A 57671-nucleotide genomic window follows, 5' to 3' on the forward strand; every position below is an offset into this window, starting at 1 on the left:
ACCGTACCAACATCACCGGAAAAACAGTAGGATGGAAACAAGCGTTGAACACCCTATCCCTCCACTACGGAGACCGGATCAACGCACAGTAACCAAGTAGGCAATCACCAGCCCGCCCACGAAGTTCCTGACACTCCCGGATTCGGCTATCCGATTTACCTGGGGGTGTGGGGTCCGTTGACTATTTGGTGTCGAGTGGGCGAAATGTGGACGATTGCAGGAACCGTAAACGTGGCGTGTTAGGATAATCGGTGAGCTGGGCGAGAAGTTCAGAGCACAGCGCAGAGCCTTCCGATACTGGCAGTCAAGGGGTCACGGGTTCGAATCCCGTCAGCTCCACACTTCATGAAAAGGCTCCTGAACGGGCTGTCTAGCCTGGTCAGGAGCCTTTCGTATGTTCATGAGTTGATCATGGGCAAGTTCTATATTGCAGTGCGTTGGGGACCACGTGGGGACCGTAGGTGTCGGGATAGCAGGTGGCCCGCATCGGTGACTGATTGGCGGTTGGGGTGTAGGTAGCGCTGGGTGGTGGTCAACGAGCTGTGCCCGGCGATTTTGCGTAGGTGGTGTACGGGGACGCCTGCGTCGGCTAGCCAGGTGAGCCCGGTATGGCGGAGGTCGTGGCGCCGTAGGTGTTCGTAGCCGAGTCGGGTGACTACGGTGTCCCACGAGGTGGCGTCCCGCAGCACGGCCGTGGTGATCCGTCCGCCGCGTGGTCCGGTGAACAGTCGTGCTTCGGGGTCACGGTCGACGGCGGCGATGCGTTGCTGAACAAGCTCGCGTACCTCGTCGATGAGCGGCACCGTACGGGCGCGCTTGCCTTTGGTGCCCTTGTCGATGAGCCCGCCGGGTGACGGGGTTGTCTGGCGTCGCACGTCCCACATCCACGCGTTGGTGTCGATGTCTTTCACGCGGCAGCCGGATACCTCGCCGATCCGTGCGGCTGTGCAGGCAGCGAAGATCACTACCTCGCCCCAGCCTGCGTATTCGTTGGATGATTCGGCGACCAGCGCGTCCGCGATCGTGGTCAATGCGGCCCAGTTCGGGAGCGCCAATGAACGGGGGTCATCGAGTTCGTCTTCGGCGCGTTGGTACTCGTGTTGCCAGCCGGTGACCCGTGCGGGGTTGCGGTCGATCAGGCCATCCCGCACGGCTTGTTCCATGACGCGTACCAACACGGCAAGGCTGTTTTTCACCGTGGATAGGCCACAGTCGTCGGCGATCCAACCATGTACCGCACGGTCTACCGCCCCGTTGGTGATCATGCAGACCGGGATGTGTCCGATGCTGGGTACGACCCGTTTACGCCACCCCGCGCTGTACGGTTCGGTGGTGGTGGCTTCGAGCCCGCGCAGCGCAAGATTCATGACGGTATCGCCGTAGTCGGCCAGATTCATGGTTGCCGTGGCTGGATCCAAGCCGCGCGCGGCGGCCCGCCGGATGGTGGTGATCCATTCGGCCGCTGCGTCTTCGTCCTCGAAAGATTCCGATGTGGATTTGCGCCGTTTCGTTGTCGGATCAACCCACCGGGCGCGTGCCCGGTGCGGGGCTTTGCGGTTGGGTCGGTATTCCACGTCGGTGGAGATAGATACCCCGACTGGTAGGGCGACGGTGCTGGTCATCACGCCACCTCGCCGGGGATGACGCGCCGGGTCATCAGCCACTGCTCGACGTCGAGCGAGTTGTACACCGTAACTCGGTTGGACAACTGGACGAATGGTGGCCCTTGGGCCGGTCTGGACGTGCGCCATCGGCGCACCGTGGAGCTGTCCACGCCCCAGCAGCGTCCAGAAACCAGCGGATAGTCCCGCGTGTCGGACCAGGTACACCGTTCATCGGACAGACCTTGGTTACAGACCCGGCAAAAGTCAGGTTAGACCGACTCTCAGCGCTCACGCGCCGGTGCTGAGCCGGTCGCAAAGCCAGTCGGAGATGTCAGCGGCGGCACGCAAGGGGGCGTCTGCCTGGCAGTGGGTGCACCCACTCGTCCAGGCCGGGTAGCGCAGGAAGGTCTTGTCCGTCATTGTGAGGTTTGCAAAGGTCTCCTCAGCCTCACTGAAGGGGGTGATGCGATCGGACTCACCGTGCAGGAGCAAGGTCGGGCAAGCGATTCTCTGGGCAACCCCGTGCAGATTGTATGGGTTCAAAGCCGTCATCAGATCGGCGTCCGGCCGAAGGCACAGGATTTTGCGCCAAAGATCGGTGAAGTATTCACCGGCGGACGAACCGTTGAGTTCGACACCTAGCACTCGTGGTAGGTCGTAGATCGCGCCCCAAATGACGGCTGCGGCGAACCGTGGTTCGTAGGCGGCTGCGCGCGCCGCGAGATAGCCGCCCAGGCTTTGTCCAACGACCGCGATGCGCCCCGGGTCGACGAAGTCGTACGTGGTCAGGAAGTCGTAGGCCGCGCTCGCGGGCAGCTCCCAGTCATGCCTGCCTGCTATGCCCCGCCTGAGCGCTTCGCCCTGCCCTGGGCCGTCCATGGCCAGAGTGTGTATGCCTCGTTGAGCCAGGGCCCTCCCGAGAAAGAAGTACATCTCCTCGGCGACCGCGTCGGTACCTCCGAAGATCACCGCGGCCGCCTGTCTGGTGCCCTCGTCAGCGCAGGCTCCTGGGAAGAAGTAACCCGGCAGCGTGGTGCCGTCCTCGTACGGGATCTCAACGGCTGCATGGGGCGGGTCAGCGAGCGGGGCCGCCCGCTGAAACGACGCGCGCCGGGCCTCGATGCTTGCTGAGTGTCGGGGGTCTGTGTCCGGCAGAAAGAATCCAGCGGCGTGGTGGTAGTTCGTGGCCCGGTACAGCTTGTCGCGCGCTGAGGACGAATTCCCCGTGCGGAGGCTGGATTCCGCATCGGCATCCAGCCGACGAGCGATGGACGAGAAGACGCCGTACCACGCCTCCGCGTCGCCGGGCCGCACTCCTTGTAGAGCAAGAATGATCTCCGAGAAGTCGCCACCGCCGGCCGGGATCTTCCCCATCATGCGAAGGAACTGAAAGGACCAGAAGTTATTCTCCGGCCACAGCTCGAAGTGGTCGAGGCCAGTTCCCGATCTGTCGGCGGATTTGTCGGCGGGTACGGTGTTCACGAAGCACTCCTACTCTGATCGGTATCTTCGGTTGGTGGCACCGCCTCGAGTGTGTGGACGTCAGTCACGCAGCTCATGCAGCGCCTCTCTTGCGTCGAGTGAGTGACGCCGACTGGTGAGCACCCCGGCAGCCGCGCCTACGACGAGGAGCAATGGCATCGCAGCGACCACGGCAGACGAGCTACCGGTGACTTGCTGGTAGTTGAGAACGATCAGTACTCCGATGACCGCGAGACCTGCGGCCGCAACAACGGGAGCCACGCGTGTACCTACGACGGTGCCGGGAAGCCTGCCACGTAGCGAAGCCACCAGAGCGCTGAGCGAGCAGCAGACAGTCATAGCGATAAGCGCGAGAGACGTAACACCACTCACGGCTGGGAATAGTCCCGTGATTGGATCGGCGCCGGTCACGATGAATGGCCCGATTAGCGTCACGTTGATTGCGATCTGCGTGATAGTCGCGACGTGTGGCGTGCCCCGATGTGTGTGGGTGCGAGCCAATGCGCGGGGCAACAGCCCTGCTCGGCCCAGCGCGAAACCGTAGCGCGAGGCCATGTTGTGGAAGGCCACCGAGGCGGTCAGGAAGCTGAATGTCACTATGACACTGATGATCACTCCGATGGAGGAGCCCAGATACTCAGCAGCTGCGCCGTCGAGCAAGGCTCCGGGATTTTCCGTGCCAGCAACGACGACGTCGTCATATGCGGCGATCAGTGTCCAGCTTGAGATGAGGTACACCAGCGTAAGCAATCCCAGGGCGATGACGGTTGCCCGGCGGATCCGTTTAGCGGGGGCCTCGCATTCTTCACCATAGCTAGCGGCCGCCTCGTAGCCTGCGAAAGACAGCATGCAGAAGACCGCAGTCAAGGCGAACCCGTCAGCAGTCAGGGAACCAGGACTGAAACCATCAAATGTAAACCCGGATGGGTTCGTCCTGAACACGGCGCCCGCCAAGACCGCCAGTAAAACGAACTGGAGCAGGCACACAGTCGCCGTGACTTTACTCGCGAGCGTCACCCCGTAGTGGCCAAGAGCTCCCAGAACCACGAGCGCTGCCGCGGAGTAGACCGCCCAGTGCAGGTCGATCCCGAAGTGCGTAGATAGGGCGAGATCAGCGTAGAAGCCCGTCGCCACAATCATTGCCGCACAAGCGAGGTTGTAGGCGATTCCGGCAATGAACGCAATCGCCGCACCGAAGGCCGGGCCAAGCCCATGCGCGACGTAGGCGTGATAGGCGCCAGCGCTGACCACTGTACGACTCAATGCGGTGTATCCCGACGTATAGATGGCCAGCAACACGCTTACGACCACGAGCCAGCCCAACGTACCAACGCCGGCACCGATGCCGAGACTCAGCGAAAGATTCGACGCCATCGCGGTCAGCGGAGCCGTGCACGCAACCACCATGAAAACCATGCCGGGTACGCCGATCGCACCACGTCTCAGTCTGCCGCTGTTCGTTCCACTCAGCGGCTCGACATTCGAGCCAAGGGACTCCGACGCCATTGTCATACCCTTCGCTAGTCACAATCCTAACGATACGAAACGGTATCGTTTCGTTGGCGTGTTACAGTAGGCGAGTGAGGCAAGACACGTCAACACCCCGGTCGCGCTCGGAAGGAAGGGCCCCGCCCATCCCGGCCCTGCGGACGTCGGTAACCGATGCGATCACTCAGGTTGTGCTCAACGAACTCGCCGAGGTGGGGTACCAGAAACTGACCATGGACGGCGTTGCGAAGCGGGCTGGATCGAGCAAACCCACCCTCTATCGACGATGGTCCTCAAAAGAGGAGATGGTCATCGCCGCAGTGGCGACCGTCAGTCAGCCGGTCATTCCAGAAGACGATGGTCGCGACCTATGGGATCGCCTGCTGGAATTGACTAGAGCTGTCCATGTGTGGCTGAGCGATCCACTGGTGCATCGGATCATGCCCGATCTACTTGCCGAGGGGCTGCGCAGCGACGCGTTGGACAGAGCACACACCCACTACATCACCGAACCACGCCGAGAAGCGTCGAAGGCCACGATGGCCACAGCGCGTGAACGTGGCGAGATCCGCCAGGACATCAACATCGAGTTTGTTCTCGATGTCCTGGCTGCGCCAATCTATTGGAGGCTGTGCGTACTCCGTAAAGAAGTCGACGACGACTACCTGCAAACGCTCACTGACTTCGTCCACCGTGAGTTGACGACCCGCGATGTGTAAACCAACTCCTTCGCGCGCCTCGATCCCCGCAGCCCGATTCGCTTCAGGAGCCAGCGACGGGGAGGGAAGATGCCGTCACGAGGCCATGCTCGTCAGGTGCACACGCGACTGTGGCGCCAGCCTGGCCCGCTTCAGTGATTCCGCGGCGAGTGGACGTTCACGGCGGCCCGTGGGTGAACCGACCCATCCATGGATACTGCAACGTCGATCTTGTAGGCACCGCGCACGGACCACCGCTGGCGGAACGGTGTCTGCGGCCCTCGTGCTCGGCTCGACCGCCTTGGATGGGCACCTCAAGAGCGTGTACCTGGCCGAGACGGCCATTGCTCAAGTGCTCAATGAGTGGATCGGGGCCACATCCCACAGCGCCAGCCTCGACGAGACCGTCCAGGCTGTTGACCTCTGGACGTACCCGGCGGTTCGGCGATACACGTGATTATCGAGCAATACTTCCACCATGTGGTGGGCTTCAGGTCGTATCGTGTTTCGATCCGCTTAGTGGCCGTCAGACGATATTGGGGAAGTCCACACCATCGACTGTGATCAACTGCCGACCGCGCTCAGCTCCGGGCACCCTCACTGGCCTCGATCAGAAGGTCCGGCCGGACTACTAGGCGCACAACATGCTGACGAGCCGGTCACGGGCGAACTGCCACTGGCGTTGGACGCTTGCGTGGGAATGGCCAAATAGTTGAAGAATGGCGATTCCTCGAACGGTGCTCATTGCCATGGCGAAGAGCTCGTCGAACTCGTCTGGTGGGTTCGCGTGTCCTGCCAGCTTGCTGTGTGCCCAGTCGTTGATCATGCGGTTGACTGCGGTTTCTTCGTTTCGGACCGCGTCACGTAGGTCGTCATCCGTCCGAGTTGCCAGCGACAGCTCGAGCATGGTCGCGAACAGCGGTCCGGTGTACTGCGTGAAAAGCGCATCGAGAACCCGTCGGGTGGATATCCTCCCTGCCTTTCTCGTGGCCTCCTCCAACTCGCGCATGCTGCGTTCGGCCAGATGCTGAACCGCGGCCGTGACGAGATCGTTCTTGTGCGAGAAGTGATGCTGCTGCGCGCCACGGGAAATGCCAGCTCGACGTGCCACGCCGTGCGTGGAGAATCGCGTGAAGCCGCCCTCGAGTAACTCATCGACGGCGGCATCGAGTAACCGCCGACGGGTCTCGGTGCTGCGCTCCTGCTTGGGTGCTGACTCAGGGGACATAGGAGACTCGATCCTAGCCGCCGCCATCCGATCGAGCCTCGTGTGGTGCGGTGGATACTGACGCTTTGCCGGAAAGTACTTGTTCACCGTCTTGCCGCGCCACGCTTAGTTCCACGTGGGCTAGCGATACCTCGTGCGTGGACGACTCGACCTCGATCACCGTCCCGCTGAAGGTAAGCACATCATCTGGCCATACCTGGCCCTCGAAGCGGACCGAAAATGCGCATATGTTGTGTGGGCCTACCCAGGCGGACAGTCGCTGGCCGAGCATCCCGGCGTGCATCATGCCGATCCCGAACACGCTCGGCAGTCCTGCCGCGATGGCCAGTGGTTCGTCGTGATGGATCGGGTTGAAGTCGCCGCTGGCCCCGGCGTAGCGGACAATGTCAGTCCTGGTAAGTGGGCCAAACCGCCATTCGGGGAGAGTATCGCCCTCGGCGAGAGGTATTGGCGAGGTCGGCACCGCATGGGTGTCAGCGCGCACTGCTGTTCCCTCCTTTTTCGACCACCACGTCCCTGCGAGTGGCCACTTGCTCGCCGTGCTGATTGGTGTATGACGTTTCGATAGCGACCAGAGTCATGGCACCACCGCGCTTGCCGACGCGTTCGTTGACGTCAACCACGGAACTCCGTGCGGTGAGCTCATCGCCGCAACGCACTGGCGCGAAGAACTGCCAGCTGGCCTCGCCGTGCAGCAAGTTGGTGGTGTCCAGGCCCAGCCGGATGGCCCCGTCCAGAGCGCCGTGTTCGCGCCACAGATCCGCGACGACCGTGGCCGTCGGCGGGGCCGGAATATCGTCGAATCCAGCCTCCCTAGCGGCTTCTCGGTCGCTCCACAGTGGCTCGGGGGCATCAAATGATCGGGCAAGCTCAGCTAGTTTGCCGCGCTCCACGGGGAAGCGCACGGTTCCCAGTTCCCTGCCAATGAGTCCTCTGTCGGCCATCCTGCTCCTTAGAAAAAATCCATCCGGACGGATTGTTATGTTACGGTACCGCTACCGGAAGGACAACAGGACGGAGTGTTGATGTTTCACGGCAAGGTGGCCGTCGTGACGGGCGCTGCACGCGGTATTGGGCGAGCGGCGGTCGAGCTGCTGGCCAGCAACGGGGCGAAGGTGGTTATCAGCGATCTGGATCAGGATGCGGCGACCGAGGCATCGGCTCAGATCTCTGGGGACACCGCGGTCCATAGTGGAAATCTGTGTGATGAAGGCGCGCCTGAAGCGTTGGTAGCGACGGCGATCGAGCAGTACGGTCAGCTCGATATCGTCGTGAACAATGCCGGCTATATCACCGATGGTCCGTTGCACAAGCTGAGTGATCAGAGCTTTCAAGACATGCTCGATATCCACACAATCGTTCCGTTTCGGGTACTGCGAGCCGCCGCGCCGTATCTTCGGGATCCGGCCAAACGTGAACGCGCCGAGGGTATCGAGGTCTTCCGTAAGGTCGTCAACGTGACCTCGATGGCCGCGTATGGCAACGCCGGCCAGGCCAACTATTCGGCGGCCAAGTCCGGACTTATTGGACTGACCAAGACCCTCGCCAAGGAGTGGGGATCGTTCAAGGTCAATGTGAACGCGGTTGCTTTCGGTTTGGTCGACACACGTCTAACTCAGGCCAAGACCGACGAAACCGTGGTGACCATTGGCGACAAGACAGTCCACGTCGGCGTTCCGGAACAGCTACGTTCGGCGATGAACTCGCTCGTGCCGCTGGGTAGGGGTGCCACCCCAGCGGAAGCGGCCGGCGGTATTGGCTTCCTGTGTTCGCCGTGGAGTGATCACGTCACCGGACAGGTGCTCAATGTCGGCGGTGGCCTGGCGTTGGGAATGACGGCGTAAGCGCTGCCGGCTGATGCCGTTTACGAGTAGGTAGCACAACACGATCTCAGGAGTAAGACATGGGCAGTCGAGTGTTTGTTGTCGGCGTGGGCATGAGCAAGTTTGACAAGCCGGGGACGAAGGAAGGCGATTATCCGGACTGGGTAGTTGAAGCGGGCAAGGCCGCGTTGGCCGACGGCTCGGTTCGGTACGCTCAGATCGAGCGCGCCTTCGTCGGCTACGTATATGGGGATTCGCCCAGTGGTCAGCGCGCACTCTACGGGTTGGGGCACACGGGTATTCCGATCGTCAACGTGGACAATGCCTGCGCCACTGGCTCCACGGCGTTGTACCTGGCACGCGAAGCGATCGAGGCTGGCCTCGCGGACTGCGTGCTCGCAGCCGGTTTCGAAAAGATGGAACGTGGATCCCTTGGGGCGAAGTTTCCCGACCGCGCCAGTCCGATGGACAAGCACCTGGAGACATTGCAGCGGCTCGTCACGCCGGAGAACTCCCCGTTCGCGCCGCAGATGTTCGGTAATGCCGCCAGGGAACACATGCGCGAGTACGGCTCGCAGCCACGCCACTATGCCTGGATAGGCTGGAAGAACCACAAGCACTCGGTGCACAATCCCTATGCGCAGTTCCAAAAGGAATACTCGCTCGACGAGATCGCCGACGCGACCATGATCCACGACCCGATCACCAAGCTGCAGTGTTCGCCGACCTCGGATGGTGCGGCGTGCGCGGTACTGGCATCGGAGCGGTTCGTCGAAGCCAATGATCTGTGGTCCACGGCCGTGGAGATCACTGGCCAGGCACTTGTCACGGATACCGAGTCAACCTTCGATGCCACGGCGAACTGTCGGACCGTGGTCGGGTATGACATGTCCAAGGTCGCAGCCGAACAGGCCTATGCGCGCGCTGGGATCGAGGTGAGCCAGGTCGATGTGGTTGAACTACACGACTGCTTCTCGGCCAACGAGCTGATCACCTATGAGGCCCTTGGGCTGGCTGCCGAAGGTGAGGGGCACAAGCTTGTCGAAGCGGAGGCGACGACCTACGGCGGAGCTGGCCCCGTGGTCAATCCGTCCGGTGGACTGATCTCCAAGGGACACCCACTTGGCGCGACGGGTATCGCGCAGTGCGCCGAGTTGAGCTGGCAGCTGCGACAGGCGGCGGCGGAGCGCCAAGTGCCGGGAGCGCGCACGGCCTTGCAACACAACCTCGGGCTCGGTGGCGCTGCGGTCGTAACGGTGTACCAGACGCCTAATCGCTGACCGGAGCGCTCCGGAACGGGTGGCGTGCGGTTGGCTGGTCCTTCCCGGTGTTTGTGGAAACGGGTAGAGTTCCGTTATGGACGGACGGGACAAGGTCGTCTCGCCGCAACGTGGCTCCGGCGGTCATATGCGCGACAGTGAATCCGATCGAACGCGGAAGGGTTCGTCCGACGAGCGCGACGCCATCGTCGGACGAACCACCGAGCTGGATATGCTGTCAGCCGTGATCGAATCCGCTGCCGAACGCGGTGACGAGCGGTTGGCCATAGTCGGCGAAACAGGCGTCGGCAAGAGCGTGTTACTTAGTCGCCTTCGCCGGCAGGCGCGTCAAGCTGAGTTTCTTGTCGCGGCGGGGCGCGCGACGGAGTTCGAACTGGACGTTCCGTTCGGGCTGGCCATCGCCGTGCTCGATCGACTGTTCGGCGACAGGGAACCTGATCTGCGATCGTTGGGCGATGAGCTGTTCGGCGAGCTCTCGGCTGTGTTTCCGGCACTTGGTTCGACGAATGCGGCCCCGGTTTCCGGCATCGCCGCGGAACGGTTCCGGCTGTACCACGCGGTGCGAGCCGGGTTGGAATGTGTCGCGCGGGAGCGTGGGCTGCTGGTCGTATTCGACGACGTGCACTGGGCCGATGAGCCGTCGGCCGAACTGCTGGCGCATCTGCTCAACCACGGCCTTGCCGGCACGACCTGCATCGCGCTGGCTTACCGCCCGCGCCACCTGCCACGGCCACTCGCGCAGGCGATCGCCAGTGGTGCACGGGAACGAGTCACTCGGCTACTGGAACTCCAGCCATTGGACCGCGCGAATGCCCAAGCACTGGTCGGCGCGGACGATGCGAGTTTCGAGGATTGCTATTACCAGAGCGGTGGGAATCCCTTCTTTCTCACCGAACTCATCCGAGCCCGGCAACGCCGCGCGGGACGGGCTACGGTGCGGCCGGCGGGCGATTCCGGTAGCGTGCCAGCAGCGGTACGAGAAGCAATCGAACAAGACGTACAAGGCGTTTCGACTGGCGCACGCGGTTTGGCTCAGGCGGCCGCAGTGCTCGGCGAGCCGTTCGGCCTCAAGTTCGCGGCGGAAGTCGCCGGCCTTCGACACGAGGAAGCGCTCGACGACCTTGACGAGCTGTTGAACCGGGGCCTGGTTCGGACGACCGCAACACGGCAATCGTACGCATTTCGGCACCCCGTCGTGCGTCATGCGGTGTATGTTGCGGCCGGTGAAGCGACCAGGGCCGCGTTGCATGCGCGTGCCGCGCGGCTGCTCGCCGACACGGGAGCTTGCCTTACCACACAAGCGCATCATGTTGAACGGTCGGCGCTCCCGGGCGATGCGAAGGCCAGCGCACTACTCATTGAAGCGGCAACGGCCAGTTTCTCCCGTGCGCCGCGAGTGGCCGCGGACTGGTTTCGCGCGGCACTCAGGTTGCTGCCGGACAATGTCGCTGCCGACCAACGAATCGAGTTGCTGACGTCCTGTGCCGATGCGCTCACCGCGTCCGGTTGCTTGGAGGAGGGTGGCAGCGCGCTGGACGAAGCCATTGCCCTGGTGCCCGAAGGCGATACCGTGCGTAGGGCGCGGTTGCTAGGTGCGCAGGTACGGTTGGAACACCTCCGCGGCGACGCGCACCGTGCGGCGAGTTCCGAACTGCGCGCGGCATTGGCCCGGCTGGGCGAGTCCAACTCGGCAGGCGTGGCGGCGTTGACACTCGAACTCGCCCACGACGCTGTCCACCTCGGGGACTGGACAGAAGCGGTACGTCTGTCCGAACAGGTCTGTGCACAGGCACAGGGGCTCGACAGCTTGGTTCTGGAGGCGTCCGGGGCGAGCACGCTCGCATGTGGTCAGTACTATGTCGGCGATACCGTGGCCGCGACTGGGTCGGTCGATCGCGCGGCGCATGTCGTCGATGCTCTCACCGACGCGGAGCTGGTCGAACACACCGAGGCAGTTGCGATGCTCGCGGCGGCCGAGATCGGTCTCGAACGGTATGCAGATGGTATCCAGCATGCGAAGCAGACCTTGGCGATTTCCCGTAGCAGTCGGCAAGGCCAGGGTTTCCCTGCGGCGATGGCAGCGTTGTCGATGGCGCACCTCTGGCTCGGTAACCTGTGGGAGGGTGCGAAGATCGCGGATGCGGTAATCGAAACTACTCGACTCGCCCGCAACACCACTACATTCTGGGCGTTGGGTTTTCGCAGCTGGGCAGCACTGCTGCAGGGAGACCTCGAGACAGCGACGCGGTGCAGCGAACAAGGTGTCGCTATGGGCGAGGATCTGTCCGCCAAGGGCTTCGGCTGGTTTCTACAGTGGTCCGCGGGTCTGGTCGCCATCGAGATCGGTGACGTGGCGGCTGGCGTGGACCGGATAATGATCCACTGTGGCGGACCGGAACTTACGTCTGTCGAGATAGGATGGCGTCCTTACTGCTATTCCGTGCTCTGTTCGGCTGAGCTGTCTCGCGGAGATATCGAAGCGGCGGCAGCTTGGGCGCGTCGGGCGGAAGAAGTGGCCGCCATGCTCGGACTGCCTGGCAAGAAGGCAGACGCGGCACTTGCCACCGCCGTCGTCGCTCTCGCCCGAGGTGAGTCGACGCTGGCCGCGTCGACGGCGGCGGAGGCCGCACGTGCCTTTGTGGATATTGGACGAGAACTGGATGCCGCTCGGGCGTGGGTTATCGAAGGCCAAGGTTTGGCCGCCCCGTGCGAGGAACGTCGAGCTACTGACCGCTTCGAGCGAGCCTACTTCGCGTTCGCGCGCTGCGGTGCGGCGAAACACCGAGACCAGGCCGCCCAGCACCTTCGTACGCGTGGCCGTAGGGTGCCGCGACCATATGGTCCGGCTCGGGAGCATGGCCAAGGGTTGCATTCGCTTAGTAATCGGCAGTATCAAGTCGCTGAACTCATCGCTCGTGGGTTGAAGAACCGGGAGATCGCCGACGAGCTTTTCGTGAGTCTGAAGACTGTCGAATCACACATCGCGCAGGTATTCGAGAAGCTCGCCGTCTCATCCCGAGCCGCCGTTGCGGGCGTGTTGGGGCGCACGGAGACGCGGCGTGCACCTGCCGGGCGCGTTGACGGACGTTCCTGAACGTCATGACTTACCCGCCGCATAGAGATCCGCTATCGTGTCTGCGTACTTGCTCGCGATGACAGCTCGTTTGAGCTTTGACGTCGGCGTGAGCTCATCTCCATCCGGAAGCCATTCGGTGGCCAGTAGTCGATAGCCCTTGATCTGTTCCACTCTGGACAGTTTGCTGTTGGCGCGAGCCACCGCAGCGGAGATCTCCTGGTCGAGATGACCGCCAGCGACCAGCTCAGCGAAGGGGGCCTCCAAGAGTCCGTGCGTACGTGCGTACGCGGCAACACCTTCCGGGCTGGGAACGAGCAGAGCTACATTGAATGGTCGCCCATCCCCGATGCAGCACGCCTGGCTGAGCAACTCGGACGAGCTCAGCAACGTGGCCTCGATATTCGCCGGCGACATGTTCTTGCCGGCCGAGTTGATGATGATGTCCTTCTTTCGATCGACGATGACGAGATAACCGTGCTCGTCGAGCTTCCCGATGTCGCCGGTCCGAAACCAGCCGTCGGGGTCCAAGACCTCGGCGGTGCGTTCGGTGTCCTGCCGGTAGCCGCGCATCACGTGCTGCCCGCGGACCAAGACCTCGCCGTCATCGTCGAGGCGCAACTCCGTATTGGGCATGGGGCGACCCACAGTACCAATGCGAATCGCGTCACGGTGGTTGATGGCACCAAGGGCCGTGGTTTCCGAAAGTCCCCAGCCCTCGCATATCGGTATGCCAATCGCGGAAAAGAACTCCAGCACCGTCGGCGGAATCGGCGCCGCGCCACTGATCACCCAGTCGGTCTGATCCAGGCCGATCTGCTCACGGATACCGCGAAAGACGGTCTCGTCCGCTTGCTTCCACTCGTGCATGAGCTCGGCGGAAACCGGCTCACCGTTCTGCTCCGCGCGGACCTTATGAAGACCAATGTGGATCGCCTGTTCACTCTGGTGATCGCGAAGCTGGGCGAGTAGCGCGGTCCGAAGCTTCTCCCAAACGCGCGGCACGGCCATGAACATGGATGGTCGGCAGCTGGGTAGCGCACCAATTACCTGGGTCGGATCGGCTACCGTCGTCACAACCGAGGCGGTGGCCATGTGGACGTAATGGGCCACGAGCCGGTCAGCAAGATGGGCGTGCGGCAGGTACGACACCAGACTGCCGCCGGTGCGGAGCGGAGCTAGCCGATCGCAACCACCGATCGCGAACATCAGGTTCGCGTGGGTTAGCTCAACTCCTTTCGGCGGCCCAGTCGTTCCCGAGGTATAGATCAGTGTCGCTACGTCTTCGGAGTGGACCGCTCGTGCGGCCGAGGCGAGATCGAATCCGGGATCAGCACGCGCTTCCAGCCGATCCAGGGTCAGCCCCTCGTCGCCGTCGACGACGATGATGTGTTCGATGTTCGGTGTGCTGGCAGCGTGTATCCGTGCGAGAAACTGGCTCTCCACGAACACGATCCGACACTCGGAATTGCGCAGTACGTGTGCGAGTTGTTCGGGAGCGGAGGTCACGTACAACGAGAACGGAATAGCGCCCAAGTGCAAGGCAGCGGCATCGATCAGATGAAACTCGGGCATGTTGCGCAGCATGATGCCGACGGTCGCGCCGCGCCGCACACCGAGTTCCGCCAGCGCGGCGGCGATGCGCGCCACCCTCGATTCGTATTCCGCCCAGCTGATGGTGACAGTGCCGTCCGGCGTGCGGATCGCGGTCCGATCGGCGGCTGTCGCCGCGGAACGCTGGAACGCCTCGCACAGCGTCCGCGCGCGCACGCCGGGAGCCGCATGGTGGTCCTCGCTCGCGGGAGCATGCTCCGCCATCATCAGGTCCTCTCTGCATCGATGTTCGACATGCTCGGTCAGCTACAACCGCTCACACCGCCGTCAAGCGGCAGTACGGTTCCGGTGAGATACGAGCCGGACCGCGAAGCCAGGAACCGTATCGCGCCGGCGATATCACTAGGCCCGCCAACGCGCCTGAGAGGAACATCCTCCAGCAACTGGGCACGCTGTTCGGCATCATCGAGTAGATGCCGGGACATCGACGTCTCGAACCAGCCCGGCGCGATGGCGTTGACCGTGATCGACTCCGCCGCGAGACGTTTGGCAAGGTGGCGAGTGAGCATGTGTACGGCGGCTTTGCTGGCGCTGTACGAGTAGTTCTCCAGGGCGGGTACGTTCAGCCCAGCCGTCGAGCCGATGTTGATCACCCTCGCGGGATCGACGCTGCTGGCGGTCGACCGCAGGGCCGGCAACATCTCGGTGGTCAGCTGGAAAACACCCTTTACGTTGGTGTCGAGTACCTTGTCCCACCCGTGCTCAGGGAAATCATCAACCGGTGCACCCCAAGTGGCGCCGGCATTGTTCACCAGCACATGCAACCGACCGTTCCAGTGCTGGTGCACCGCGTCGGCCAAGGATTCTCGGCCGGCGCTCGTAGCGATATCGGCGGCGACACCCTGGCAGTTGCCGCGCCGCGCGAGTTCGGCGCTTGCGGCTGCCACGGCTTCCGCCTTTCGCGAGGAGATCAACACCCGCGCGCCGGCATCCACCAGGCCGCTGGCGATCATGTACCCGATTCCGCGCGACCCGCCGGTAACCACCACGGTCTTGTCGCGGATGTCGAACGGGTCTGCCTCGTTCGTGCTTACCTCCACTGGGTTCACCAGTCGAACTCGTCGAAGGTTGGCTGAGCGCCGAAGGGCTGGACGGTATTGAACATGATCGTCCCCAGGATCTCCTCTTCACTCATTCCTTCGACGGGCGAAACCGCACGCACTTCGGCCAGCAGCTCGCGCGGGGGTGTGCCTTCGGTTTCCACTCCGGCGAACTCGGCCCATTTCTGCGTTGTGTTGCGGAACATCTTCGTCGTGATTGGCGGATGAATCGCGTTGGCTGGGTCCCGCATCGCCTCCTCGAGCGTCACGAACTCGACACCCAGAGCCATGTACGCCTCGATGATCCGCTCGGCGGTATCCGCCATGGCTGCCGTGCCATGCATGAGGCCGATATGTACGGGATCGCGGCCATGTACCTTGCGCGCGATTGCGGTCTGGCTCCGCAGCTGCGCGACGGCGGCCTCCACGATCTTGTCCTGCACCCAGTGCCGTGCCTGATCGTCGCCGGTGAGCAAGGTGCGCCAGTACGGCACGATGAACTGTGCGTCGTAAAACCAGCAGCTGACTGGTGCCGGCAGATATCCCGCGCTGGCCAGGTATGCCTGAACGTCGTTCGTTTTCTCCGGGGTGTCCCCCCACATGTCAAGGCAGTAGCGGAAATACCGAGTAGGAGCGCGGTCAATCCACCGCTCGATCAGCGTTTCGCTGCGCTGAATGTCCGCAATGTACTGCGCCGAGGTTACCCAATTCAGGCTCGCGTGATAGTGCGCGTGATTGCCAACATGGTTACCCGCCTCGCTCCAGATGTCCAGCACGTCAAACAAGGTGGCGTCGTCCTCGGTGGGCGAGGTATTCGAGAACGAGTAGACCGGCGGAAGATTGTAGCGTTCGAACGCCTTGCACAACGACCGTACGACCCGTTGCGCGGTGTAACCCTCCGGGTAGGGAAGACCTCTGAACTGGAAGAGGTCGTCGACGCTCATCGCCAGCTTGATCGGACCGTGCGGTGAAAGCGGCTCAGCCATGTCATCAACCCATTCAACGCAGTAGGAGCGGGGAGCTCGGTTAACTTGCGTTGACAGTGCCCGCTCAGTTGAGTACGGCCAATCCGTCGAAACCCGGAACCGAACCCTGAGTCACACCCTGAGCCACACCCTGAGCATTGTCCCTGTGGTCACCGCTTACCCGCGTCAAACAGCAGGTCTAGTTGCGCACCGAGCAGGCGATCGATTCGCTTGACGTGTAGTTGGTTACCCGACAATGCGCCACCGATCTTGAAACGGTCCCGCCCGAGGAGGAGTGGGCGCGTGCTCGTCACCGCGCCCCTGGCTGCATGCGGTCCGGCGTGCGGATCGTTGGGGCGTCCCTATGCATAGAGGATCTCCGACCTGACGCCGCCGGAGCGGCTGTTGCTGTGCTCATTTGCCGGGGGCGGCCTGAGGGGCAGCGGCGGTCGCGAACTGGTGAAGTGTCCTCAGCGGGTGGCGGGAACGATCGGCACGATCAGTTTGCTCTGGTTTCGTGGTCCGGAATGCACGCTCACCTGCGCACGCGCGATCTCGGTTCCGCGGTCGAGCGGCGTGCCATGTAGGCATGGACCGCAGCCGGCACCGGGATATGGCGGCTCGCTGGCCAGTTCGTCCAGCCGTTCGGTGTATTCGTAGTCCGTGCTCCGTATGGTGCATGCGATGCGGTAGCCACGTGGCACGATGATGCTGGTGGGCCAGATCTCCACGGCTAGTTCGTAGATTTTTCCTGGTGTCAGCGGGGCGGGTGTGCGATGTGTGTGAAATGGCCGGTAGGGCAGGCTGCGCTGGTCGTCGAGTTCGCGGTGCGATGCGCGCAACCAACCTTGCGCGATCGGGGTATACTCGTCAAGCGAACCACGTAGCACTACCTCGGTTCCGTCTGGCCGGACAACGTGCACGACGGTGAAGATGTCCGCGTCGCTGGTCGATGAGCTTACGAACAATGTGGCGGCCATCGGACCGGTGATCTCGGTGTCCTGCTCGAATGGTGGGCTCCAGAACGTGATGCCACGGCCGGGAGCGTCGAAGTTCACGCTTCCGGTTTTCGCCGCTGGCTGGTTCGTCAGCGATTTCCCTTGACATTCCAAGTACAGATCTGTCCATTGGGTACGTTCGATTGGCCATTCGGTCTCGTGTCGTTCGAATGTGCTGCCATCGACGTGACGTACCTGTAGCCGGACGGGTGGCTCGTTGTCCCATCCGTTGTCCTCGCCTTTGAGGAAGTGGTCGAGGAATCGCTTCTGCAGTGATATTCCGTAATCGGTGTAGAACAAGGTCCAGTGTTCAAGCCCGTGTACCTCGAGCCATTTTTGTGGTGCGGTGGCGTTCATGAAGGCCTCGAAGTTGCCGCGGGAGTGCAGTCCCTGTCCTCCCCAGTTGGCCGCGGACAGGAACGGGACACGGATCTTCGACCACTCGGCGGACCTCGTTGTGTACCACGAATCCTCAAGTGGGCGCGCGGAGATCTCGGCTGCCACCTCTGTTCGGTTGAGGGCCAGTTCGTCCTCCGGGAGTGTCACCGGTCCTGCCGCGGATTGTCCCGTGTGGGGGTTGTGGAACGACCGTTCGCCCTGTCCATACTGGACTGGAAGCACTTCGCCCGGATACCATAGCTCGGCGAAACGCGATGGGATTCCCCCGTGGTAGCAGGCATCCCGGTAGAGGTCGGCAACGCCCTCCCAGGCGACCATCGCCGACAAACTCGGCGGCTGCGTTCCGGCAACGAGCCAGCCGATGATCGTGTAATAGGAAATACCGCACAGCCCAACGCGCCCGGTGCTCCACGGTTGCTCGCTCGCCCATTCGATGCAGTCGTGCAGATCCATCGTCTCCCGTGTGGAGAGCACATCCAGGATGCCTGGCGAGCAACCGGCCCCTCGGGAGTCGACCCGAACGATCGCGTACCCGTCCGGCACCCACCGCTGCGGGTCGACTACCTCATAGTTCTGATACGCACCAGATGAGTCCAGCGTAATCTCGGGAAACTCCTCGACCATCGCTGCCCAGTAACTCGGATACGCCAGCTGAAACGGTGAGCCTTTGCCGTACGGTCCATAGCTGAGGATCACCGGGTGACGCCCTTGCTCCTGCGGCCGGAAGATGTCCGCTCGCAGTTCGAGGCCGTCATCCATGGGTATGGGGACTTGCCAATCGACCAGCATCCCGTCCCGCGCTTCGCTGCGGGTGTACCCGTTCACGTCGCCGTGCACCCTTGCCTCCTTGTGTCCGCTATAGTGGAGTTCTAGCCTTTATTGAGGAGGACGTCAATGGACCGGTTTTCCACCGGGCTGGCTGTCGAGGAACTCGGCCCCCGGATCCGCCGCGAGCGGCTGGCCCGTCAGCTGTCCCTCGAACAGCTCGCGGTCCGTAGTGGCGTGAGCCGCAGCATGCTCTCTGATATCGAGCGGGGCGGGAAACTGCCATCGGTCGTCGTGCTGGACAGCACCGCCACCGCCCTCGGCGTGACGATCAGCCAGCTGCTTGGCGAACCCACCGCCAACGCCGTAACGGTGCTACGTCGGGAAACCCAGCACGGTGCGACGAATCCGGCAGGCTGGCAGTGGCGGACGCTTTCGCCGCGCCTCGCCGGTGACGGCCCCGACTTCCTGCGCGGCACCGCGCCGCCCGCCACGAGCGGTCCGGAGTTCGCCGCGCATGCCACCGGGTCCCGCGAATGGGTAGCGGTCGAACACGGCAGCCTCTCCGTCGTCGTCGACGGGGAGGAGTATCGGCTCGAGGAGGGCGACGCGATCTGTTACGCCGCCGATCGCTCCCACCGCTTTGCCAATATTGGCGATCGAACGTGCACCTACTATCTCGTCCTGGATATCAAGCCATGGCCGTCGGACACCTCACATGAGGGCGTCAACCCGGCCGACTAACTGAGTTGACTCACGTTCGTTCGCGGATTTTGTCCGCTTGAGCTGGGAGGTCCTCATCGGAGTGATTCGTCGGGCGTTGACCTCGTCCGCCATCGCGGCCCTTACCTCGCCCCGCACGGTTGACCATTATCTGGAACAACTGCATCCGATGCTCACCGTCGATCTGGTGCGGGCTCGCGTCGTCGGCGTCTATCGCGAGACGTCCGACTCGAGCACCGTGCTTCTGCGACCCAACCGCGCATGGCGTGGTTTCACAGCCGGCCAGCATGTGCAGTTCGGCATCGAGGTTGACGGCGTTCGCCGGATCCGCTGTTTCTCGGTATCCAGTTCGGCGGCAAACGCGCGCCGTAGCTTCACGGTCTCGGTCAAGGCGCACCCGGACGGGTACGTCTCACAGTTCCTGCACCGCAGGCTGTCTCTCGGTACGCTGGTGCACCTGTCCCAAGCCGAGGGAGAGTTCGTCCTGCCGCAACCAGTACCCGACCCTCTGTTGTTACTCAGTGGCGGGAGCGGCAGCACGCCTGTCATGTCGATGCTGCGCACGCTGCGCGACACTGGCCATCGCGGCCGCGTGGTCTTCCTGCACTACGCGCGTTCCCGTGACGAGGAGATGTTCGCCGACGAACTCGATCAGATCGCCATTACGATGCCGAACGCTCGGGTGCACCGTATCTACACCCGTTCGCCGGTGCCGGGTTCACCGCTCTCCGGCCGGATCACTGTTGATCACCTCGCTTACCTGGACGTCGATCCGACGAATACGCTGACCTACGTCTGCGGGCCGGCCGGGTTCATCGCCGCGGTCAGTCGTATTTACGCTACCCATGGCGATATCGCCATGCTGCACACGGAATATTTCAAGGTTCCCGCCGTCGACCCGGCAGCCGCCGACATGACTGGCACGGTGACCTTCGCGGACAGCGAAGTCACCGTTGACAACTCCGGTGCGACGATTCTCGTCCAGGCAGAGGCAGCCGGCCTCGCCCCACGGTTCGGTTGCCGAATGGGCATCTGCAATACCTGCGCGGTGCGCAAACACCATGGCGCCGTGCGGCACGTGGTCAGCGGCGAAGTGTCCGCAGCCACCAACGAGACCATCCGAATCTGCACTCACACCCCGATTGGCGACGTGAACCTAGCGCTCTGACTGCAAGGAGAAGATTATGTCTCGACTACGTCGATTCCCATTGATCAAGCCGTTCAGCGCAACCGACCACGACCGTGCGCCGCAACCCATCGTCGGGATGGACACCGTCAAGCGCTCGCCGATCGGCCTGGAATACCTGAGCTATGAACAACTCGACGCGTTCGGTGCCGAGCTTGACGCCCTACGCCAGCGCGTCCTGGACGACCTCGGTCAGGAGGATGCGGACTATATTCGCCGCGTCGTCCGGGTCCAACGAGTGAGCGAGGTCCTTGGTCGGCTTGGCATCTTCTGCCCGTTCGCATGGCCAGTCTTCGCCGGCGGCATCGGCGCGCTGGCTTTGGCAAAGATCCTGGAGAACATGGAAATCGGCCACAACGTGATGCACGGCCAGTACGACTGGATGAACGATCCCGCATTGGACGGGCAGCGCTACGAGTGGGATTTCGTCGCACCGTCCGAAGACTGGCGACACGGTCACAACTTCTTACACCACACCTACACAAACATCCACGGCTTGGACCGCGACATCGGCTACAGCACCTTCCGCGTCGATGCCGCGCAGCCATGGCAGCCCAGGCACCGGTTCAACGTCCCGCTGGCACTCGGTCTGATGCTGATCTTCGAATTCGGCGTTCTGCTGCACGGATTGGAACGACAGGAGTATCGACGCGGCAAGATCTCGGCCGAAGTATTCCAGGTCCGTCGCAACCGCGCACTGAAGAAAATCGGCCGCCAGGTACTGAAAGACTATGTTGCTTACCCGGCATTGGCACTCCCGCTAGTACCGTTCGTCGGCTGGTGGGCGCCACTGGCGGTCCTCAGTGGCACCGCCGTGGCCAACGTGATCCGCAACGCCTGGGCATTCACCGTGATCTTCTGCGGCCACTTCCCAGCCGAGGTGCAGACATACACCAGATCCGACGCCGAGAACGAGACACGCGGACAATGGTATCTACGTCAGCTACTCGGCTCGGCCAACATTACTGGCAGCCGGCTATTCCACGTCCTCACCGGAAACCTGAGTTACCAGATCGAGCACCACCTGTTCCCAGACATTCCGGCGCGACGCTACCCACAAATCGCCGCAGAAGTGCGGAAGCTGATCGAGAAGTACCAGCTACGTTACAACACTGGCAGACTCTCCCGGCAGGTACGCAGCGTGCTACACCAACTAGCGACATACTCAAGACGACCGGCGTCCGATGCTCACTAGAGTCGTCGAGGTCAGGAACTTTGTGGGCGGGATAACTGCCAGGTGGTTTAGCGGTCCATGGCGCGGTTGAGCACGGCAGGAAGAACGGAGACATAACGGAGCCCATGCTGACTGCTAGAAATCGAAAACATGATCTTGAAGTCGGCGAAACAGCAGGTAAACGCGCTGCAAGCGAAGATCTTTTCGGGATCACTGATCACTGCGATCGAATCTGCGGTCTTTTAGTCCGCGTGTAGTTAGGTGTGCGAATATGCGCTGTGCTGTTGGTCTTTGACGTACGCGCGGTTCGGTGACATGTGACCATTGAGCGATTTCGTGCGGAATTGATGACGTGTGCGTCCGGATCGTTGTCGGGGTGCCTGAAACTGCGCGGCGGCATTAGCGAATGTGGCCGGGTGGTAGTGCCGTCGGCGTTTCTTGCGGAAATCGTATAATGTGCGTATGTGAGCAGGTCAACGATGGGGGTCTTTGTTAATCCGGTGGGATCTCTGTGACCTGGCGAGTCCGTTTGACTATGTGGTGTCGAGTGAACGAAATGTGGATAGCTGCCCGAACTATATGTCTGGCCTGGTAGGGTATTTGGCGAGCTGGGCGAGAAATTCAGCGCACAGCGCAGAGCTTTCCGATACTGGGGGTCACGGGTTCGAATCCCGTCAGCTCCACAGTCGGAAGGGTCTTCGCAGGTCAGGGCCTGTGAGGGCCCTTTTTGCGTTGCTCTGGGGTTGCTCGTCCAGCCAAGCGTAGCGCTCACTGACACCTTGACTGGAGGCTGGCCCTATGGGGACAGATTTGACTAAACAGGATCGAGCGGGACCGTTTCAGGGCCCGTAGGTCGGCCCGACGCATCGGGCTCTGGGCGCGATGAGTGCTAATGCTGGGACGAGCAAAGCATTGGCGAGGTCGGGGCGACTGACCCGGGCGGGTCTGGGTGCGCAGCAGCGGCTGGCTGCGGAGAGTATGGCGCAGGTGCAGGAGCGGGCCACCGGCCTCGACGAAGGTCCCTCCATCCAAACCTCAAACGCATGGCAAACGTCGACTGGCTCGTCAGCCGCCCAGAACTACAGGGGAGTGTCAAGAACCAGTGGACAGTCCCGGACCACAGATACGCTTCGCGCTGTGGGATTGCCGCGCACTGCGTCGAGCGCCAGGGGAGGAGGCTGTTGTGGAGGCTATGCGCCTGGAGTGGCGACACCCGCCTTAGAGGCGGTGATGACTAGCTGCGCGTGGTCCCACGCGCTCAGCCTGGATAGCAGGCGGACGGGGTGCGTTTTCATCGTTCCGAGCGCGACGTACAGATTCTCGGCGATCTCGGTGGTGGGATATGCCCCGGGCGATTAGGGCGAGGACTTCTCGCTCGCGTTCGGTGAGGTCCCGCAACAGCAGCCAGCTGGTGAAATCAGGCGCCCACAACAGAAGCAGGTTCGCGGTCGCCGCGCTCAACGCCCCGATGCACATCAGACGTCGCCCTGGCACGGCATCGGCAAGCCCGGTCGCGGCAAGGGTGAGCGCGCCGACGACGAACCCGAACTGGATCGCGATCGTCAGCAGCGCAGCCTCCCCGCTGCTGAGCTGCCACATGCGCCGCAACTGCGGTACCGCGAACGAAGCGGAAAACCACACTCATGGATGCGAAGGTGGCTGTAGCGACCAGCGCGACTCCGGCGACGGCGCGGAGGAGTTGCGGGTCGCTGGCCAGTGCTCCGGTGTGGGATGCGGCAGCCGCGCCGCCCGCCGCGCTCCGGCTACCCTTGAACAGCACGATAGGGATGGATACCTGCGCCGCGAGGCTGAAGAAGCGCCGCGCGTCGCTGTCGTCCTCCAGGTAGAACGCGGCCAGTGTCGTGTGTGGATCGGCTTCGCAGAAGGCAAGCAGTTCAGACGGCGCGACGTCGTCGCAGTTCCCGACTGAGCTGACGAAGCTGAACCGCACCCCGAGTTCGTTGCCGCGCCGCACGACATCGCCGGCGTAGGTACCCGATTGAGAGACGAAGGCGATGGAACCTTGTTCCGGTGACGACGCGGTGGGGCCGATCATCGTCATACGGGCGTGTGGCGTGTAGTGCCCGATGCAGTTGGGGCCGAGCACCCGCAGGTCCGTGCCGGCGACCGCATCGCGAAGATTCGTTGTGTCCGCGGTGTAGACATGGGCGGTCTTGGTACTTTTGGCGGCCAGCTCCCGCAGTGCGTCCGGAACAGCCTTGGCGGGCAAGGTCCGCGATGGTGCTTACCGCTGGCCGTGCCGACCCTAGTCGCCGCATCCCCGCGTGGCGGCGGAGATGACAGTGTCACTCAAACGCCGGTCACCGGCTAGTTCGGTTGCCTTGTCGACATCCGGTGTCAGGTAGCGGTCATCACTTACCGGGCTGATCCGCTCCCGTACCAGCCGCAGCACCGCAGCTGATCCCTTTCCTGGCTCGAGCTCGCCCATCTTGGACTTGATCAAGTCCATACCCTGCGCACCGAGGATGAGCTGAATACCGATGATGGTCTGCAGTCTGTCCAGGTTGGCCGTCAGGTTGCGCACCGAGGTCATCGCCATACTGGTGTCGTCTTCCTGGCCGCCCATCGTGGGACGCGACAGTGTTCCGGCGGGAGTGGCCACGACCTGCATTTCGGAGACAAGTGCCGCCGCGACCGGGTGAGTCATCGCCAGTCCGGTGTTGAGCCCGGGAGTGCCCCCGGCAAGGCTGGCCGGAAGCCCATAGCTCCATCCTTCGTCAAGCAAACGGCCGGACAGCTGCTCGGATAGCCCGCCGAGGTCGACGAGTTGTGCGTTCAAGCGATCGGCGCTTTGCCCTAGTTTGGCGCCATTCCAGTTTCCGCCCATCACGAACTCGTAGTGCCCGTTGTCCTTCTCGAAAACCAGGGGGTTGGACGTGGACGCATTGGCTTCGCGTTTGGCCACTCCCTTTGTCTCCGCGATGGTGTCACGTAAGGCGCCGAGCACATGCGATGCGCCACGCACGGACACGGCGTCCTGCACTCGGGGTGCGGATTCCCCTGCCTGCCGTCGTCCCTTCTCGGTCATCCATTGCGTGCCGCAGATCAACGCGCGGGTCCGCTTTGCGGCGGCGTTCTCGTTGGGAATACCGCGTTCAGCGTGCGTTCGAGGGTCGAATGCGCCTTGCTCCGCCCGGGTTGCCTCGAGGAACAACGCGAAGGCCCCATCGAATCCCGCGAGGGAACGTTGCGCCCGTACCGTTGCTCGTACGAGCTTCGCCGTGACCACGCTGTTGCCACTGATGAGTGGCAACGCTTCGCCTGACTCAAGTTGGAACGTCGATGCGAGCCCAGCCTGACGCAGAGCTTGTTCTGGCCGCATCCTTTCGCCGCGTAGCATCGCTGGGTTGTCCTGACCGACCATGGTCAGTCCAGCGGCGGCCATCGGCTGCAGATCCCCGATGCCAGTCGAACCGATCTCCGGCATGTCCGGGGTGATTCCCGCGTTTACCAGTGACAGGATCCGGTCGGCCAGTTCCGGTCGTACACCCATGGCGCCGCGTGCCATCGAGTTCACGCGGAGGACTAGTGCCAGTCTCGCCACGCCTGGCGATAGTGTTGGGCCGGTCCCAGCCGCATGCGATAGCAGCACTCGACGCTGAAAATCGCGCTGCTGTCCGATTGTCAGCGGCTTGTCCTTCAGCGGTCCCAATGCCTGGTTCCAGCCATAAACACGCTTACCCGAGCGGAGCAGGGAAAGCGCCCCCGTACGGGTCTCGGTCATCTGCTGCCTCGCTTCGTCGGCGAGACTGATTCGCACTGAATCCGCCTGCAGCACTTGCGTCATCGTGGCCCAGTCAAGCGAATCACCGTCCAGTACGAGCTGCACGGTGCCATCCTGTAGGGAGAAGCCACGCTGCTCGGCGAGACCTTGTTGCCCGGATGCGGTCAACGTTCCCGCCACGAGTAGACCAATGATGCTGGCGATGCACGAACGCAATAACACCCGTGCCCGCGATGTGTCGAACATCGAGGTACCTCCCGAAGGCTAGAACCCGGCGCCTTTGGTTTCCGGTCCGCGCCACAGGCACAACAGGGAAATCAGCGAAAGCAGCAGCCCGTAGAAGCCGAGCCGGGCCGGTGATGCGTCACCGGCAAGTAAGGCAGTGGCGATCATCGGCGCGAAGCCGCCACCGATGATCTGCGCGGTGATGAATGTGGCGGAGGTCCCCGAATAGCGGACTCCTACTGGGAAAAGCTCGGCCAAGTAGGCGCATATCGGAGCATAGAGCAGTGTCAGCGGTACCATCCCCACGGAGAAACCAAGACCAATCACGACGGCATTGCCAGTGCCGAGCAGGCCGAACATCGGTATCGACCAGATAGCCAGGCCGGCTGCGCCCCACAGCATCGGACGCCGCCGACCGATGCGTTCGGAGAGTCGCGCAACCGGAACGATGAGTGCCATATGTACGCAGGCCGCGATGCAGACCGCGAGAATCATCTGGTTCTTTTCGACTCCCTGCTCGTCGACACCATAAGAGATGCTGAAGATCGACATCAGGTACCAGATGCCGGCGCCAGAGATCGCGGCGCCGATGCCGACGACGACGCGCGGCCAGTGATGGCGCAGCAGCGTTACGATCGGGATCCCCACGTGTTCGGCTTTCTCAGCCGATTCCTGCTTGGCAGATTCGGCGAAGACAGGGGACTCCTCGATCCTGGTGCGCATCCAGATGCCGACTCCGATCAGTACGGCACTAAGCAGGAACGGTATCCGCCAACCCCATGCTGCAAAGGACGCGGCGCTTGTCGTCGAGCTCACGATGGCGAAAACAATGCTGGCTACGACGAAACCGAGTGGTGGGCCGATATTGGGCACGGCCGCGTATACGGCCCGTTTCTTCGGGGGAGCATGTTCAGCGGCGAGAAGTACCGCGCCGCCCCATTCTCCACCAATTCCGATTCCTTGGAAAATTCGACAGATCACCAACAGGATCGGCGCGAGTACGCCAACGGCTCCGTGGGTTGGGAGCAGTCCCACGGCGACCGTGGCGATCCCCATCGTGATCAGGCTCAGCAGCAGGGAATGCTTCCGCCCGATACGGTCGCCAAGGTTTCCGAATATCACTACGCCGATCGGGCGAGCCACGAACGCCACCGCGAACGTCGCGAATGCGGCCAATGTGGACGCCGTCGAGCTGTCACTCGGGAAGAACAGGTCAGCGAGAACAAGTGATGCCGCCATGCCATAGACAGCGAAATCGTAGTACTCGATCGTGGTGCCAACCAGGCTGGCGACGACAACTCTTCTGGTGGCACGCTCGTTCGTTCCGGTAACAAGACCATCGCGTTGAGCCATAAGTGACTCCTTTGTCAAAGAATATTGAAGATCGTCATGCGGCGCGCCGGCGGGCGGCGGTACCAAGCACGGTTGCCACAAGGCGACCAAGCGTGATCGAAGTCAGATCCCGTATGTCCAGCGAAGGAAAATGCTCGACGATGTCCAACCCGCCGAAGTCACAGTGCTGCGCGAGACCGCGCAAGATAGCCGCCGCTTCGGTATAGCTCAGCCCGCCGGGTAGTGGAACGCTGGTTCCCGGCGCGATGGTCGGGTCCAAACCATCCACATCGATCGTGACGAACCAGGGCGCGTCCGTGGTCAGGGATCTGAGCACGACATCGGGACCATCCCGATGTACCGCATCGGCGGTAATGAGGATGTTGCCCGCGGCATGCGCATCATGGACGTCTTCGGGGCGAGCGCTTCCGACGCCGCGAAGTCCTACCTGGACTATCCGATTCACCCAGGGCAGTTCGGCAATCCGCCGCATTGGGCTGGAGTAGCCGTCGCGAATGCCGCCTACCTCGTCCCGAAAGTCGAGGTGGGCATCTATCTGCAGCACGTTGACCGGCCCGTGCCGTTCGAAGGCGCGTACCGCGAGTGGCGGGACCGAGTCGTCACCGCCGAGTATGATCGGTGTAGCACCAGCGGCAAGTAGGGTCTCGACTGCTTCGGTTGCTCGGACGGCATTGCCGTCCAGATCGCGCGGATCGCCTGGCAAGTCACCGCAGTCGAGCATGACGGCTCCGGTGTCGCCAAACAAGGTGCCACCGAGGTCGAAGTCGTAATGTGTGGACTGTCCGTTGAACCGACGCGTCCGCTCCCGGAAGGCGTGGGGTGCGTCCGCGGCGCCAGAATGCACGCCGCGCATATGGTAGGGCACACCATAGGGGATGCCCAGCACGACGAAATCCGCACGGGCACTGCTGAGATCGGCATGTGTCTCGGCCCCGAGTAGACCGGTCGCGGGTAGCTGCGTAGTGAAGGTCGTCAATGGTCAGTCCTTGTCACTGCGGCTCTGCTGGTCGCTGGCTTGGTTATGGATCGCATGGATGCCGCTGTGCGGCAAGTAGGCCACTGCCTCAGGGACACCGGCGGTGGCATGTCGAACAACGCCGATGCCGGGATCGCTTGCGAAGCAACGATCGATCCGTTCGTCCGCGAGCTCGGATCCGTCGCAGACCAGTGTCATGCCCGCGGAGCAGGAACCGCCGATGATCCCGGCGTTCTGGTGGATAGCAACCAGATCAGCGCCGCCCGCCACGTTGAGCATTGCGTTGAGATACGGCCAATCCGCGATCTCGTCGGAACCATCCGGCATATTCTCGGTTTCCCTACCCGGGTAGCTACACGAACCGGAATCGAGGTGGTCACGGGTGATGGCGACTGGTGCGGCCAGTTCCCCTTCGCGCACCTTGCGGTTGATCTCCCGCGCCATCAGGGCGCGGGCTCCATGACCGAGCCAGCAGATGCGCGCCGGTAATCCCTCGGTTGCCGTCCATCGCTCGGCATGGCCGAGCCACTGCTGCAGCCGGTCGTCTTCGGGGAACAACGTCCGCGCCGTGGTGTCGATGGCCACCCGGTCGCTTTCCTCGCCGGAGAGGCAGACCCAGCGATAGGGACCGCGTCCGACAGCGAACGACGGCCGGACGTAGCTGGCCACGAACCCCGGGATATCAAAGGCCTCGGCGACGCCAGCGAGCTTGCCTGCTCCGCGCAGGTCGTTGCCGTACTCGAATACGGTCGTACCACCGTTGCGCATCGCAAGCAGTGCCCGCACGTGACGAGCGACGGTGGTGCCAGCGGCCCGCCGATACTCGTCCGGATGCGCTTCCCGTAGCCGGGTTGCCTCCACGAGCGAGTAGCCGGCGGGTACATAGCCGGTGAGCAGGTCATGTGCCGAGGTTTGATCCGTGGCAACGTCGGGTAGCATGCCGCGGGAAACCAGCTCTTCGGCGACATCCGCGGCATTCGCGGCGACCGCCACCACGAGCGGCTGTCGCCCGTCGGCAGCCTTGCGGCAGCGACGCCACGCGTCCGGCACGTCCTTGGCGATCTCGTCCACCCTGCCGTCAGCCAGCCGGTTTGCGATCTTGGTCTCGTCGACCTCGCAGACCAGCGCGACTCCTTGGTTCATCGCTATGGCCGGTCCTTGTGCCGAGCCCATCCCGCCGAGTCCCGCGGTGAGTACGACCCGGCCGCTGAGTGTGCCGCCAAATGAGCCAGCGCAGGCGCCGAAGGTCTCGAACGAGCCTTGCACGATGCCTTGTCCGCCAATGTAGGCCCATGAGCCCGCGGTGTACTGGCCGTGCATGGTCAGACCGGCCGCACTGAGTTCACCAAATCGCTGGGTGGTCGCGGCACGCGGTACTAGATTAGCGTTGGCGAGCACCACGCGTGGGCTATCGGGAAAACTGCGGAAGACGGCGACCGGCCGGCCAGACTGTACAACGAGGGTTTCGTCATCCGCGAGATCGCGTAGTGCGGCGACGATCGCGTGATAGCTGGGCCAATCGCGCGCGGCCTTGCCAATCCCGCCGTAGATCACCAACTCGTCTGGACGCTCGCCGTTGGCCACGGTGTTCTCCAGCATGCGCAAGATTCCCTCTTGCCGCCAGCCCTGACACCGTAGCTCGGCGCCGCGAGCCGGCTGAACCGCTCCTGCCTTCATTGTTGCCTTTCTTCGCCGACCACTTCACCAGCGAGAACGTTCGCATGTTCGAGTACCAAGCCGCCGAACGCGGCAAGGTCCACATCGGAAATTCGGTAGCTTGGTCCGACCACACTGAGTGCGGCGACTACCTCGCCTGTTCCGGTACTGATTCGCACCGGCGCGGCGACCGCGGTGACGTCGGGTTCCAGTGTGGAGCGCAACGCCGTGAACCCCTGATCGCCGACCTGCCCCAGAAGGGCCGCACCGATCGCGGTACCGGCCAGTGGCACGGACCTGCCAACCCAACTGACGTGCCGGATCGCCTTTGTGGTTGCCACCTGGTCGAGATACAGCGCAGTGTCATCGGGCCCAGGAACAGCGAGATACGCCGATTCGCCGGTGGTTGCGCAGAGGTCGGTCAGATGTGCATGCGCGTGGCTGGTCAGCGAATCCGCGGATAGCGCGGAAACGCCGAGCTGCAACAACCTTGGCCCTGGAGCGAACTCGCCGTCCGGTGCCCTTCGCACGAACCCCCAGCTCTCCAAGGTGCGTAGTAGCCGCAATGCGGTGCTGGTCGGAACGTTGGCCCGGCGCGCGGCCTCGGCCAGCGATACCGCGCCCGAATCAGTGACCTCGGCAAGTAGTTGTAGCGCGCGATCGACTGAGCGCGTTGCGGTTGGTTGGGGTGGATCCGCGTCCATCGCCGCCATCAGTGCCCTTCACTGTGTTGCTTCGCCAGGCGGGGGTCCTGGCCTCTATTTCACTAGATGGCAATTGGATGCCGTCTAGTGGTAGGATTGTGGCATGGTGACAGCGAGGATGTCTACGGGCGGCGTCGAGGCCCTCGGGGGAGATGGCGCCGTGCGGCGGCGGGTTGATCTCGTTATTGCCCATGCGACGGAGTTGCTTACCTGCGCAGGGAGCGCGGCTCCCATCCGCGGCGAGGAACTAAGTCGCATCGAGATACTCAAGGACGGTGCCGTCGCCGTCCGCGACGGCAGGATCGTGGCGGTCGGACCAACACCCGAGGTGCTCGCCAACTACGCGGCGGATGCCACGCTCAACGCCGCAGGTCGGCTCGTCACCCCTGGTCTCGTCGATGCGCATACCCATCTGGTTTACGGCGGCACACGGCATGCCGATTGGGAAGACCTTGCGGTCGGTCGACCGGCTACCGGGCTCGGCGGTGGCATCATGCGTACAGTGCGCGCTACCCGCGAGCTCTCTGCTGATCAACTGCGAGTACGGGCGCTGCGGGATCTTGACGTGATGCTGGCGCACGGCACGACGACGGTAGAAGCCAAGACCGGATACGGGCTCGATGGCGAGACGGAACTTCGACTGCTCGAGGTAATGGCGAATCTGCGGCACGAGATTCCCGTGGTGGCTACCTATCTTGGCGCTCACCTGCAGCCAACTGACTATCCGGGCAGTCGGGCTGACTATCTCAAACTGGTGCGAGACCTGCTCCCCGAGGCAGCGAAGTACGCGGAGTACTGCGATATGGCCTGCGATCCAGCCTGCTTCACCGCCGAGGAATGCGCCGAGGTCGCGACCGTGGCGCGTGCGGCGGGCATGCGTCTGCGGCTGCATGCTGATCAAACCGGCGATGCCGGGGGTGTGGCGCTGGCAGCCCAGCTCGGCGCGAGCTCGGTCGATCACCTGGACGCGATATCAGCTGCCGGGCGTGCCGCACTCGCCAGCTCGCCCACAGTGGGCATGATCTTTCCTGGTGTTAGCCAGCATATGCTCGACACCATCCCGGCGGTTGGGGGCGGGCAACCGTCCCAACCGGACGCGCCTGGCTGGGTTCGTCAGCTCATCGACAGTGGCGCCGCGCTTGGACTCGCCACGGACTACAACCCCGGCACCTGCCCCACGCCGTCAATGCAGACCGTCATGCAGTTGGCCGCACGGCTATATCGCTTGAGTTACGCGGAAATCTGGCAGATGTGCACCATCAACGCCGCGCATTCGCTCGATCGCGGAGGCGAGATCGGCAGTCTGGAGCCCGGCAAACGAGCGGATATCCTGGTGTGGTCGGTACCCGAACACGGCATGCCCATTCACCGCTTCGGTGTCAACCTCGTGGACACAGTCCTCATCGCCGGTAAGCGCGCCCAACCAGTCAGTTAGGGGCTCTCTGCCACATCTTGCTGCCCGTGCGCGACCGTCAGCGTCGGACTCAGGGCTTGGCGAGTTCCGCGAGCCGATCGGCGAGGAGTTCGATATCCGCGTAGGTCGTGCGGTGATTCGTGACGGCGACCCGGATTCCGGCCTTGCCACGCAGTCTGGGCATTGTGCGGGCCGAGCCAGGTGCCCGCTGAGTAGCCGATCCAGGTGATCTTCCAGGACAGTGCCAGAGGTTCACAGCTCGCCTCGGGCGATGAGCTGTTTGGCGATGACGTTGTGCTGGATCTCGTTGGTGCCCTCGTCGACGATCATCAGCGGGGTGTCCCGGAATACCGCTCCATGTCGAATTCGGTGGAGTAGCCATATCCGCCGTATACCCGGATCGCGTTCAGCGCGATCTCCATCGCCGTTTCCGAAGCGAACAGTTTGGCCGTGCCCGCCTCTGTATCGCAGCGCTGTACGGAGTCCAGCTTGTCCGCGGCGACGGCGACCACGACAGACTCGCTAACCTAAAAGAACGCGGTCACACCCAGTAACCGCACGATCTCCAAGGAATACAGCAACGGACTGCGGCTACCGCACCCCTCACCAACGTTTTCTCTTCAGACTGCGGTCACCGGGCGCGAGGTGCGCCACCGGGAAGATGTGATCTGCGTCAAAACACGACGTTCAGATGAACTCGGGGCCCTGTTTCGGCGACCACTTCGACGGATCGCAGAGCCGGAAGAGAAGCGGGTGCCCATGACGGTCGACGAAAGCGTTGAACCTGACCGAGCCGTGCCGGCACCGTCCGGATGGTCCGGTGTGCGGTCATTGTTGTTGCGGCTGCATTTCTATGCCGGGATCCTCATCGCTCCGTTCCTCGTTGTCGCCGCGCTCAGCGGCCTGTTGTTCGTGTTCACCCCCCAACTGGACGAACTGGTCTACGACGATGTCGTGTCCGTGGCGGACAGTCCAGCCTCAGTGCCGCTTGCCCAGCAGGTAGACGCTGGTCTGACCGCACGGCCCGATGACACGCTGATGGCGGTTCGTCCCGCGACCACCGGCACGGACGCCACGCAGATCATCTTCGCCGCACCTGATCTGCCGGAAAGCTACCGCAGAACCGTATTCGTCAACCCACATTCCGCAGAGGTCACCGGTGTTCTGGAGACCTACGGCAGCGGTCAGGCGCTACCCATTCAGGCATGGGTGGACAACCTGCACCGCGGCCTGCACCTCGGCGATATCGGCAGGCTCTACAGCGAGCTCGCGGCCAGCTGGCTGTGGATCGTCGCCATCGGTGGCGTCGTGTTGTGGTTCAGTCGGCGTCGTAAACGAACCCTGCTGCGACCGGAGTCAGGAGCGAAGGGGCGGCGCAGGACGTTGTCCTGGCACGGCGCCACTGGCATGTGGCTCGCTGTCGGGTTGGTGTTCCTGTCCGCCACCGGGTTGACGTGGTCGCAGTATGCGGGTGGCAACATCACCGAGCTGCGTTCCGCCCTTTCCTGGGAAACACCCGCGGTCTCCGGTACCGTACACTCGCCCACGGTGTCCAGTTCGGACGTGGGACTGGACCGGATCACCGCCGCGGCGCGTGAACGCGGTCTGTCCGGCGATATCGAAGTCACGCCACCCAGTGGCACTGGCGAGGCCTATATCGTTCAACAGGTCGGCAGGCAGTGGCCTACCCAGCAGGACTCGGTGGCTATCGACCCGGCGAACGCCCAGGTGACCGAGACCCTCCGGTTCGAGGACTTCCCGCTCATCGCCAAGCTTGCCCGCTGGGGCATTGATGCGCATATGGGCCTGCTCTTCGGCTGGGTCAACCAGGTCGTGCTCGTCCTACTCGGCGGCGGGCTGCTCTGCGTCATCTTCTGGGGCTATCGCATGTGGTGGTTGCGTCGGCCGACGCGTGGCATGCGGCGTGGATTCGGCCGGCCGCCCTTACGCGGTATGTGGCGTCGGGTACCCGGTTCAGTGTTGGCTCCACTCGCGGTATTGGCCTTGTTCGTGGGCTATTTCGTCCCACTGCTTGGTATCTCCCTACTGCTGTTCCTGCTCTTGGACTGTGTGCTCGGCCTGCGTGCCCGACGTGCTGTCGGTGACCGGAAGGAAGTCGCGTCGTGATCGATGCTCCCGTACTGCGCTGGCTGCTGACTCTGGTGTTCGCTGCCACGACCTTGTGGTATGCCAGGGTTCTGGTGCTGCCCGCCGCCCGGCTTGCCGTCCGCGTCGACGCAGCCTGGCACATGCTGATGAGCATCGCGATGGTGGCAATGGCCTGGCCGTGGGGAATGAGTCTGCCGACCGTGCCCCAGACCGTCCTTTTCGGCGTCGCCTCCGTCTGGTTCATCGGTCGGATCGCGTTCCATCGCGGCGGTGATCACGCTGGGACGCTGGCCGCGTCCCGCTCCGCCGGGGTGCATCATGCCGCGATGATGGCGGCCATGGCGTGGATGGTGGCCAGTATGCCCAGCCTGATGAGTGGACACGGGTCCGATTCGGGCGGTGGTCAGCACCATCACGCGCTGGCCGGCGGAGCAGCCATACCCGTCGCCGAGGCCAGCCAGGCCGCCGCGCCAACCGCGCTGGTCGTCGCCAACGTTGTCCTCGGCGCGGTGTGCATCATCGCCTGCCTGCCGTGGCTCGCGCAGGCCTTCGACCTGGGGCGCGGACTGACCGGTTCACGTTCGCCAGGGCTCGGTCGAGTTGTTGTTGACCGTTGTTGTCACGCTGCCATGACTTTCGGCATGGGCGTGATGTTCCTGGCGATGAGCTCCGGGTAAGTCGGTCGCGCCATTGCTGACACTCCGATCTGTACTGTCCTTAATGGTCGACCTGGGAGTTGGTCACCAGCCACGCCCCTGCCGAAAGTCCTTCGATAAAGGGACCGAGTTCTCGCGTCAGCACGGCGACTGAGCGGAGACGATTGGGCATCGGAGCCGCTGGTTGGCGCATCCTGGTATCCGGCCGGCGGTGCTGGCGGCGAAGGCTGAGGTCATCAGCCGAGTATTTCGGGAGTCCGCATGAGCACGGTAACACCAGTAGACGGCGCGATCGTGGTGGGCGTCGACGGATCCGAGTCGGCGACACGTGCCGTTCGGTGGGCCGCCAAGCTGGCCGCGAGTCGAGGCATCGCATTGCATCTGGTACACGGTTTTGGCGTGGTCGCCGGCCGAGCAGATGCTGAGCCATCGCCGGACAGTTTCCTGGGTTCGATGAAACGACAGGGTTTCAGTTTGTTGACTGAGGCTGAAAAAGTCGTCACCGATGCGCATGACGATCTGGTCGCCACCACCTCGCTGCGAAACGAACCACCTATTACCGTGCTGAAGAAGCTGTCGCGTTCGGCGCACATGATCGTGCTTGGTTCATCCGGCCTCGGTGGCTTCGAAGGCATGTTGCTTGGCTCAACCGCGGTGGCGGTGGTGAGCTATGCGCGCTGTCCCGTTGTCGTCGTACGCGGACGCGAGGAGATACCGGCGGACAGCCCGGTCGTCGTCGGGATCGACGGAAGCCCGGTAACTGAACGTGCGATCGCCGCTGCTTTCGATGAAGCCGCGCGTCTGGAGGTTGGTCTCGTCGCGGTGCACGCGTGGTCGGATACCAGCTACGACAGTGTGTTCGGCACATCGCCACTGTTCATCTACACGGATTCGCCTGCCGACAACGAACGTCAGGTGTTGACCGAGAGTCTCGCCGGCTGACCGGACAAGTACCCGGATGTTGCGGTGAATCAGGTCGTCGTACGTGACCGGCCACGGCAGCAGCTCATCGACTGGTCCGCCAAGGCACAGTTGATCGTCGTCGGTAGTCGCGGCCGCGGCGGATTCCGTGGTCTGCTGCTGGGATCGACCAGTCAGGCGTTGCTACACCACGCGGATTGCCCGGTAATGATCGTCCGGCCCCAGCCACGAGCTAATCGGCCAAAGTAGATGAAATGGATGCCGTGGTACGTAGCGGGCGCCGCCCCCGTGTGGCCCTCGTGGGCACCACTCAAGATACCCGCACCGTGTGTTCAGCGGCGTCGACCAGTTCGCCGATCACCGTAGCGCCGGGAATCTCGCCGGCGATGAGCAGTCCGCCTGAGGTCTGTGCATCTGCGAGCAGTAGCGCGTCGTCATTGCTGACGGTGGTGAGGTCGACATGAGGTCGTACCCACTCCAGATTGCGGCGAGTGCCCCCGCTGACGTATCCACTCCGCACCGCGTCTCGCGCCCCGTCCAAATACGGCACCGCGGCGGCATCGACGATCGCTGATACGCCGCTTGCTCTGGCCAGTTTGTGCAGATGTCCCAGCAGGCCGAATCCGGTGACATCAGTTGCACAGCGGTGGCCGGCAGTGACCGCGGCGCGCGCGGCGTCCGCGTTCAGTCTGGTCATGGCGTCAATGGCAGGTTGGTGACGGTAACCGGTCGATTTGTGATGGGTGTTGAGCACGCCGATACCAAGCGGTTTGGACAACGACAGTGGCTGCCCAGCTCGGCCAGTGTCGTTGCGCAACAGCGTGTCGGGTGCCGCGAAGCCGGTGACGGCGAGCCCGTACTTTGGTTCCGGGTCCGCGACGCTGTGGCCGCCGGCAAGGTGGCAGCCAGCCGCGGTGCAGACGTCCATGCCGCCGCGCAGAACCGCGGCAGCCAGTTCCGTCGGCAGCACATCCCGTGGCCAGCCCAGCAGGTTCACCGCCACGCTCGGCCTGCCGCCCATGGCGTACACATCGGACAGAGCATTCGCGGCCGCGATCCGCCCCCAGTCGTACGCGTCATCGACTACCGGCGTGAAGAAGTCCGTGGTGAGAATGAGCGCGGATTCGTCGCTGATCTGTACGACGGCGGCATCATCACCACCAGGGAGTCCCACGAGCAGCTCGTCGGCTGCTCCAATCGTTCGCGTCGACAGGCGGTCGACCATCGCTTCCAACTCGTCCGGCGGAATCTTGCAGGCACAGCCGCCGCCCTGAGCGTAGTGAGTCAAACGGTAATCCATACTCCTCATGCTGCCCACAGGAATGCTCACCGCGCACGTCGGCGATTGAGCTGAGACAATGGCCGTACCGTGTAAGGGAGGCGTATCCGGCCTGGTGGCCGGCGCGGTCTTCAAAACCGTTGAACGGCATACCTTGCCGTTGGCGGGTTCGATTCCCGTCCGCCTCCGCCACCACGCCTAACGGAGTGAGTCACGATGCGTGCCGACCCCCGCAGGCACATCCCGGGCACCGACACTCTGCTGGCCAGTCCAGAGTTCGCCGACGCCCTGCGTTCACTGGACCGGCATACGGTGAAGTCCGCGGTGGTGCGCGCTCAACAGCTGGCTCGGACTGGCCAGATCACACCCGGCGAGGTTGCTGATGTTGCCCTGATGTCCTTGGGTACGGCCGGGTCGACGATACGCACCGTGCTCAATGCCACCGGTGTGCTGGTACACACCAACCTCGGAAGGGCGCCACTGTCGAGGGCCGCCGTGGATGCCGTGTGTCGGGCGGCGGGCCACACGAACGTGGAGTTCAACCTGAGCTCCGGTAGCCGTGATCGCCGTGGGAGAGGCGCGTTGGACGCCCTGGCCGCGGCGGTACCGGCGGCCGAGGACGTACACATCGTGAACAACAACGCGGCGGCCCTGCTGCTCTGCGCGCTGGCGATGGCAGAGGGGGGCAGGGAGATCGTGGTGAGTCGCGGGGAAATGGTGGAGATCGGCGACGGGTTTCGGATCCCGGAGCTGCTCGAGTCAACCGGTGCGCGGATCCGGGAGGTAGGAACCACCAACCGCACCCGGCTAGCCGATTACGCGGCGGCCCTGGGGCCGGATACCGCCTTCGTGTTGAAGGTGCACCCGTCGAACTACCGCATCGAGGGTTTCGTGGCGGACGTGCCCCTAGCCGAGCTCGCCACCCTCGACGTACCGGTCGTAGCGGACATCGGCTCGGGATTGCTCGCGCCGCACCCGATGCTGCCGGATGAGCCGGATGCGGCCACCGCCGTGCGCTCCGGCGCCGCGCTGGTCACAGCCAGCGCGGACAAGCTTCTCGGCGGGCCGCAAGCTGGTCTGCTGCTGGGTAAGCACGTGCTAGTGGACAAACTGCGCCGGCATCCCAGCGCCCGTGCGCTGCGGGTCGACAAATTGACCCTCGCTGCTCTCGAGTCGACCCTTCGGGAGCCGCCCGTACCCGTCGCGGCCAGGCTGGACACTGATCCAACTGAGCTGCGTGGTCGAGCGGCCACTATCGCCGAGCGGCTGAGCGCGGCGGGTATCGACGCACACGCGGTCGAGTCACACGCGACGATCGGTGGTGGGGGCGCGCCAGGACGATGGTTGCCCAGCGCGGCGGTCAGCCTGCCCGAATCGGTGGCGCCGCGGTTACGCACCGCCGAGCCCGCCGTGGTCGGGCGCCTGGAGCACTCGCGCTGTCTGCTCGACCTTTTCGCGGTAACGCCGGACAGCGACACGGCGCTGATCGAGGTGGTGCGGCGGTGCATGTCGTAGCTACCGCCGGACACGTCGACCATGGCAAGTCAACACTGGTGCGGCAGCTGACGGGAATGGAGCCCGACCGGTTGGCCGAGGAGCGTGACCGTGGGCTGACCATCGAGCTCGGTTTCGCCTGGACCCGGCTCGCCGACACCCGGCTCGCTTTCGTCGACGTGCCGGGGCATCACCGGTTCGTGTCCACCATGCTCGCTGGGCTTGGCCCGGTGCCAGCGGTGATGATGGTCGTGGCCGCGGATGAGGGCTGGATGCCACAGTCGCAGGAGCACCTGGACGCGCTACACGCCCTCGGCGTCCAGCATGGGCTACTGGTTGTCACCAAGTCTGACCGTGCTGATCCAGCGCCGGCCATGGCCGACGCCGCTACCCGGCTGGCCGCAACCTCGCTGGGAACCGTGCCCGCCGTAGCGGTCAGTGGCCGGACCTCGGCCGGGCTACCGGAGCTGCGCCGCGCACTTGCCGACGTTGTCGCGGGCCTGCCGGGGCCGGACCTCGACGCGGATGTGCGGCTGTGGGTCGATCGAGCCTTTACGGTGCGCGGTGCGGGCACCGTGGTAACCGGGACGCTCGCGGCGGGCACGATCCGCGCGGGTGACGTCCTGGCTGTCAGCGGCGCGGAGCGTGAGGTACGCGTGCGGGGCTTGCACACGCTGGGACAACCGACGACTACGGCGGCCGCGGTGGCGAGGGTCGCGTTGAATCTGCAGGGAATCGAGGCGACGTCAATCTCCCGAGGCGACGCGGTGCTCACACCGCGGAGGTGGACCCGCGCCGACGTCGTCGACGTCCGGGTACGTCGGGCGCAGGCCGGTGAACTGAACCGCGAGCAGGTACTGCATACCGGTTCCGCGGCCGTCCCGGTCCGCGTACGGGCATTGGGTTCGGATAGCGCCCGGCTGAGGCTGCATCGGCCGCTTCCGCTACGGGTCGGCGATGGCGGCCTGCTGCGTGATCCTGGATTGCACCTGATCAGCGCAGGGATCGAGGTCCTTGATATCGATCCGCCCAGCCTCAGTCGTCGCGGAGCGGGCGCCGCGCGCGCCGCTGAACTGCGCGGGGCCGATGCCGCCGCACTGAGCATCAGCTTGATACGCCGCAGACGCTTCGTGCGTGCTGACGAGTTGGCCGTGGCGGGCCTGCCACCTGCGGGAAGGTTGGTCTCGGGGTGGGCAGTCGATGGCGCTGTCTGGGAGGAGCTGATCGACGCCGCTCGGGATCGTGTTGACCAGTGGCACCGGGTCGATCCGGTAGCCGCGGGTGCCCCTGTCCAAGCGCTGCGCCGGGAGCTTGCCGTACCCAGTACCGAGATCATGCTCGCGGTCCTCCGCGAAGGCGGCCTCGTGGTTGACGGTGGTATCGCGCGACACGGTGGCCAACAGCTACCGGCCCGGGTGATCCAGGGACTCGACGCGTTGGACGCACATCTCGCGGAGCGGCCTTTCCAAGCCCCAGATGCCGGACAGCTCAATCGTTGGGGCCTCGGCGCCCGAGAGCTCGCCGCGGCGGAACGTCTGGGCAGGCTGACCCGGATCACCGACCACGTGGTGCTCGGAGCCGAGGCGCTCGCCGCCGCGACCACGGTCCTGCGAACCATTCCACAACCTTTTACGGTCAGCCAGGCGCGGGTAGCGCTCAACACCACACGGCGGGTCGCAATACCCCTGCTGGAGCGCCTTGACTCGGCAGGGTTCACGCGAAAACGTCCCGACGACACGAGGGTCGCACCGCCGGAGACCTGACGTGCACTGCATGCGCGGCGAGCAACACCTATGCTGGAGAGCGCAGGAACCGCAGCAGCGACAACGCGGTGGTGATCTGACGTGCGTCGATGGCTGAACAAGTGGCCGCTCTTTCGACAGCTGACGGGTTCGGACCGGCTCGGGCTCGGGTCGGCGGTGCAATCGGGGCGTTCGCGGCAGATGCGAGCGCGCACCGAAAACGCCGAGAAAGTCGCGAAGTCCATCTGCCCGTACTGCGCGGTCGGCTGCGGCCAGCGAATCTTCGTTTCCAACGGCACGATCACCCAGATCGAAGGGGACAGCGACTCACCGATCTCCCGCGGCCGGCTGTGCCCGAAAGGATCCGCGAGCAAGCAACTCGTCACGAGTCCCACCCGGGAGCGATGGGTGCGCTATCGCAGGCCGTACGCCACGGATTGGGAGTACCTTCCGCTGGATACCGCCATGGACATGATCGCCGATCGGGTAATCGAGACACGCGAGCGTACCTGGCAGAAGACTGACGAGGCGGGAGCTCCCGTCCAGCGCACCGAGGGGATCGCCAGTCTCGGCGGCGCCGCGCTGGACAACGAAGAGAACTATCTGATGAAGAAGCTCTACACGGCGCTTGGCGCCGTGCAGATCGAAAATCAGGCGCGCATTTGACACTCCGCGACGGTTCCCGGTCTGGGAACCTCCTTCGGTCGCGGCGGCGCCACGACTTTCCAGCAGGACCTAGCGAACGCGGATTGCATCGTCATCCAAGGCTCCAATATGGCCGAAGCGCACCCAGTCGGATTCCAGTGGGTGGTCGAGGCGAAACGGCGGGGCGCCCGGATCGTCCACATTGATCCGCGATTCACCCGCACAAGCGCGCTCGCGCACGAGTTCATGTCGGTGCGGGCCGGCACCGATATCGCCCTGCTTGGCGGTCTGATCAACTACGTGTTGACGCATGAGCGCGACTTTCGCGATTACGTGACCGCCTATACCAACGCCGGGGCGATCCTGCGGGAAGAGTTCGCCGACACCGAAGACCTCGATGGCCTGTTCTCCGGGTTCGATCCCGACACAGGAAGCTATGACGTCGCGAGCTGGGCCTACGAAAACGTGCCCGACGTGTCACCCGCGGTCGGTAAGGAGCGATGGGTCGAGCCAACCAACCGTGGCCCGAGCGTCGGCGGTCGGCGGGACGACGAGGCGGCTACGGTCGAACAGTTCGGTAGCGGGGGAGCGACCGTAGGTGGCAAACCGAAGGTCGACCCGACCTTGCAGCATCCTCGGTGCGTGTACCAGGTCCTCAAGCGGCATTTCGCGCGCTACACGCCGGCCGCCGTCGCCGAGATCTGCGGCGTGGACATCGAGCAGTTCCTCGACGTGGCCCGCGCCATCACCGAGAACTCCGGTAGGGAGCGCACTACCGCGTGGGTGTACTCGGTTGGCTGGACGCAACACACCGTCGGCGCGCAGAACATCAGGTCGGCCTCGATCCTGCAACTATTGCTCGGCAATATTGGGCGTCCTGGCGGCGGAATCCTCGCGCTTAGGGGACACGCCAGCATCCAGGGCTCGACCGATGTGCCCACTTTGTTCAATCTGCTACCCGGCTATCTGCCGATGCCCGACGCGCATCGGCACCCCGATATCGACAGCTACGTTCGTGCTGATGAAGGTAGAATCGGTTTTTGGGGGAATATCCGTGCTTACGCGGTCAGTTTGCTGAAGGCGTACTGGGGCGATCACGCCACGGCCGCCAACGACTTCCGGTACGACCACCTCCCGCGGTTGACCGGTGATCACGGCACCTATCAAACCGTTCGGGATCAACTCGCGGGTCGAGGCAAGGGCTATTTCCTGGCCGGCGAGAACCCGGCTGTCGGGTCCGCCAACGGCAAGCTGCAACGCCTTGGGATGGCGAACCTGGAATGGTTGGTGGTTCGCGATATGCGGTTGATCGAAAGTGCGACCTTCTGGAAGGACGGCCCGGAGATCGACACGGGCGAGCTCGACACCGAGCGGATCGGCACGGAGGTGTTCTTCCTGCCGGCTGCTTCGCACGCCGAGAAAGACGGCACGTTCACCAACACCCAACGGCTGTTGCAGTGGCACGAGAAAGCAGTCGAACCTCCAGAAGAAGCGCGCAGCGACTTGTGGTTCTACTACCATCTCGGGCGGATCATCCGGGAGAAGCTGGCCGACAGCACTGATCCTCGCGATCTACCTGTCCAGGAACTGACCTGGTCTTACCCGACCGAAGGTCCACATGCCGAGCCCAGTGCACAAGCCGTGCTCGCCGAGATGAGCGGTTTCGGGCCGGACGGCCCCCTGTCCGGCTACCCGCAGCTGCGTGCCGACGGATCCACCTCGTCCGGCTGCTGGATCTACTGTGGAGTGTATGCCGACGGCCATAACCAGGCGGCCAACCGGCAACCGTACTCGGAGCAGTCCTGGGTGGCGCCCGGTTGGGCGTGGGCATGGCCAGACAACCGGAGAATTCTGTACAACCGTGCATCCGCCGATCCCCAGGGGCGCCCGTGGAGTGAGCGTAAACGCTACCTCTGGTGGGATGAGGAGCAGCGGCGATGGGCAGGGCCAGACCGGCCGGACTTCGAGGCCGAGAAACCGCCGGACTTCCAACCAGAACCGAACGCAACGGCTCAAGATGGTTTGGCCGGCGACGAGCCGTTCATCATGCAAGCGGACGGCAAAGGGTGGCTGTTCGCTCCGGCGGGACTTCTCGATGGTCCGCTACCCACCCACTACGAGCCCGTGGAATCACCTGTGCCCAACTCGCTGTACGGGCAGCAGGAGAATCCGATATTCCGGCCTTACCAGCACGCGGGAAACCGCTACCATCCGATCGACAGCGATGTCTATCCCTACGTATTCACCACCTATCGTCTCACCGAGCACCACACCGCCGGCGGTATGAGCCGGATGCTGCCGTACCTGTCCGAACTGCAGCCGGAGTTCTTCTGCGAGGTCTCCCCGGCGCTGGCGCGCGAGCGCGGGCTTCGTCATCTTGGCTGGGCAACCATTGTCTCCGCGCGCTCCGCGATCGAGGCGCGAGTGATGGTGACCGACCGGATCCGTCCGTTGCGTGTCCGGGGTCGGGTCGTACACCAGGTGGGATTGCCCTACCACTGGGGCACGAATGGACTGTCCATAGGGGACGCGGCCAACGATCTGCTGCCCATTGCGCTCGAGCCGAACGTGGACATCCAGGAGTCGAAAGCGGCGACCTGTGACATCCGGCCCGGCAGGCGTCCACGGGGGCGGGCGCTACCGGAGCTTGTACGCACGTATCGCCGACGGGCGGGAATCGAAAGGAGCGACTCATGACCTCGACCGGCTATTCGTCGCCACAGGCACGGATGGGCTTTTTCACCGATACGTCAGTCTGTATCGGATGCAAGGCATGTGAGGTGGCCTGTAAGGAATGGAACGCGGTACCAGCTGGCGATGGGCCCGGAACCGATGCGGCGGCTGGCATGGATCTGCTCGGCATGTCCTACGACAACACGGGTGGTCTGGATGCCAATACCTGGCGGCATGTGGCTTTCATCGAACAACATGTTCCCGCTGCGGCCGAGCCGAGCGCACCCGTCCAGGCCGGCCCGGCCACGGCGGAAGACCTGGGTATGCCGACGGTCGGAGCGCCGCGGCAGGGAGACGCGCAGGAGAACGCGGGGGTTCGCTGGCTGATGTCTTCTGACGTGTGCAAGCACTGTACCCATGCCGCGTGCCTGGACGTATGTCCAACGGGTGCGCTGTTTCGTACCGAGTTCGACACCGTGGTGGTGCAAGAGGACATCTGCAATGGCTGTGGCTACTGCGTGCCCGCGTGCCCGTACGGTGTCATCGGCAAACGTGAGGGGGATGGGCGAGCGTTCAAGTGCACGCTGTGCTACGACAGGTTGGGCTCGGGGCTGCAGCCGGCGTGTGCGACGGCCTGCCCTACCGAGTCGATTCAGTATGGCGAACTCGACGAGTTGCGGGCGCGCGCCGAGGCCCGCCGGCGAGAGCTGCATGATGCAGGGGTTACGGAGGCGCGGCTCTACGGGGAGGACCCCGATGATGGTGTGGGCGGTGACGGGGCTTTTTTCCTGTTGCTGGATGAACCAGAGGTGTATGGGTTGCCACCGGACCCGGTCGTGACCACCCGTGATCTGCCGGCCATGTGGCGCATGGCGGCACTGAGCGCGGCGGGAGTCGTAGCGGCGCTGGTCGGATCGTTGCTGGGGCGCCGGTGAGTGCCGAGGGTCGGCCGGATCGGACTCCGGTCACGACGAATGACTCGTACTACGGTCTGCCGATTGTCAAGGAACCGGCATGGCAGCAGCCGGACGTACCGCTGTACCTGTTCCTCGGTGGCGTGGCTGGAGTGTCGGCCTCGATGGCCGCGCTGGCGCGGCCGCTGGGCCGAGACGCGTTGGCCAAGCTGGGCACCGTGACCGCGGCGACGGGCTCCGTCGCCAGCCTGGGCGCGCTGATTCACGACCTCGGTAGGCCCGCGCGTTTCCTGTACATGTTGCGGGTATTCAAACCGACGTCACCGCTGTCGGTTGGCTCCTGGATCCTCGCACCGTTTTCCGCGTTGGCGTCGATGTCCGCGACATCCGTGCTGACCGGAAAGTTTCGCACGGTGGGTGCGCTCGCTGGAGCCGTCGCGGGCATACTTGGACCAGCGATGTCTACCTACACGGCCGTTCTGTTGGCAGATACGGCTACTCCCGCCTGGCACGAGGCTTACCGCGAACTGCCGGTGGTGTTCGCCGGCAGTGCGATGACCAGTGCGGCTGGCGTCGCGCTGATCGCACTGCCCAAACGCGACAGTGCGCCGGTCAGCAGGCTGGCGGCGGTGGGTGCGACAGCCGAGTTGGCGGCCGCGCATCGGCTCCGCACCCGGCTTGGCATCATCTCCGAGACCTACCGAGTTGGCCGAGCGGGCAGCCTGCTGAAGGCGGTCGAGGTGCTCACCGGGGCCGGGGTGGCGCTGACGGCGACCGGGCGGACGAGCCGAATAGCCCGTGCGTTGGCCGGCGGTGCTTACCTGGCCGCTGGACTGTGCACCCGGTTCGGGGTGTACGCCGCCGGAGTGGCGTCCACACGGGACCCCAAGTACGTCGTGGAGCCCCAGCGCGAGCGACGCGGCAGGGTTTGAGCTAACCAGGCTTGCTGGCCACGAGTTGTCCGGCGGCTTCGGCGATGGCATGTGCGTCGATGCGCGCCTGTCTCATCAGCTCCGCTGCCTTGCCTGAGCCGGGCATCGTCCGCACCGCGAGTTTGGTCACCGGCACGGGAGTGTCCGCAGACGCCAAGGCCTCGAGTACGGCGTCGCCGACACCGCCCTCTGGGTGATGGTCCTCGACGGTCACGATGGCGCCGGTCTCGACGGCCGCACGGGCAATGGTTTCGGTATCCACTGGCTTGATCGAGTAGAGATCGATAACCCGAGCGCGTAGGCCTTCGCTCGCCAGGTTCTCCGCCGCGGAGAGCGCTTCATGCAACGTCACACCCGCCCCAACGAGAGTGACGTCGGTGCCGTCGCGCAACACGGTACTACCCCCGATGGGAAACTCCTGCGCGGGATCGTAGAGCACCGGTACCGAGCCGCGACTGGTACGCAGGTAGCAAACGCCTGAGCTGTCGGCCAACTGCTCGACGAGGACGGCCGTCTGGTTGGCATCCGACGGGCAGAGCACGGTGCTGCCGTGAATCGCGCGGAAAGCCGCGATATCCTCAAGGCCCATCTGCGAAGGCCCGTCTTCGCCTGTCGCCACACCCGCGTGGGAGCCCATCAACCGAATGTTTGCTCGACTGATTGCCGCCATCCGAACGAAGTCGTACGCGCGCGTAAGGAAGGCGGCAAAGGTGGACGCGAAGGGACGCCAACCTCGTGCCTGCATACCCACAGCCGAGGCCACGAGTTGCTGTTCGGCGATGTACATCTCGAAATACCGGTCGGGATGCGAGTCGCGGAACAGTTCGGCGAACGTTGAGTTCGATACCTCGCCGTCCAGCGCGACAACGTCAGCGCGCAGCGTTCCGAGCTCGCGAAGTGCGGAACCGTAGGCGTGACGAGTCGCGGTCTCGGTACCTATCTCGTGACGTGTCAACGAAACTGGTGTTCTGCGGGCCGGTTGGTGTCCGGTTTCGGCGCCTGGTCTGGCTGGCGTGAAACGAAGATTGCGGCTGCCACCTAGTTGATCAATCGCCTTGTCCGGCTCTGCCAGCGGTTTACCGTGCTTTCCGTGCTGGTCTTCAACCTCGGCGACACCTTTGCCCTTGCACGTCCGCGCAAGGATGACGACGGGCCGATCACTCGCCTGTCCCGCTCGAGTAAGGGCGCGTTCGATTTGCCCCGCGTCATGTCCGTCGATTTCCAGTGCTTGCCAGCCGAATGCTTGGGCGCGTGCGGCATAGGCGGACAGGCCCCAACCGTGCATCGTCTCGCCCGTCTGGCCGAGGCGGTTGACGTCGACCAGTGCGACGAGATTGTCCAGGCGCTCGTGCGCGGCGTGCTCAAATGCCTCCCACACCGACCCTTCGGTCATCTCGCTGTCTCCGCACAGCACCCATACGCGCGCCGTCGAGCGGTCGAGGCGTTTGGCGGCGAGGGCAAGTCCGACGCCGATGGGCAAGCCCTGACCCAAGGAGCCAGTCGCGACGTCCACCCATGGCAGTAGGGGTGTCGGATGCCCTTCGATGCGGCTGCCGAAGCTCCGGAAGGTCATGAGTTCCTCGTCGTTGATCACGCCGACGGCCTTGTAGCCGGCATACAGCAGCGGTGACGCATGACCTTTGGAGAGCACGAAATGATCGTTATGCGGAGCCCGCGGGCGATCGAAGTCCAGCCGCAGGTGCCCATCGAAAAGGCCGGCAAGTAGATCAGCCGCCGACATCGCGGAGGTCGGGTGTCCAGAACCAGCCGAGCGCGCGGCGCGGATCGCGTCGACGCGCAACTGTTGTGCCATCTCATACCTGAACTGTGTTCGATCCACGGACACCGAGTTCCCGCCGGAATATGGCGTGAAACGTCTGGGCTGAATCGGGTCGTGGCGGTTTGACCAAACGCTGGTGCGATCGCCAGCACCTACGATGTTTCGGCCTGGGTAGTGCTGGGTACATATCCGGTAGCGGACAACTGTTCGCTGCCTGGCAGCGAACCGAGCCTCAGGTGAAGGAGGGTTCGGCATGCCGCAACAAGCATGGACCGCAAAGCAAGAACGTCAGTACAACCACATCAAACGGCAGAGTAAGCAGCGTGGTTATCCCGCTGACCGCGCCGAGGAGATCGCCGCGCGCACGGTCAACAAGGAACGTGCCCGCTCGGGGCATGCCACCCGGAGAAGTTTAGTGTCCACTGAGGATATCTCGGCTCCCCGTCGGGGTGGGATCCGATCTGGTAACAGATACGGTCCCGGGGGACGAACCAAACGGCAGCTCTACGCGGACGCCCAGCGGCAGGGGTTACCTGGACGCTCCACAATGACCAAGCAGCAGCTCGAAGCCGCATTGCGGGACCGATGAAAGGGCCAGGTATGGCCGGACGCCGGGTAGTCGTCGTCGGTGGTGGGTTTGGCGGTTTCCACGCGGCGAGGGAGTTCATGAAGGCAGTGCCGCGTGAGGCGAATGTCGAACTTATCCTGATCAACCCGACGGATTACTTCCTGTACGTACCACTGCTGCCTGAAGTCGCCGCCGGCATTCTTGATCCCCGTGCGATTACGATCTCCTTGCCAAGAACCCTGCCGGGCGTACGGCTGTTACTTGGACAGGTCACCGAAATCGATCCGACAGGTCAGTCCCTGACCTACGCCGATCCGGAGGGGCACAGCGGCACCCTCGCCTTCGACCAGTTGATCCTTGCCGCCGGAAGTGTGCACAAGTTGCTACCAGTTCCCGGCGTCGCGGACCACGGTCACGGCTTCCGGGGGCTACCGGAAGCGCTCTACCTGCGCGATCACATCACCCGCCAGCTCGAGCTGGCGGCAGCGACTGACGCGCCCGCCGAACGCTCGGCTCGCTGTACCTTCGTCGTCGTGGGGGCCGGCTACACCGGGACCGAGGTGGCGGCACATGGCCAGTTGCTTGCCGACTTGCTCGCGCGCCGCCATCCCGAACTAGCTGACCAACCAGTTCGCTGGATCCTGCTTGAGGCGACCGACCGGGTGTTGCCTGGCCTGGACAGACGGCTGTCGCGCACCGCGGACCGGGTGTTGCGCGAGCGCGGTGTGGAGGTATGCACCGAGACTTCGATCCGGGAGTCCACCCAAAACGGCGTCCGACTCGACGACGGGCGGTTCGTGCCAACGCGTTCGCTCGTATGGTGCGTCGGGGTCCGACCCGACCCGCTGGTAGCCGCGACAGGCTTGGACACCGTCGACGACCGGCTGGCCGTAGACGACTTCTTGGCCGTGCCAAGTCATCCATGGATCTTCGCATGCGGAGACGCCGCGGCGGTACCTCGCCACCGGTCGGGTGGGCTCGCTCCGATGACAGCCCAGCATGCGGTGCGTCAGGGCAAGGTCGCGGGTAGGAATGTCGCCGCCGCACTCGGGTTCGGGCGCGCGGCACGGTACCGACACCGCGAACGCGGCTTCGTGGTCGACCTCGGCGGGCGGAAGGCCGCGGCGAACCCGCTGCACCTGCCGCTGAGCGGTTTACCCGCGAAGGCGGTGACGCGTGGTTATCACCTCCTCGCCATGCCCACGAATCGCCTCCGGGTAGCGGTCGATTGGCTCCTGGACACCGTCATGCGACGACAACAGGTGCAGCTCGGCTTGGTTCGGTCTGGGGCGGTGCCACTGGACACCGCCTCACCTGAGGTACCAGACCTTGGTGTGGCGTACACCGGGCCAGAATCAGCCGGCAGAGCCCAGCCGGCCACACCAGACACTCACCAGGCCAACGCGCAGGAACGAAAGGCGCGGCATGGATCAGAATGACAAGACCCACGCTACCGAGCAGGTCGGGTCGAACGAGGACGTGGAAACCGATCCCGCGGCACTCAACAGCAGCGAGAGTCTGGACGAGGACCGACTCCAAGTCGACCCGCTGGAGAAAGGTGTCGAGCCGCCGGAAAGATGGGCGGCCGCGAACCAGTCCGAGATGACGGACTACGAGCAGGGGCGCGATCGCGGTATCGACAAGCGAATCGCGCAGGAGAAGTCAGACACCGAGCCGGAACATGTGCCGGATCGCCCGTTGGCCGCCACGCCGCAGAGTGAGCTCGATGAGTCCATTGACGACGTGGCGGAGAGACCGGAACCGGTGGTCCCGCAGGAACGAGTACGTAACGTGCCCACGGAGACGCCGCAGGCTGGTCGCAACGCCGACGATGCAGGCGGATTGGCCGAAAGCCTGCGCGAGCCCGACGATCCCAGCTAGTGCGGTGAATCCTCCAATTACCGGGAATGAGAGACGATGTTCAGCAGAATCTTGCGTTGGCTAGGCCACGCGCCGAACCCGTACTCGAATACCGAGTCTGATGCGGAAGCTGATCGGCATCAGGCACACAGTAGAGCAACCGGAGGACTGGACGAACACAGCTGTCCAGATGCCCATTCGACAACCGGTCCCGGTCGTAATGCGGAATTCGTCGGGAGAGTCGCGGGTGAGGACGCTGGACACATCGACGACGACGCCGAACGCCGGTACCGGTCCTCGAGAACATGGTGAACTATGGTGCGATTTGGCTACACGCTCATGACGGAGCAAGCTGGACCCAACGATCTCGTCGACTTCGCGTCGGGCGCCGAACAGGCGGGATTCGACTTCTCGGTGATGAGCGATCACTACTTTCCTTGGTTGGCTGAACAGGGGCATTCGCCCTACGCCTGGAGCCTCCTGGGGGCCGTCACGCAGCGGACCGAAGCCATCGAGCTCATGAGCTACGTGACGTGCCCGACGATGCGTTACCACCCGGCCGTGGTCGCGCAGAAAGCAACCACGATCCAACTACTGTCCAAAAACCGGTTCACCTTGGGGCTGGGGGCTGGTGAGAATCTCAACGAGCATGTCGTGGGACGTGGATGGCCGCCGGTGAACGTGCGACACGACATGCTCACCGAGGCGATCAATATCATCTCGAGCCTCTTCGAAGGGGGTTATGTCAACTACCGTGGCGAACACTTTTGCGTTGATTCCGCGAAGCTGTGGGACCTACCGGAACGTACCGTACCCATCGCCACCGCCGTTTCCGGGCCGCAGTCCGTCGGCCGATTCGCCCTTGCCTCGGACGCGATGATCGCGACGGATCCCGATCCGCAGCTGGCTATGCTCTGGGATCGGCGAGCAGGTCCGCGAGCACGCAAGATCGCGCAGTTCCCGGTCAGCTGGGACACTGATGCCGATCGTGCCAAGGAGCGAGCCCATAGTCAGTTCAGATGGTTTGCGGGCGGCTGGAAGGTCAACGCCGAGCTTCCCGGGCCGGCCGGATTCACGGCTGCGACGTCGTACGTTCGAAAGGCCGACGTCGCCGAGCGGATCCCGTGCGGCCCGGACGTATCGACGATCATCGAAGCCGCACGGCCGTTTGCGGAATCCGGGTTCAGCGATATCGCTCTTGTCCAAATAGGCGGCTCGACCCAGCGGGACTTCCTGAGATTCGCCGAAACCGAACTACTGCCCGAATTACGCGCCGCCTATGGGCACTGACCTCCACCCCGGCCATGACCCGGATGTCAACCCAGTGCGATCGGCGGCTGAAAGGAAGTGAGCTCACGTGGCGCGTGTCAGATCGTACACCCCATGCACGATGAACACTTCGAGGCGCTACGACTTCTTCGTCCTTGGCCTTGACCAGCGAAACCGGGAAACACTCTGGGATGTGCCGGGAATGGAACGCTGTCGCTTCCACTCGTTGCTCAGCGTTGCGGAACTGCTGCAACCACGTAACCTGTCGATGTCCGAGCTGCTTGCCAGAGCCGAGTGGCAGCTCGACAACTTCGACGGGACCGTGGACGCCATCGCTGGTTACTGGGATTTTCCGGTAAGTTCTATGGTACCACTGCTCTGTCATCGCCGGGGTCTTCCCGCGGCGAGCCTCACGGCCGTACTCAAATGCGAGCACAAGTACTGGAGTCGCCTCGAGCAGGAGAAGGTCATCGACGAGGTACCTCGTTTCGGCCTGGTTTCATTCCGAGCCGATGTGCCGCCGCCCGGAGTCAGTTACCCACTATGGCTCAAGCCAGTGAAGTCGGTGTCCTCGGAACTTGCCTTCAAAGTACATGACGACAACGAGTTCCGCGGTGCGCTTCGTCAGATCAGGGATGGCACAAGTCGAGTCGGCGAGCGTTTCCAGTACATCCTGGACCAGGTCGAATTACCCACCAAGATCACCGAGCTAGGTGGCGAAGGGTGCCTGGCCGAGGAAGCGGTATCCGGAACTCAGGTCACGGTCGAGGGCTACAGCACTGCCGGTGGAGTCACCATCTACGGAGTCATCGATTCGTACAATTACCCGGAGGGATCGAGTTTTCTCCGATACCAGTACCCGAGCGCCCTTCCCGGCGACGTGATCGACAGGCTCAGACGGGTATCCGAAAGAGTTATCAACCATATTGGACTCGTCGATACGGCGTTCAACATCGAGTACTTCTGGAACCCCTCGACGGGTGCCGTTCACCTACTCGAGATCAATCCTCGCCATTCGCAATCTCATGCACTGCTGTTCGACTATGTCGATGGGATCCCGAACCACCAGTGCATGGTGCAGATCGCGCTTGGGATGAGGCCAAACCTGTCCTACCGCGATGGGACCTACACGCTGGCGGCAAAATGGTTCTTGCGCCGGTTCACCGACGGGGAAGTGATACGGGTTCCGACCGACCTGGAAGTACGCGAAGTGGAACGCGCTGTTCCTGGCTGTTCGATCGAGATCCTGGTGCGGGAGGGGGACAGGCTCTCATCGTTATCCGAACAGGACAGTTACAGCTACGCGCTCGCGACTATCCACACTGGAGGTCAAAACGATGAGCAGCTTCAAGACAAGTACAACCGTTGCATCGAGTTGCTGAACTTCGACATCGTGGCGTAGGGAGTCGGCGTGCGCGAGATTGCCGAGTTTCCACATCAGGTTACCGAGGACGAACATATATCGATACCGCTGCGGGACGGTGTACAGCTGGCGGCGAGGATCTGGCGTCCGGCAACGTCTGGCACGTATCCGGTACCGGGTATCGTGGAGTTCATCCCGTATCGTAAACGTGACTTCACTGCTGTCCGGGATTCGATCCACCACCCCTATCTGGCGGGGCACGGGTACGCGTGCGTACGAGCGGATCTGCGCGGTAGCGGGGACTCCGAGGGGGTGCTGACCGACGAGTACCTCGACACGGAGCTCGCCGACGCGGAAGAAGTCCTCAGTTGGGTAGCTGACCAGCCCTGGTGCACCGGACGTACCGGGATGATGGGGATCTCCTGGGGTGGCTTCAATGCGCTGCAGGTGGCGGCTCGTCGACCGGACAGCCTGGGTGCGATCGCTACCGTGTGCTCCAGCGATGATCGCTACTCGGACGATGTGCATTACATGGGCGGGTGCCTGCTCGGTGACAATCTTTCGTGGGCATCCACGATGTTCGCCTATAACTCCAGCCCACCGGATCCGGAGCTCGTCGGCGAGCGCTGGCGTGACTTGTGGCTGGAGCGGTTGCGGAACAGCGGATTATGGTTGGACCAATGGATGCGCCATCAGCACCGAGACGACTACTGGCGGCATGGTTCCATTTGTGAAGACTACGGTTCCATCGCTTGCCCCGTCCTCGCGGTGAGTGGCTGGGCGGATGGCTATTCGAACGCGGTATTCCGGTTACTTGCCGAGCTCGGTGTTCCGTGCCGAGGACTCATCGGTCCCTGGTCGCACAAGTATCCGCATCTTGGCGAGCCCGGACCAGCCGTGGGTTTCCTACAGGAGCTCGTGCGTTGGTGGGATCACTGGCTGAAGGACGTGGACAACGGAGTTCTTCACACGCCGGCGCTGCGTACCTGGATGCAGGACAGCGTGCCACCATCCACGGCATATGAGGAACGGCCGGGGCGCTGGGTGGGCGAACCGTACTGGCCATCGCCGCACGTTACGTCGGAGATGTTCACGCTCGTCCCGAATGGCATCGTGCCAGTCGGACAGCGCCTGGATGCCGAGGAGCTCACCGTGGAATCGCCGCTTTCGGTCGGCCAGTTCGCCGGCAAATGGTGTTCCTACAGTGCGCCCCCGGACTTACCCTACGATCAGCGCGAGGAGGACGGGGGTTCGCTGGTCTTTGACAGCACCACGCTTACCGAGCGACATGAGGTGCTCGGCGCTCCGGTACTCGAACTCGAGATCGCAGTGAACAAACCGGTCGCGATGGTCGCCGCGCGTCTGTCCGACGTACTGCCGGACGGGCGCACTACCCGGGTTACCTACGGCTTGCTCAACTTGACACATCGCGGAGGGGACGCGGAGCCCGAACCCCTGGAGCCCGGGAAACGCTATCGCGTAACCGTGACGTTGAATGGCGTCGCTCAAGCGTTTCCGCCTGGCCACCGCATCCGGCTTTCCCTGTCGACCTCGTACTGGCCGCTCGCTTGGCCGCCCCCCGAGCCAGCAAGACTGAGTGTGTTCACGGGAGACAGCGCGCTGTGGCTGCCGTTCCGTCGCTTGCCGGAAGACACCAGGTCGTCGGAGGTTGAATTCGACGAACCCGTGGGTGCCTATCCGGTCCGCACGACCCAGCTTCGGCCCGGAACACAGCAATGGCGCGTCAACCGGGAACTCGTCAACTATTCAAGTGAGCTGCGGGTGGTCAAGGACGCGGGAACCTGGCTCCTCGACGACATCGATTTGCGGTTGAGTAAACGTGTCGAAGAGCGCTACAGCTGGATTGGTGATGACTTCGACTCGGTTCGGGGAGAAGTGACGACGTGGCTTGGCTTCGCGCGTGCCGGGTGGCGGGTGAGCACCATGACCCACACGGTGCTCACGTCGAACAGAACGCATTTTCAGCTTCATGCACGGCTCGATGCCTATGAGCACGACATGCGCGTCGTTTCCCTGAACTGGAACAAGGAAATCGAGCGGAACTGCGTGTGACCCATCCATGTTTCCCGAACGTGGTTTGCGCAAGCGGTAGGTGAGGGTAATACCGAGCTAGACCATAGGAAGGAGGTTGGCATGACTACGGTGCGGGATGTCCTCAGGCCGGACCCTGTCCGGGTACGGGAAGGCGAAACGGTGCAAGCCGCCGCTGAGATGCTCGCTCGTTATCGGATCAGTTCCGTACCTGTCGTCACCGAGCTTGACGAACCTCGGGGAATGCTGGCTGACCATGACATCGTGGTCTGGGTTGTCGCGCGAGGCCGCGACCCGCGATCCGTACGGTTGACCGACCTGGCGCAGCACCAGGGCGCACTCGTGAACGTTGACGACCACCCGGCCGAGGCGATGCGAAAGATGAGTGAGCAGCAGGTTCGACGTCTGCCGGTGGCGGAGCACGGTCGCGTCGTCGGGATGGTGGCATGGGCGGACCTGGCGAGATCGGTGGATGATACGGACGACAGTGGTGCACCCGCCGGTGGAGCAATGAACCCGTTGATGGAGAACGTGCTGCTGTAGCGGAACCTTCAGTTCCGAGAGATTCGCGGTGCCAGCGCAAAGGTACTTCCGTGTCGTCTCAGGCTTGGATCCAGTGCGATTGCCCTGCGCTGGCGGGAGCCGCCGACTTGTAGACGGACGGGGAGGCGAGATGATCCAGAAGCACCGTAGCCCGCAGGCGCTGCCCATGCGGCCGCGGCAGCGGGCGCGAGTGACTCACGCGTTACAGGAGTTTCTGTTTCTCCCGACCTTGGTTGCCGCTGGGTGCCTGGTTATCGGTGTCGGCACGGTAATTCTTGATCGTGGTGCCGGATCATGGGGTCACACCGCGCGCGAGTCGTTCGCTGCTCTCGCGCCGCCTGAGGCGGCCAGTTCGTTCGTCTCGACCGTGACGCCTGGCCTGCTCACGGTCATATCGATCATCTTCTTCGTGCTGCTCATGGCGGTGCAACATCAGTCGTCAACCTATAGTCCCGCGGTGCTCGATCAGTTCCTTCGGCGTAAGACCAACCAGGTCTTTTTTGGACTCTTTGTCGGGTTGACTACCTGTTCCTTGCTGTCACTCGGGTTATTGCCGCAAGGAAAGGCAGTGGTGTCCGGGACGGCGGTCGCCGCGATGACGATCGTGACGTTGTTCTCGCTGCTGGTCTTTGCTTACAGCACCGTGGACCAGATGCGTCCGAGCGCGACGGTATGGATGCTGGAGAAACTGGCCGTTGACGCTCGCGCATCGCAGCAGCCGCTACTTGCTCGGTGCCGTAGTGAGCCGCTGCGGACCGACTTGCCGGCCCGTGAAGTGCGATCTGAGTGTGTGGGCTATGTGGTTGGCATCGATCACGGCCTGCTCGCGACGGCGATCCAACCTGTCCGTCACGCCGTCGAGATCGAACTGCATGCCGGCATGGGCGAGCATGTCGTCCCCGGTACGGTAGTCGCGACCGTGCGAGCCGAGAGTGCCACGGAACGGGATTGGTTCGCCGACACGGTGCTGAGTTCGTTGCGGCTCGGTCGGATGCGAGATGTGGATCATGATGCGGCCCACGTGGTTGATCAGCTCAGCAGCATCGCCTGGGCGGCCACGGCCGTATCCGGCGACCCAGAGGGCGCGCGCATCGCGGTCGAAGCACTGCACAGCTTGTTAGTGAGTTTTGCCCGAGACGACGAGCGTCACTCGGCGGGCATACACGGCGGACCGTTGCCGCTGGTTTACAACGAGCGGATGAACGGCAGGATCGTGGACGGCCTGACGAGCGTGATCGCGGCCTCCGGGCAGTCTGGACAACATCAGACCTGCAGCGCGGTGTTGCTGGTACTGGCACGCGCCATGCCACATCTACCGGAACCCGCCCAGCATCTGGTGGCGGACCGGCTGCAACGCGTGCTTTATACCTCGCTTGGCCAGGTGTACACCTACCAGATGGAACAAGCGTTTGAGGCAATCCATGGCGCCATGCGTGCTGCCGGGCGCCCGGACAACGCGCAACGGGTCCGGGAGCTGGAGGCGGAACTGTTCGAGAACCGTCGACTCGCGACACCTCGGACACCGCCCTACTGAGGGTGGTGCCGGTTTATCAGCCGGCGGCGCGGGTACCCCGCTGGCGCGACCGACCTGATGGAAGCAGGAGGTGACTGCCGTGGCTCGGCCATTGTGGCGCGGGGCGCTCAATTTTGGACTGGTTACCGTTCCGGTCGAGCTGTTCAGCGCGACCGAGGACCACACGATCCATTTCCGCCAGTTCGAGCGCGGAACCTCGGACCGTATTCGCTACCGAAGAGTCAACGAGCGCACTGCCAAGGAAGTCGAGTACGACGACATCGTGAAGGGCCACCCGCTGGACGGCAGTTACGTGCTGATCGAGCAGCACGAGCTCGATGAGATCGCACCTGGACGCTCCCGCACGATCGATATCGACTCGTTCGTGCACTTCGACGAAATCGACCCGGTCTACTTCCGGAAGAGCTACTGGCTCGGTCCGGCGAAACAGGAGTTCGACCGGGCTTACGGCCTGCTGGCCGCGGCCATGCGAAAGACCAACAGAGCTGGCATAGCCACCTTCGTGATGCGCAACCGAGAGCATGTCGCGGTGGTTCGGACCGTCGACAACGTCCTCGTACTCGACACTCTGCAGTTCGCCGACGAGATCCGTGCTCCCGAGAGTCAACTACCCAGGATCCCTGCGGCGAAGCCACGCGAGAAGGAACTCGACATGGCAGTGAGCCTCATCGAGTCAATGAGCGAACACTGGCAACCGGAGCGATATCAGGACACGTACACCCAACGGGTACACGAGCTCATCGAGGAGAAGAAAGCCGGCCGGACCGTACAACCGGAACCCGAGCCAGCGGCGCCGACCAACGTGGTCGACCTACTCGAAGCGCTCTCGGCGAGTGTACGGGGACGGGCCACCAAGAAGCGGTCGCGTTCGGACTCAGGCGACTCCGGAAGGAAAGAAACCCCGCTCGCCGAATGGTCCAAGGCCGACCTGAGGCAGTTGGCCAGGGAACTGGACATCAAGGGACGTTCCACGATGAATCGCGCTGAACTGATGGAGGCTGTCCACACCGAATCCGCTCGGCACGAACGGGTGTCATGAGCTGTGAGAACGCCCGAACCTCCTCGACGAATTGTCTGGAGTAGACCATGTCCGACCATGATGAGAAGGTACCGACGGTTCCGCGATTGCCCCGTGGATCGGCGAACTGGCGACAGCCGGTGAAGCTCGGGATGTTGAGCACGTTCCGGGTCCTGGCCGAGGTTGTCGTTCCGGTGGCGATAGCGGGTCTGATAAAACGACGGCCGCGGTGGATGAAGGTCGCCGAGAAGCTGCAGCTCGATGGTGTGACCGTTCGCCGGATGCAACGGCTTCGGGCAAAGTACGGTAAGCGGCCGGTGTTGTTCCGCTTTGCTGGCAGGTCGGTCCAGCTTCCGCTGGATGCTGGCCACGTCGGAGACGTGCTTGCCGATACACCTGACCCGTTCAGCCCCGCGACGGTGGAGAAAGTGGCGGCTCTGCGGCAGTTCCAGCCGCACGGCGTGCTGATCTCGACGGGTGCGTCGCGAGATCAGCGGCGGGATTTCAACGAGGTCATACTGCAGCCAGACCGCGAACTGCACGGCCTGGCACCGCGCATCACCGGCATCGTGCACCAGGAAGCTCGGGATCTGGCACAACACGCGATAGCACGGGGAGAATTGGACTGGGGCACCTTCGCGAAGTACTGGTGGGCGGCCGTTCGCCGAATCGTGTTGGGCGATTCCGCACGTACCGACCATGTGAT

Annotated in this window: 46 protein-coding genes, 1 tRNA gene and 2 pseudogenes (1 of these 49 running past the window's edge); 28 read left to right on the forward strand and 21 right to left on the reverse strand. The window is 63.5% G+C overall.

The window, feature by feature from the left end:
• Window positions 1–422: 422 nt before the first annotated feature.
• From EV191_RS27765 to EV191_RS27775, 4 genes are all read right to left on the reverse strand, one after another.
• A complete protein-coding gene (locus tag EV191_RS27765) occupies window positions 423–1622 on the reverse strand; it encodes a tyrosine-type recombinase/integrase (RefSeq protein WP_132880794.1) in 1200 nt (399 codons plus the stop codon).
• Window positions 1622–1774 (reverse strand): hypothetical protein, encoded by a 153-nt coding sequence (locus tag EV191_RS30245; RefSeq protein ID WP_165913132.1) that lies wholly within the window; start codon window positions 1772–1774, stop codon window positions 1622–1624. Before EV191_RS30245 ends, EV191_RS27765 begins: the two co-directional genes overlap by 1 nt.
• 118 nt (window positions 1775–1892) lie before the next feature.
• Entirely contained in the window at window positions 1893–3086 is a 1194-nt protein-coding gene (locus tag EV191_RS27770; protein WP_132880796.1) for an alpha/beta hydrolase family protein, read from the reverse strand.
• A 60-nt stretch (window positions 3087–3146) separates the two neighbouring features.
• Window positions 3147–4592, reverse strand: coding sequence for an APC family permease (locus EV191_RS27775; protein ID WP_132880798.1), 1446 nt, complete (start codon window positions 4590–4592; stop codon window positions 3147–3149).
• 74 nt (window positions 4593–4666) lie between these two features.
• On the opposite strand from EV191_RS27775, the gene EV191_RS27780 reads away from it, so the two are divergent.
• Both EV191_RS27780 and EV191_RS27785 read left to right on the forward strand, forming a co-directional pair.
• Window positions 4667–5293: a TetR/AcrR family transcriptional regulator gene (locus tag EV191_RS27780; RefSeq protein WP_132880800.1), complete on the forward strand. Its 627-nt coding sequence runs from the start codon at window positions 4667–4669 to the stop codon at window positions 5291–5293.
• A gap of 247 nt (window positions 5294–5540) precedes the next feature.
• On the forward strand, window positions 5541–5729 hold the full coding sequence (locus tag EV191_RS27785; protein WP_132880801.1) for a hypothetical protein: 189 nt from the start codon (window positions 5541–5543) through the stop codon (window positions 5727–5729).
• Between the two features lie 174 nt (window positions 5730–5903).
• Here EV191_RS27785 and EV191_RS27790 read toward each other — a convergent pair whose 3' ends face one another.
• Genes EV191_RS27790 through EV191_RS27800 form a run of 3 tightly spaced genes read right to left on the reverse strand, consistent with a single transcriptional unit; the run spans window position 5904 to window position 7444 of the window.
• Window positions 5904–6587, reverse strand: coding sequence for a TetR/AcrR family transcriptional regulator (locus EV191_RS27790; protein ID WP_165913133.1), 684 nt, complete (start codon window positions 6585–6587; stop codon window positions 5904–5906).
• Window positions 6514–6984 (reverse strand): MaoC/PaaZ C-terminal domain-containing protein, encoded by a 471-nt coding sequence (locus tag EV191_RS27795; RefSeq protein WP_207894791.1) that lies wholly within the window; start codon window positions 6982–6984, stop codon window positions 6514–6516. Before EV191_RS27795 ends, EV191_RS27790 begins: the two co-directional genes overlap by 74 nt.
• On the reverse strand, window positions 6974–7444 hold the full coding sequence (locus EV191_RS27800) for a MaoC family dehydratase N-terminal domain-containing protein (protein ID WP_132880805.1): 471 nt from the start codon (window positions 7442–7444) through the stop codon (window positions 6974–6976). Before EV191_RS27800 ends, EV191_RS27795 begins: the two co-directional genes overlap by 11 nt.
• A 105-nt stretch (window positions 7445–7549) precedes the next feature.
• Here EV191_RS27800 and EV191_RS27805 point away from each other — a divergent pair, with 105 nt between their 5' ends.
• The 3 genes from EV191_RS27805 (at window position 7550) to EV191_RS27815 (ending at window position 12697) form a co-directional block, all read left to right on the forward strand.
• On the forward strand, window positions 7550–8344 hold the full coding sequence (locus EV191_RS27805) for an SDR family NAD(P)-dependent oxidoreductase (protein ID WP_207894793.1): 795 nt from the start codon (window positions 7550–7552) through the stop codon (window positions 8342–8344).
• A gap of 59 nt (window positions 8345–8403) precedes the next feature.
• A complete protein-coding gene (locus tag EV191_RS27810; protein ID WP_132880808.1) occupies window positions 8404–9603 on the forward strand; it encodes a thiolase C-terminal domain-containing protein in 1200 nt (399 codons plus the stop codon).
• Window positions 9604–9679: 76 nt separating this feature from the next.
• Window positions 9680–12697 (forward strand): helix-turn-helix transcriptional regulator, encoded by a 3018-nt coding sequence (locus EV191_RS27815; RefSeq protein WP_132880810.1) that lies wholly within the window; start codon window positions 9680–9682, stop codon window positions 12695–12697.
• 3 nt (window positions 12698–12700) lie between these two features.
• Here EV191_RS27815 and EV191_RS27820 read toward each other — a convergent pair whose 3' ends face one another.
• From EV191_RS27820 to EV191_RS27835, 5 genes are all read right to left on the reverse strand, one after another.
• Complete coding sequence (locus tag EV191_RS27820) at window positions 12701–14494, reverse strand: AMP-dependent synthetase/ligase (protein WP_132880812.1); 1794 nt, start codon at window positions 14492–14494, stop codon at window positions 12701–12703.
• Window positions 14495–14532: 38 nt separating this feature from the next.
• Window positions 14533–15339 carry a glucose 1-dehydrogenase gene (locus tag EV191_RS27825; RefSeq protein ID WP_243659289.1) on the reverse strand — a complete coding sequence of 269 codons (807 nt, stop codon included), beginning with the start codon at window positions 15337–15339 and terminating at the stop codon, window positions 14533–14535.
• Window positions 15336–16316, reverse strand: coding sequence for a polysaccharide deacetylase family protein (locus EV191_RS27830; RefSeq protein ID WP_132880813.1), 981 nt, complete (start codon window positions 16314–16316; stop codon window positions 15336–15338). Before EV191_RS27830 ends, EV191_RS27825 begins: the two co-directional genes overlap by 4 nt.
• A 149-nt stretch (window positions 16317–16465) precedes the next feature.
• The gene (locus EV191_RS30250) at window positions 16466–16609 is read right to left on the reverse strand and encodes a hypothetical protein (protein ID WP_165913134.1); all 144 of its coding nucleotides are present in this window, start codon (window positions 16607–16609) and stop codon (window positions 16466–16468) included.
• A 156-nt stretch (window positions 16610–16765) separates the two neighbouring features.
• Window positions 16766–18529 carry a CocE/NonD family hydrolase gene (locus EV191_RS27835; RefSeq protein WP_207894795.1) on the reverse strand — a complete coding sequence of 588 codons (1764 nt, stop codon included), beginning with the start codon at window positions 18527–18529 and terminating at the stop codon, window positions 16766–16768.
• A 57-nt stretch (window positions 18530–18586) separates the two neighbouring features.
• Here EV191_RS27835 and EV191_RS27840 point away from each other — a divergent pair, with 57 nt between their 5' ends.
• From EV191_RS27840 to EV191_RS27850, 3 genes are all read left to right on the forward strand, one after another.
• Window positions 18587–19201 carry a helix-turn-helix domain-containing protein gene (locus EV191_RS27840; RefSeq protein ID WP_132880815.1) on the forward strand — a complete coding sequence of 205 codons (615 nt, stop codon included), beginning with the start codon at window positions 18587–18589 and terminating at the stop codon, window positions 19199–19201.
• A gap of 37 nt (window positions 19202–19238) precedes the next feature.
• Window positions 19239–20348, forward strand: coding sequence for a ferredoxin reductase (locus EV191_RS27845; protein WP_207894798.1), 1110 nt, complete (start codon window positions 19239–19241; stop codon window positions 20346–20348).
• A gap of 97 nt (window positions 20349–20445) precedes the next feature.
• The gene (locus tag EV191_RS27850; RefSeq protein ID WP_132880817.1) at window positions 20446–21561 is read left to right on the forward strand and encodes a fatty acid desaturase family protein; all 1116 of its coding nucleotides are present in this window, start codon (window positions 20446–20448) and stop codon (window positions 21559–21561) included.
• Window positions 21562–22957: 1396 nt separating this feature from the next.
• On the opposite strand, the gene EV191_RS27860 is transcribed toward EV191_RS27850, so the two are convergent.
• From EV191_RS27860 to EV191_RS27885, 6 genes are read right to left on the reverse strand one after another with little or no spacing between them, the layout of a single operon-like run.
• The gene (locus EV191_RS27860; RefSeq protein WP_243659290.1) at window positions 22958–23770 is read right to left on the reverse strand and encodes a hypothetical protein; all 813 of its coding nucleotides are present in this window, start codon (window positions 23768–23770) and stop codon (window positions 22958–22960) included.
• A 36-nt stretch (window positions 23771–23806) separates the two neighbouring features.
• Window positions 23807–25531 (reverse strand): HAL/PAL/TAL family ammonia-lyase, encoded by a 1725-nt coding sequence (locus EV191_RS27865; protein WP_132880819.1) that lies wholly within the window; start codon window positions 25529–25531, stop codon window positions 23807–23809.
• Window positions 25532–25549: 18 nt separating this feature from the next.
• Window positions 25550–26929: an MFS transporter gene (locus EV191_RS27870; protein WP_132880821.1), complete on the reverse strand. Its 1380-nt coding sequence runs from the start codon at window positions 26927–26929 to the stop codon at window positions 25550–25552.
• Entirely contained in the window at window positions 26898–27839 is a 942-nt protein-coding gene (locus tag EV191_RS27875; protein ID WP_132880823.1) for an arginase family protein, read from the reverse strand. Before EV191_RS27875 ends, EV191_RS27870 begins: the two co-directional genes overlap by 32 nt.
• Before the next feature lie 3 nt (window positions 27840–27842).
• Window positions 27843–29516 (reverse strand): urocanate hydratase, encoded by a 1674-nt coding sequence (hutU, locus tag EV191_RS27880; RefSeq protein WP_132880825.1) that lies wholly within the window; start codon window positions 29514–29516, stop codon window positions 27843–27845.
• Window positions 29513–30208, reverse strand: coding sequence for an IclR family transcriptional regulator (locus EV191_RS27885; RefSeq protein ID WP_132880826.1), 696 nt, complete (start codon window positions 30206–30208; stop codon window positions 29513–29515). Before EV191_RS27885 ends, hutU begins: the two co-directional genes overlap by 4 nt.
• Window positions 30209–30302: 94 nt before the next feature.
• Between EV191_RS27885 and hutI the strand changes: the two genes are divergently transcribed.
• A complete protein-coding gene (gene hutI / locus EV191_RS27890; RefSeq protein WP_132880828.1) occupies window positions 30303–31634 on the forward strand; it encodes an imidazolonepropionase in 1332 nt (443 codons plus the stop codon).
• 231 nt (window positions 31635–31865) lie between these two features.
• Here the strand turns inward: hutI and EV191_RS27895 are convergent.
• A pseudogene (locus tag EV191_RS27895) lies at window positions 31866–32113 on the reverse strand (acyl-CoA dehydrogenase family protein); the annotation flags it as partial.
• 322 nt (window positions 32114–32435) lie between these two features.
• Between EV191_RS27895 and EV191_RS27900 the strand changes: the two are divergent.
• From EV191_RS27900 to EV191_RS27910, 3 genes and pseudogenes are all read left to right on the forward strand, one after another.
• Complete coding sequence (locus EV191_RS27900) at window positions 32436–33740, forward strand: PepSY-associated TM helix domain-containing protein (RefSeq protein ID WP_341539643.1); 1305 nt, start codon at window positions 32436–32438, stop codon at window positions 33738–33740.
• Window positions 33737–34399, forward strand: coding sequence for a DUF5134 domain-containing protein (locus EV191_RS27905; protein WP_132880831.1), 663 nt, complete (start codon window positions 33737–33739; stop codon window positions 34397–34399). Before EV191_RS27900 ends, EV191_RS27905 begins: the two co-directional genes overlap by 4 nt.
• 240 nt (window positions 34400–34639) lie before the next feature.
• Window positions 34640–35548, forward strand: a pseudogene (locus EV191_RS27910) (universal stress protein).
• 61 nt (window positions 35549–35609) lie between these two features.
• Here EV191_RS27910 and selD read toward each other — a convergent pair.
• Window positions 35610–36599 carry a selenide, water dikinase SelD gene (selD, locus tag EV191_RS27915; RefSeq protein ID WP_132880833.1) on the reverse strand — a complete coding sequence of 330 codons (990 nt, stop codon included), beginning with the start codon at window positions 36597–36599 and terminating at the stop codon, window positions 35610–35612.
• Between the two features lie 76 nt (window positions 36600–36675).
• Between selD and EV191_RS27920 the strand changes: the two genes are divergently transcribed.
• The 6 genes from EV191_RS27920 (at window position 36676) to nrfD (ending at window position 44978) form a co-directional block, all read left to right on the forward strand.
• A tRNA-Sec gene (locus EV191_RS27920) sits at window positions 36676–36770 on the forward strand.
• 24 nt (window positions 36771–36794) lie between these two features.
• Window positions 36795–38093 (forward strand): L-seryl-tRNA(Sec) selenium transferase, encoded by a 1299-nt coding sequence (gene selA, locus EV191_RS27925; RefSeq protein ID WP_132880835.1) that lies wholly within the window; start codon window positions 36795–36797, stop codon window positions 38091–38093.
• Window positions 38081–39835 carry a selenocysteine-specific translation elongation factor gene (gene selB, locus EV191_RS27930; RefSeq protein WP_132880837.1) on the forward strand — a complete coding sequence of 585 codons (1755 nt, stop codon included), beginning with the start codon at window positions 38081–38083 and terminating at the stop codon, window positions 39833–39835. Before selA ends, selB begins: the two co-directional genes overlap by 13 nt.
• Window positions 39836–39916: 81 nt before the next feature.
• Window positions 39917–43156 carry a formate dehydrogenase gene (fdh, locus tag EV191_RS27940; RefSeq protein WP_243659291.1) on the forward strand — a complete coding sequence of 1080 codons (3240 nt, stop codon included), beginning with the start codon at window positions 39917–39919 and terminating at the stop codon, window positions 43154–43156.
• Window positions 43153–44067 carry a 4Fe-4S dicluster domain-containing protein gene (locus EV191_RS27945; protein ID WP_132880842.1) on the forward strand — a complete coding sequence of 305 codons (915 nt, stop codon included), beginning with the start codon at window positions 43153–43155 and terminating at the stop codon, window positions 44065–44067. The genes fdh and EV191_RS27945 overlap by 4 nt, the downstream gene beginning before the upstream one ends.
• A complete protein-coding gene (nrfD, locus tag EV191_RS27950; protein WP_132880843.1) occupies window positions 44064–44978 on the forward strand; it encodes an NrfD/PsrC family molybdoenzyme membrane anchor subunit in 915 nt (304 codons plus the stop codon). Before EV191_RS27945 ends, nrfD begins: the two co-directional genes overlap by 4 nt.
• A gap of 1 nt (window position 44979) precedes the next feature.
• Here the strand turns inward: nrfD and EV191_RS27955 are convergent, their stop codons facing one another.
• A complete protein-coding gene (locus tag EV191_RS27955) occupies window positions 44980–46791 on the reverse strand; it encodes a transketolase (RefSeq protein WP_132880845.1) in 1812 nt (603 codons plus the stop codon).
• A gap of 220 nt (window positions 46792–47011) precedes the next feature.
• Here EV191_RS27955 and EV191_RS27960 point away from each other — a divergent pair, with 220 nt between their 5' ends.
• The 10 genes from EV191_RS27960 to EV191_RS28010 all read left to right on the forward strand — a co-directional run.
• On the forward strand, window positions 47012–47347 hold the full coding sequence (locus EV191_RS27960) for a plasmid stabilization protein (protein WP_132880847.1): 336 nt from the start codon (window positions 47012–47014) through the stop codon (window positions 47345–47347).
• A gap of 11 nt (window positions 47348–47358) precedes the next feature.
• Window positions 47359–48765, forward strand: a complete 1407-nt coding sequence (locus tag EV191_RS27965; RefSeq protein WP_132880848.1) for an NAD(P)/FAD-dependent oxidoreductase — start codon at window positions 47359–47361, stop codon at window positions 48763–48765.
• Window positions 48752–49207: a hypothetical protein gene (locus EV191_RS27970; protein WP_132880850.1), complete on the forward strand. Its 456-nt coding sequence runs from the start codon at window positions 48752–48754 to the stop codon at window positions 49205–49207. Before EV191_RS27965 ends, EV191_RS27970 begins: the two co-directional genes overlap by 14 nt.
• A gap of 297 nt (window positions 49208–49504) precedes the next feature.
• The gene (locus tag EV191_RS27980; protein WP_132880882.1) at window positions 49505–50476 is read left to right on the forward strand and encodes a TIGR03557 family F420-dependent LLM class oxidoreductase; all 972 of its coding nucleotides are present in this window, start codon (window positions 49505–49507) and stop codon (window positions 50474–50476) included.
• A gap of 247 nt (window positions 50477–50723) precedes the next feature.
• Window positions 50724–51857: an ATP-grasp domain-containing protein gene (locus tag EV191_RS27985; protein WP_341539644.1), complete on the forward strand. Its 1134-nt coding sequence runs from the start codon at window positions 50724–50726 to the stop codon at window positions 51855–51857.
• A gap of 9 nt (window positions 51858–51866) precedes the next feature.
• Window positions 51867–53891 (forward strand): CocE/NonD family hydrolase, encoded by a 2025-nt coding sequence (locus EV191_RS27990; protein ID WP_132880855.1) that lies wholly within the window; start codon window positions 51867–51869, stop codon window positions 53889–53891.
• 81 nt (window positions 53892–53972) lie between these two features.
• Window positions 53973–54413 carry a CBS domain-containing protein gene (locus EV191_RS27995; protein WP_132880857.1) on the forward strand — a complete coding sequence of 147 codons (441 nt, stop codon included), beginning with the start codon at window positions 53973–53975 and terminating at the stop codon, window positions 54411–54413.
• A gap of 130 nt (window positions 54414–54543) precedes the next feature.
• Window positions 54544–55947, forward strand: coding sequence for a DUF2254 family protein (locus tag EV191_RS28000; protein ID WP_132880859.1), 1404 nt, complete (start codon window positions 54544–54546; stop codon window positions 55945–55947).
• A 79-nt stretch (window positions 55948–56026) separates the two neighbouring features.
• Window positions 56027–56986, forward strand: coding sequence for a non-homologous end joining protein Ku (ku, locus tag EV191_RS28005; RefSeq protein WP_132880861.1), 960 nt, complete (start codon window positions 56027–56029; stop codon window positions 56984–56986).
• A gap of 47 nt (window positions 56987–57033) precedes the next feature.
• Window positions 57034–57671 carry the start of a cytochrome P450 gene (locus EV191_RS28010; RefSeq protein WP_165913136.1) on the forward strand. Its footprint extends 733 nt past the window's final position, so the window shows 638 of its 1371 coding nt (coding positions 1–638); its start codon is at window positions 57034–57036; its stop codon lies beyond the right edge, outside the window.

The organism is Tamaricihabitans halophyticus (assembly GCF_004340875.1).
GTDB classification, from domain to species: Bacteria; Actinomycetota; Actinomycetes; order Mycobacteriales; family Pseudonocardiaceae; genus Tamaricihabitans; species Tamaricihabitans halophyticus.

What these genes read in the sequence shown, in the direction of transcription:
- EV191_RS27765 (WP_132880794.1), bottom strand. Translation starts at nt 1,622, where the DNA reads ATGACCAGCACCGTCGCCCTACCAGTCGGGGTATCTATCTCCACCGAC.
- EV191_RS27775 (WP_132880798.1), bottom strand. Translation starts at nt 4,592, where the DNA reads ATGGCGTCGGAGTCCCTTGGCTCGAATGTCGAGCCGCTGAGTGGAACG.
- EV191_RS27800 (WP_132880805.1), bottom strand. Translation starts at nt 7,444, where the DNA reads ATGGCCGACAGAGGACTCATTGGCAGGGAACTGGGAACCGTGCGCTTC.
- EV191_RS27810 (WP_132880808.1), top strand. Translation starts at nt 8,404, where the DNA reads ATGGGCAGTCGAGTGTTTGTTGTCGGCGTGGGCATGAGCAAGTTTGAC.
- EV191_RS27815 (WP_132880810.1), top strand. Translation starts at nt 9,680, where the DNA reads ATGGACGGACGGGACAAGGTCGTCTCGCCGCAACGTGGCTCCGGCGGT.
- EV191_RS27820 (WP_132880812.1), bottom strand. Translation starts at nt 14,494, where the DNA reads ATGGCGGAGCATGCTCCCGCGAGCGAGGACCACCATGCGGCTCCCGGC.
- EV191_RS27830 (WP_132880813.1), bottom strand. Translation starts at nt 16,316, where the DNA reads ATGGCTGAGCCGCTTTCACCGCACGGTCCGATCAAGCTGGCGATGAGC.
- EV191_RS27840 (WP_132880815.1), top strand. Translation starts at nt 18,587, where the DNA reads ATGGACCGGTTTTCCACCGGGCTGGCTGTCGAGGAACTCGGCCCCCGG.
- EV191_RS27850 (WP_132880817.1), top strand. Translation starts at nt 20,446, where the DNA reads ATGGACACCGTCAAGCGCTCGCCGATCGGCCTGGAATACCTGAGCTAT.
- EV191_RS27865 (WP_132880819.1), bottom strand. Translation starts at nt 25,531, where the DNA reads ATGTTCGACACATCGCGGGCACGGGTGTTATTGCGTTCGTGCATCGCC.
- hutU (WP_132880825.1), bottom strand. Translation starts at nt 29,516, where the DNA reads ATGAAGGCAGGAGCGGTTCAGCCGGCTCGCGGCGCCGAGCTACGGTGT.
- EV191_RS27885 (WP_132880826.1), bottom strand. Translation starts at nt 30,208, where the DNA reads ATGGCGGCGATGGACGCGGATCCACCCCAACCAACCGCAACGCGCTCA.
- hutI (WP_132880828.1), top strand. Translation starts at nt 30,303, where the DNA reads ATGGTGACAGCGAGGATGTCTACGGGCGGCGTCGAGGCCCTCGGGGGA.
- selD (WP_132880833.1), bottom strand. Translation starts at nt 36,599, where the DNA reads ATGGATTACCGTTTGACTCACTACGCTCAGGGCGGCGGCTGTGCCTGC.
- selA (WP_132880835.1), top strand. Translation starts at nt 36,795, where the DNA reads ATGCGTGCCGACCCCCGCAGGCACATCCCGGGCACCGACACTCTGCTG.
- EV191_RS27945 (WP_132880842.1), top strand. Translation starts at nt 43,153, where the DNA reads ATGACCTCGACCGGCTATTCGTCGCCACAGGCACGGATGGGCTTTTTC.
- EV191_RS27955 (WP_132880845.1), bottom strand. Translation starts at nt 46,791, where the DNA reads ATGGCACAACAGTTGCGCGTCGACGCGATCCGCGCCGCGCGCTCGGCT.
- EV191_RS27960 (WP_132880847.1), top strand. Translation starts at nt 47,012, where the DNA reads ATGCCGCAACAAGCATGGACCGCAAAGCAAGAACGTCAGTACAACCAC.
- EV191_RS27965 (WP_132880848.1), top strand. Translation starts at nt 47,359, where the DNA reads ATGGCCGGACGCCGGGTAGTCGTCGTCGGTGGTGGGTTTGGCGGTTTC.
- EV191_RS27970 (WP_132880850.1), top strand. Translation starts at nt 48,752, where the DNA reads ATGGATCAGAATGACAAGACCCACGCTACCGAGCAGGTCGGGTCGAAC.
- EV191_RS27985 (WP_341539644.1), top strand. Translation starts at nt 50,724, where the DNA reads ATGTCCGAGCTGCTTGCCAGAGCCGAGTGGCAGCTCGACAACTTCGAC.
- EV191_RS27995 (WP_132880857.1), top strand. Translation starts at nt 53,973, where the DNA reads ATGACTACGGTGCGGGATGTCCTCAGGCCGGACCCTGTCCGGGTACGG.
- EV191_RS28000 (WP_132880859.1), top strand. Translation starts at nt 54,544, where the DNA reads ATGATCCAGAAGCACCGTAGCCCGCAGGCGCTGCCCATGCGGCCGCGG.